41 protein-coding genes (1 of these 41 cut by a window edge) are annotated in these 51,245 nt (G+C 70.0%); 31 read left to right on the top strand and 10 right to left on the bottom strand.

The annotated features are described in order from the left end of the window. The 3 genes in view from AB0F70_RS14585 to AB0F70_RS14595 are tightly spaced (each overlapping or abutting the next) and all read right to left on the bottom strand, a layout consistent with a single transcriptional unit that may run on beyond the window. Positions 1-1,072, bottom strand: partial view of a Na+/H+ antiporter subunit D gene (locus tag AB0F70_RS14585; RefSeq protein WP_357449133.1) — the 5' portion only. The gene continues 596 nt to the left of window position 1, outside the view; the window shows 1,072 of its 1,668 coding nt (coding positions 1-1,072); it begins with the start codon at positions 1,070-1,072; the stop codon falls past the left edge of the window. Next, a complete protein-coding gene (locus AB0F70_RS14590) occupies positions 1,069-1,581 on the bottom strand; it encodes a Na(+)/H(+) antiporter subunit C (RefSeq protein ID WP_357449135.1) in 513 nt (170 codons plus the stop codon). The genes AB0F70_RS14585 and AB0F70_RS14590 overlap by 4 nt, the downstream gene beginning before the upstream one ends. Further along, entirely contained in the window at positions 1,578-4,595 is a 3,018-nt protein-coding gene (locus AB0F70_RS14595; RefSeq protein ID WP_357449137.1) for a Na+/H+ antiporter subunit A, read from the bottom strand. Before AB0F70_RS14595 ends, AB0F70_RS14590 begins: the two co-directional genes overlap by 4 nt. 298 nt (positions 4,596-4,893) lie before the next feature. Here AB0F70_RS14595 and secA point away from each other — a divergent pair, with 298 nt between their 5' ends. The 21 genes from secA (at position 4,894) to nucS (ending at position 27,475) form a co-directional block, all read left to right on the top strand. Further along, positions 4,894-7,878, top strand: a complete 2,985-nt coding sequence (gene secA / locus AB0F70_RS14600; protein ID WP_357449139.1) for a preprotein translocase subunit SecA — start codon at positions 4,894-4,896, stop codon at positions 7,876-7,878. Between the two features lie 229 nt (positions 7,879-8,107). Next, entirely contained in the window at positions 8,108-9,400 is a 1,293-nt protein-coding gene (locus AB0F70_RS14605; RefSeq protein ID WP_357449218.1) for a homoserine dehydrogenase, read from the top strand. Between the two features lie 16 nt (positions 9,401-9,416). Then, the gene (gene thrC, locus AB0F70_RS14610) at positions 9,417-10,532 is read left to right on the top strand and encodes a threonine synthase (protein ID WP_357449220.1); all 1,116 of its coding nucleotides are present in this window, start codon (positions 9,417-9,419) and stop codon (positions 10,530-10,532) included. Further along, positions 10,532-11,548, top strand: a complete 1,017-nt coding sequence (gene thrB, locus AB0F70_RS14615) for a homoserine kinase (RefSeq protein ID WP_357449141.1) — start codon at positions 10,532-10,534, stop codon at positions 11,546-11,548. Before thrC ends, thrB begins: the two co-directional genes overlap by 1 nt. Positions 11,549-11,847: 299 nt before the next feature. Next, the gene (rho, locus tag AB0F70_RS14620; RefSeq protein ID WP_357449143.1) at positions 11,848-13,791 is read left to right on the top strand and encodes a transcription termination factor Rho; all 1,944 of its coding nucleotides are present in this window, start codon (positions 11,848-11,850) and stop codon (positions 13,789-13,791) included. Between the two features lie 137 nt (positions 13,792-13,928). Beyond that, complete coding sequence (gene rpmE / locus AB0F70_RS14625; RefSeq protein ID WP_116676698.1) at positions 13,929-14,147, top strand: 50S ribosomal protein L31; 219 nt, start codon at positions 13,929-13,931, stop codon at positions 14,145-14,147. Positions 14,148-14,334: 187 nt separating this feature from the next. Next, positions 14,335-15,426 carry a peptide chain release factor 1 gene (gene prfA / locus AB0F70_RS14630; protein WP_357449146.1) on the top strand — a complete coding sequence of 364 codons (1,092 nt, stop codon included), beginning with the start codon at positions 14,335-14,337 and terminating at the stop codon, positions 15,424-15,426. 96 nt (positions 15,427-15,522) lie between these two features. Next, entirely contained in the window at positions 15,523-16,509 is a 987-nt protein-coding gene (prmC, locus tag AB0F70_RS14635; RefSeq protein WP_357449148.1) for a peptide chain release factor N(5)-glutamine methyltransferase, read from the top strand. 52 nt (positions 16,510-16,561) lie between these two features. Next, positions 16,562-17,275 (top strand): L-threonylcarbamoyladenylate synthase, encoded by a 714-nt coding sequence (locus AB0F70_RS14640; RefSeq protein ID WP_357449150.1) that lies wholly within the window; start codon positions 16,562-16,564, stop codon positions 17,273-17,275. Continuing rightward, positions 17,272-18,579 carry an MraY family glycosyltransferase gene (locus AB0F70_RS14645; RefSeq protein WP_357449152.1) on the top strand — a complete coding sequence of 436 codons (1,308 nt, stop codon included), beginning with the start codon at positions 17,272-17,274 and terminating at the stop codon, positions 18,577-18,579. Before AB0F70_RS14640 ends, AB0F70_RS14645 begins: the two co-directional genes overlap by 4 nt. Continuing rightward, positions 18,576-19,028, top strand: a complete 453-nt coding sequence (locus tag AB0F70_RS14650) for a hypothetical protein (RefSeq protein WP_357449154.1) — start codon at positions 18,576-18,578, stop codon at positions 19,026-19,028. The genes AB0F70_RS14645 and AB0F70_RS14650 overlap by 4 nt, the downstream gene beginning before the upstream one ends. Before the next feature lie 136 nt (positions 19,029-19,164). Beyond that, complete coding sequence (gene atpB, locus AB0F70_RS14655; RefSeq protein ID WP_357449156.1) at positions 19,165-20,058, top strand: F0F1 ATP synthase subunit A; 894 nt, start codon at positions 19,165-19,167, stop codon at positions 20,056-20,058. A gap of 122 nt (positions 20,059-20,180) precedes the next feature. Beyond that, positions 20,181-20,417, top strand: coding sequence for an ATP synthase F0 subunit C (locus tag AB0F70_RS14660; protein ID WP_119142629.1), 237 nt, complete (start codon positions 20,181-20,183; stop codon positions 20,415-20,417). Continuing rightward, the gene (locus AB0F70_RS14665) at positions 20,417-21,001 is read left to right on the top strand and encodes a F0F1 ATP synthase subunit B (protein WP_357449159.1); all 585 of its coding nucleotides are present in this window, start codon (positions 20,417-20,419) and stop codon (positions 20,999-21,001) included. The genes AB0F70_RS14660 and AB0F70_RS14665 overlap by 1 nt, the downstream gene beginning before the upstream one ends. After that, positions 21,001-21,813, top strand: coding sequence for a F0F1 ATP synthase subunit delta (locus AB0F70_RS14670; RefSeq protein WP_357449161.1), 813 nt, complete (start codon positions 21,001-21,003; stop codon positions 21,811-21,813). The genes AB0F70_RS14665 and AB0F70_RS14670 overlap by 1 nt, the downstream gene beginning before the upstream one ends. 56 nt (positions 21,814-21,869) lie before the next feature. After that, positions 21,870-23,498 (top strand): F0F1 ATP synthase subunit alpha, encoded by a 1,629-nt coding sequence (atpA, locus tag AB0F70_RS14675; protein ID WP_357449163.1) that lies wholly within the window; start codon positions 21,870-21,872, stop codon positions 23,496-23,498. Between the two features lie 3 nt (positions 23,499-23,501). After that, complete coding sequence (locus tag AB0F70_RS14680) at positions 23,502-24,395, top strand: F0F1 ATP synthase subunit gamma (protein WP_357449165.1); 894 nt, start codon at positions 23,502-23,504, stop codon at positions 24,393-24,395. A gap of 98 nt (positions 24,396-24,493) precedes the next feature. Then, complete coding sequence (gene atpD / locus AB0F70_RS14685; protein ID WP_357449167.1) at positions 24,494-25,975, top strand: F0F1 ATP synthase subunit beta; 1,482 nt, start codon at positions 24,494-24,496, stop codon at positions 25,973-25,975. Positions 25,976-26,081: 106 nt separating this feature from the next. After that, entirely contained in the window at positions 26,082-26,342 is a 261-nt protein-coding gene (locus tag AB0F70_RS14690; RefSeq protein ID WP_357449169.1) for a F0F1 ATP synthase subunit epsilon, read from the top strand. 12 nt (positions 26,343-26,354) lie between these two features. Next, positions 26,355-26,780, top strand: coding sequence for a DUF2550 domain-containing protein (locus AB0F70_RS14695; RefSeq protein WP_357449171.1), 426 nt, complete (start codon positions 26,355-26,357; stop codon positions 26,778-26,780). Continuing rightward, a complete protein-coding gene (gene nucS, locus AB0F70_RS14700; RefSeq protein ID WP_357449173.1) occupies positions 26,780-27,475 on the top strand; it encodes an endonuclease NucS in 696 nt (231 codons plus the stop codon). Before AB0F70_RS14695 ends, nucS begins: the two co-directional genes overlap by 1 nt. Positions 27,476-27,555: 80 nt before the next feature. Here nucS and AB0F70_RS14705 read toward each other — a convergent pair whose 3' ends face one another. Then, positions 27,556-29,583, bottom strand: a complete 2,028-nt coding sequence (locus AB0F70_RS14705; RefSeq protein WP_357449175.1) for a beta-galactosidase — start codon at positions 29,581-29,583, stop codon at positions 27,556-27,558. Positions 29,584-29,646: 63 nt separating this feature from the next. Then, positions 29,647-30,573, bottom strand: coding sequence for an aldo/keto reductase (locus AB0F70_RS14710; protein ID WP_357449177.1), 927 nt, complete (start codon positions 30,571-30,573; stop codon positions 29,647-29,649). Positions 30,574-30,808: 235 nt separating this feature from the next. Here AB0F70_RS14710 and AB0F70_RS14715 point away from each other — a divergent pair, with 235 nt between their 5' ends. The 5 genes from AB0F70_RS14715 (at position 30,809) to AB0F70_RS14735 (ending at position 36,837) form a co-directional block, all read left to right on the top strand. Beyond that, positions 30,809-32,068: an amidohydrolase family protein gene (locus AB0F70_RS14715; protein ID WP_357449179.1), complete on the top strand. Its 1,260-nt coding sequence runs from the start codon at positions 30,809-30,811 to the stop codon at positions 32,066-32,068. Between the two features lie 112 nt (positions 32,069-32,180). Continuing rightward, positions 32,181-32,798, top strand: a complete 618-nt coding sequence (locus AB0F70_RS14720; RefSeq protein WP_357449181.1) for a DUF402 domain-containing protein — start codon at positions 32,181-32,183, stop codon at positions 32,796-32,798. A gap of 87 nt (positions 32,799-32,885) precedes the next feature. After that, positions 32,886-33,485 carry a GNAT family N-acetyltransferase gene (locus AB0F70_RS14725; RefSeq protein ID WP_357449183.1) on the top strand — a complete coding sequence of 200 codons (600 nt, stop codon included), beginning with the start codon at positions 32,886-32,888 and terminating at the stop codon, positions 33,483-33,485. Between the two features lie 160 nt (positions 33,486-33,645). After that, on the top strand, positions 33,646-36,165 hold the full coding sequence (locus tag AB0F70_RS14730) for a glycoside hydrolase family 3 C-terminal domain-containing protein (RefSeq protein WP_357449185.1): 2,520 nt from the start codon (positions 33,646-33,648) through the stop codon (positions 36,163-36,165). Positions 36,166-36,189: 24 nt separating this feature from the next. Beyond that, a complete protein-coding gene (locus tag AB0F70_RS14735) occupies positions 36,190-36,837 on the top strand; it encodes a DUF624 domain-containing protein (RefSeq protein ID WP_357449187.1) in 648 nt (215 codons plus the stop codon). A 77-nt stretch (positions 36,838-36,914) separates the two neighbouring features. Here AB0F70_RS14735 and AB0F70_RS14740 read toward each other — a convergent pair whose 3' ends face one another. The 5 genes from AB0F70_RS14740 to AB0F70_RS14760 form a co-directional block, all read right to left on the bottom strand. Beyond that, positions 36,915-38,615: an ABC transporter substrate-binding protein gene (locus tag AB0F70_RS14740; protein WP_357449189.1), complete on the bottom strand. Its 1,701-nt coding sequence runs from the start codon at positions 38,613-38,615 to the stop codon at positions 36,915-36,917. 128 nt (positions 38,616-38,743) lie between these two features. Then, positions 38,744-40,495 (bottom strand): ABC transporter substrate-binding protein, encoded by a 1,752-nt coding sequence (locus AB0F70_RS14745; RefSeq protein ID WP_357449191.1) that lies wholly within the window; start codon positions 40,493-40,495, stop codon positions 38,744-38,746. 45 nt (positions 40,496-40,540) lie between these two features. Beyond that, positions 40,541-41,464 (bottom strand): carbohydrate ABC transporter permease, encoded by a 924-nt coding sequence (locus AB0F70_RS14750; RefSeq protein WP_357449193.1) that lies wholly within the window; start codon positions 41,462-41,464, stop codon positions 40,541-40,543. 15 nt (positions 41,465-41,479) lie between these two features. Beyond that, positions 41,480-42,496 carry an ABC transporter permease subunit gene (locus AB0F70_RS14755; RefSeq protein WP_357449195.1) on the bottom strand — a complete coding sequence of 339 codons (1,017 nt, stop codon included), beginning with the start codon at positions 42,494-42,496 and terminating at the stop codon, positions 41,480-41,482. A 210-nt stretch (positions 42,497-42,706) separates the two neighbouring features. After that, complete coding sequence (locus AB0F70_RS14760; protein ID WP_357449197.1) at positions 42,707-43,723, bottom strand: LacI family DNA-binding transcriptional regulator; 1,017 nt, start codon at positions 43,721-43,723, stop codon at positions 42,707-42,709. A gap of 422 nt (positions 43,724-44,145) precedes the next feature. Here AB0F70_RS14760 and AB0F70_RS14765 point away from each other — a divergent pair, with 422 nt between their 5' ends. Genes AB0F70_RS14765 through AB0F70_RS14785 form a run of 5 tightly spaced genes read left to right on the top strand, consistent with a single transcriptional unit; the run spans position 44,146 to position 51,074 of the window. Then, a complete protein-coding gene (locus AB0F70_RS14765; protein WP_357449198.1) occupies positions 44,146-45,450 on the top strand; it encodes an extracellular solute-binding protein in 1,305 nt (434 codons plus the stop codon). Continuing rightward, entirely contained in the window at positions 45,443-46,420 is a 978-nt protein-coding gene (locus tag AB0F70_RS14770; RefSeq protein WP_357449200.1) for a sugar ABC transporter permease, read from the top strand. Before AB0F70_RS14765 ends, AB0F70_RS14770 begins: the two co-directional genes overlap by 8 nt. A gap of 1 nt (position 46,421) precedes the next feature. Continuing rightward, on the top strand, positions 46,422-47,318 hold the full coding sequence (locus AB0F70_RS14775; protein ID WP_357449202.1) for a carbohydrate ABC transporter permease: 897 nt from the start codon (positions 46,422-46,424) through the stop codon (positions 47,316-47,318). Between the two features lie 55 nt (positions 47,319-47,373). Continuing rightward, a complete protein-coding gene (gene yicI / locus AB0F70_RS14780; protein WP_357449204.1) occupies positions 47,374-49,641 on the top strand; it encodes an alpha-xylosidase in 2,268 nt (755 codons plus the stop codon). Beyond that, on the top strand, positions 49,638-51,074 hold the full coding sequence (locus AB0F70_RS14785; protein ID WP_357449206.1) for a GH1 family beta-glucosidase: 1,437 nt from the start codon (positions 49,638-49,640) through the stop codon (positions 51,072-51,074). The genes yicI and AB0F70_RS14785 overlap by 4 nt, the downstream gene beginning before the upstream one ends. Positions 51,075-51,245: the final 171 nt, after the last annotated feature.

A 51,245-nucleotide genomic window follows, 5' to 3' on the forward strand; every position in this document is an offset into this window, starting at 1 on the left:
TCGCCTGGGTCGCCAGCGCGACGCCGAAGATCATGTAGCCGATATGGCTGACCAGCGTGAACGAGAGCAGACGTTTCACGTCGTCCTGCGCCACCGCGCCCAGGATCCCGACGAGCATCGTGGCGAGCGCCAGGACGAGCAGCACCGCCTCCAGCGTCTCGTCGGGCGGGAAGAGCAGGGTCTGGGTCCGCAGGATGGCGTAGACGCCGACCTTGGTGAGCAGGCCCGCGAACACCGCGGTGACCGGCGCGGGCGCCGTCGGGTAGGAGTCGGGGAGCCATGCGGACAGCGGGAAGATGGCCGCCTTGATCCCGAACGCGAGCAGCAGCAGGGCCTGGATGCCCAGCCGCACGCCGGGATCGATCTCGGGCAGGCGCTCGGCGAGCTGGGCCATGTTCACGGTGCCCGTCGCCGCGTAGACCAGGCCGACGGCGAGCAGGAACACGATAGAGCTGAGCAGTGCGACGACCACGTAGACGCTGCCCGCCCGGATGCGCTCGCTGGTGCCGCCGAGCGTGAGCAGCACGTACGAGGCGGCGAGCAGGATCTCGAACCCGACGTAGAGGTTGAACAGGTCCCCGGCGAGGAAGGCGTCCGCGACGCCCGCCGCCAGGATCAGGAACGTCGGGTGGAAGATCGCGACGGGCAGGACGTCGCGGCGGCCGTCCTCGTCGGCGTCCGGGTCCTGGGCCTCCAGGGCCTTGCGCAGCTCCTCGGCGTCCTTCGAGGCAGGCGCGGTCCGGTCGTTGCTGTCCGCGATGCCCTGCGCCATCGAGTACAGCAGCACGCAGAGCAGCACCACGCTGCTCACCAGCAGCATGAGCGCGGCGAGGGGGTCGGCCACCAGGTTGACGCCGACCGGTGCCGCCCACCCGCCGAGGTCGAGCGCCACCGGCCCGTCGTGCGCCGCGACCACCAGGCCAACGGAGGCCGCCACGACCACCGACAGGGCGACGACCGAGATGATCCGCTGGGCGCGCTGGTACCGGTGCAGCGCCAGGGCCAGCCCTGCCGCGAACAGCGGCACGAGCACCGGCAGCGGCACGAGGGTCTGTACGGTCCACGGGTTCATGAGCCGTCACCCCCGCGGGTCCGTGGATCCACGACGGGGTCGGGGAGCGCCACCTCGTCCCGCGTGGCCACCGCTTCCTCGTCCAGGGTGGTCCCGGACTCCAGGGCGTCGCTGTCGGCGTATGACGGCGCGTCCTCGACGGCGAGCCGGGCGATACGGGTGTCCTCGAGGTCGTCCTGCACCTCGTCGTGGCCGTGCAGCTGCCAGGAGCGGTAGGCCATGGCCAGCACGAAGGCGACCAGCGCGAGCGTGATGACCACGGACGTCAGGATCATCGCCTGCGCCAGCGGGTCGCTCATCGGTTCGCCGGCGTCCGACCCGGTGATCGGCGGCGCACCCGCCCGGCCGCCGGCCAGCAGGATCGCGAGGTTGGTCCCGTTCCCCAGCAGCACGAAGCCGAGCAGGACGCGCGTCAGCGACCGTTCGAGCAGCAGGTACACCCCCGCCGCGAACAGGACGCCGACGGCCAGGAGCAGCGCGCCGGAGGGGACGTTGTCGAGCACGATCATGCGCGGTCACCCCCGGCCCGGTGACCCGCGCGCCCGTGCGAGTCGATGGTGCGGGAGCGCGGTTCGGCCTGCCGGTCGAGCTCGGCGCCGAAGGTGCGCAGGATGTCGATGACCAGGCCGATGACCACGAGGAACACTCCGACGTCGAAGAACAGGCTGGTGACCAGGTGGACGTGGCCCAGCACGGGCAGGTGCAGGTCGAGGATCGTGCTCTCGAGCGCCGCCTGGCCGGCCACCAGCGCGACCAGGCCAACGCCCGCCGACAGGAACAGCCCGGTGCCGAGCACGAGACCGGGGTGCACGGGGGCCGCCTCGCCGAGCTCGTACCGGCCGCCGGCCAGGTAGCGGACGGTCAGCGCCAGCCCGGCGACGAGGCCCGCCGCGAATCCGCCACCCGGCGAGTTGTGCCCGCTGAACAGCAGGAACAGGGCGAACAGGATCATCGGGTGGAACAGCAGGCGGGTGAGCACCTCGAACAGCATCGACCGCTTGCCCGGGTCGAGCGTGGGGCCCGCGAGCAGCCAGGTGCCGGGCCGTACCTGCCGGGTGCCGGCCCGGGCGGTCCGTTCACCCGACTCGCCTTCGCCGGGATCGTCTGCGGGGTCGAGGCGCAGCACGTCGCCGCTGCGCTGGCGCAGGAAGACGAGCGAGGCGACGCCGGTGGCCGCGACGAGCAGCACCGAGATCTCGCCGACGGTGTCCCAGGCCCGGATGTCGACGAGGGTGACGTTGACGATGTTGTGGCCGCCGCCGAACTTCTCGGCCTCCTCGGGGAAGTCGACGGACACCGGCACGTGCAGACGGACGAGCGGCGCGGCCGCGACGAACATCATCACGACCAGGCCGGTGAGCACGCCGATCGCGAGCCGGACCCAGCGGCTGGCCGCCAGCGGCCGGTCCGAGAAGTACGGGGGCAGGCGGCGCAGCACGAGCACCATGACGACGAGCGTCAGGGTCTCGCACAGGACCTGGGTCAGCGCGAGGTCGGGCGCACCGTGCAGCAGGAACAGCGCGGCGTTCCCGTAACCCGCGACGCCGGCGAGGAACACCGCCTTGAGCCGGCGGCGGGCGCGGGCGGCCAGTACCGCGGCCACCACGACCACGAGGACGACGACGAGCTGTGCCGGACGGTCCCACGGAACCACCGCGAACGGCCCGAGGCGGAGGACGTCGTCGCGCCCGGCGGCGTCCGCCACCACTGGCAGCGGCCCGGTCCCGGCCTCGCCCACGAGGCCTGCCGCGAGGGCGATCCCCGGGCCGATCGCGAGCACCAGGAGGATGACGCCGAGGTAGAACGGCAGGGAACCGCGCTGGGTGCCAGCGGTGACGTCGCTCGCGAACCGGTCCAGCGCGCGCATGAGACGCCGGTAGACGACGTCGGCGCCGTCCGGGGACCAGAGCGCCGCCTGCAGCCGCTCGACGCGCTCGCGCTGCCAGAACATCCAGGCGCCCATCAGGAGCACCACGCCGGTGACCGCGAGGACCGGGGTGAAGCCGTCCCAGAGCGTGAGGTGTCCGGGGTCGCCGACCGGATAGGTGTCCGCGTACGGGCCGAGCAGGTCCTGACCGAGATGCGGCACGAGCGCCACCGCGAGGCCCAGGACCGCGAGGACCAGCGGCGGCGCGACCATCCAGAACGGCTGCGGGTGGACGGCGTCCGGCGTCCCGTCCTGATCGGCCTCGCCCTGCTCTGCGCCGCCCCGCTCGGCTCCGGCCGGCAGGCGCGGCTTGAAGGCGCCCCACAGGAACCGGAGCCCGTAGGCCACCGTCAGGGCGGAGCCCACGGCGACCACGGCGATCATGATCGTGCCGAGCAGGTCCCCGTCGTGCGCCCACGCGGCGAGCGCCGCCTCCTTGGCGACGTAGCCGGCGAACGGTGGCAGGCCGATCATCGACGCGGTGGCGAGTGTCGCGGCGAGTGCGGTCACCGGCAGGCGGCGTCCGACCCCCGCGAGCTTGCGCAGGTCGCGTGTGCCTGTCGCCGCGTCGATGACACCGACCACCAGGAACAGCGAGGCCTTGAACAGTGCGTGGGCGCCCAGCAGGGCCAGCCCGGCGAGCGCCGTCGCCCGGGTCCCGTAGCCGAGGAGCAGCGTGAGCAGCCCGAGCTGGGAGACCGTGCCGAACGCGAGGACGAGCTTGAGGTCGTGCTGGCGCAGCGCGCGGTATCCGCCGAGTAGGAGCGTGGCGCCGCCGAGCACGAGCACCACGGTCCGCCAGGCCGCGAGGTCGGAGAAGGCGGGCGCGAACCGTGCGATGAGGTAGATGCCGGCCTTCACCATCGCGGCGGCGTGGAGGTATGCCGAGACGGGTGTGGGGGCGGCCATCGCGGCGGGCAGCCAGAAGTGCGTGGGCACGAGCGCGGACTTGGTGGCCGCCCCGGCCAGCAGGCAGACCACCGCGACGGTGACCGCCGGGCCCGACGGCGGGTCGGCGATGACCGCGGAGACGCTCCAGGTCCCGGCGCTCACCCCGAGGATCACGACGCCGACCAGCATCGCCAGACCACCGGCGGTGGTCACGATCAGCGCCTGCATCGCTGCCCGGCGTGACGACGTGCGGTCCGCGTAGTGGCTGATCAGCAGGTAGGAGAACACGGTGGTGAGCTCCCAGAACACGAACAGCAGGAGCAGGTCGTCGGCGACCACCAGGCCCGCCATCGAGCCGGCGAACGCCACGAGGAAGCCGCTGAACCGGCCGAGACCGCGGGCCTCGCGGGAGAAGTAGGCGCTGCAGTAGAGCATGACCAGGGTGCCCACACCCCCGACCACCAGCAGCATCACCCAGGCCAGGAGATCCAGCCGGAGGTCGATCGCGAGCCCGAGCGCCGGGATCCACCGCAGGTGCTCGGCGGGCGCGTCGCCGCCCAGGACCGTGGTGGCCTGGGCGAGCGCGTAGACCGTCGCCCCTGCCGGGCCGAGGGCGAGCACCCAGAAGGCGCGCCGGCCCAGGGCCGTCACGAGGGCGGGGGCGGCGAGAGCCAGGACCCCGTGGGCAAGCAGTACCAGGAGCACGTCCGGGCCGTCCTGTCAGGGCTCTTCGGCAGGACGTCGTGGCCGGTCTCCCGGGGATTGACCCGGGTAGAGCACGGGACGCCATGCCGCGCGAGCGCGGGCGGGTGGGCGATGCCTGCCACTTTATCCGCTGGTGCGAGAGGGGGCCGAAGAGCGGCCGGCTGGAACCCTTCGGCGTCCGCGGTCGTTACCCCTGGAGCGAACCCACCGGTCCGCCTTCCGTCTTTGGGCCACAGGCGCAGGTTTACGGCCTACGATGGACGACGGCGAAACTTGACGACGACCTGGGAGAACCCGCGTGTCCATCCTCGACAAGGTCCTACGCATAGGCGAAGGACGTGTCCTGAAGAAGCTGCACAACGTGGCTGAGCAGGTCAACCGCTTGGAGCCCAGCTTCGTCGAGCTGAGCGACACCGAGCTGCGTGAGGAGACCGCACGTTTCCGGGAACGCCTGGAGCACGGCGCCACCCTGGACGAGCTCATGCCGGAGGCGTTCGCGGCGATCCGCGAGGCGGCTCACCGCACGCTCGGCCAGCGGCACTTCGACGTACAGATCATGGGTGGTGCGGCGCTGCACCTCGGCAACATCGCCGAGATGCGCACCGGCGAGGGAAAGACGCTGGTGGCCACGACCGCCGCGTACCTCAACGCGCTCTCCGGCGACGGCGTCCACGTGATCACCACCAACGACTACCTGGCCAAGTACCAGGGTGAGCTGATGGGCCGTGTCTTCCGGTTCATGGGCATGACCACCGGGGTGATCCTGTCGGGTCAGACGCCCGCGCAGCGGCGGGAGATGTACGCCGCTGACATCACCTACGGCACGAACAACGAGTTCGGCTTCGACTACCTGCGCGACAACATGGCCTGGTCGGTCGACGACCTGGTGCAGCGCGGGCACAACTTCGCGATCGTCGACGAGGTCGACTCGATCCTCATCGACGAGGCGCGGACGCCGCTGATCATCTCGGGCCCCGCGGCCGGTGACGCGAACCGCTGGTACAACGAGTTCGCCAAGGTGGTGCGGACCCTGCGCGCCAAGACCGGCGAGGCCGACACAACGGCCCACTACGAGGTCGACGAGAAGAAGCGCACCGTCGGTCTGCTCGAGCCGGGTATCGCGAAGGTCGAGGACTACCTCGGCATCGACAACCTCTACGAGTCGCTCAACACGCCGCTGATCGGCTTCCTGAACAACGCGATCAAGGCCAAGGAGCTGTTCAAGCGCGACAAGGACTACGTCGTGCTGAACGGCGAGGTCATGATCGTCGACGAGCACACGGGTCGTATCCTCGCCGGCCGGCGCTACAACGAGGGCATGCACCAGGCCATCGAGGCGAAGGAGGGGGTGGACATCAAGGCGGAGAACCAGACGCTCGCCACGATCACCCTCCAGAACTACTTCCGCCTGTACGGCAAGCTCTCCGGGATGACCGGTACCGCCGAGACCGAGGCCGCCGAGTTCCAGGGCACGTACAAGCTCGGCGTCGTCCCGATCCCGACGAACAAGAACCCGCAGCGCATCGACCAGGCCGACCTCGTCTACAAGAACGAGGACGGCAAGTTCAACGCGGTGGTCGCGGACATCGTCGAGCGGCACGCCTACGGTCAGCCGGTCCTCGTGGGTACCACGAGCGTCGAGAAGTCGGAGCTCCTGAGCGCCAAGCTCAAGAAGGCCGGCGTCCCGCACAACGTGCTGAACGCGAAGGAGCACGAGCGCGAGGCCGCCGTCGTCGCGATGGCTGGCCGCAAGGGCGCCGTCACGGTCGCCACGAACATGGCCGGCCGCGGTACGGACATCATGCTCGGCGGCAACGCCGAGTATCTCGCCGTCACCGACCTCGCCGAGCGGGGTCTCGACCCGGTCGAGACGCCCGACGAGTACGAGGCGGCCTGGCCGCAGGCGCTCGAGAAGGCGAAGGAGCTCGTCGCCGCCGAGCACGACGAGGTCAAGGAGGCAGGTGGCCTCTACGTGCTCGGCACGGAGCGCCACGAGTCCCGCCGTATCGACAACCAGCTGCGTGGCCGTTCCGGCCGTCAGGGCGACCCGGGCGAGTCCCGGTTCTACCTGTCGATGCAGGACGACCTGATGCGGTTGTTCAACTCCGGCCTCGCCGAGTCGATGATGAACCGGGCGGGGTTCCCGGACGACATGCCGCTCGAGTCCAAGATGGTCACGCGCGGCATCATGTCCGCACAGGGCCAGGTGGAGTCGCGCAACTTCGAGATCCGCAAGAACGTCCTGAAGTACGACGACGTCCTCTCGCGTCAGCGCAGCGTCATCTACGCCGAGCGCCTGCGCGTGCTCGAGGGCGAGGACCTGCGCGAGCAGGTGCAGCACTTCCTCACGGACACCATCACGGAGTACGTGACCAACGCGACCTCCGACGGTCCCACCGCCGAGCAGTGGGACCTCGACGCACTGTGGACGGCCCTCAAGGCCGTGTACCCGGTGTCGCTCACGCCCGAGGAGGTGGCAGAGGAGGCCGGCGGTATCGACCGGCTCACCGGCGAGATGCTGTTGGACGAGATCCTGTCCGACGCACGGGTGGCCTACCAGGCGCGCGAGGAAGAGCTCTCGCCGCCGGCCATGCGCCAGCTCGAGCGCCGCGTGGTGCTGTCGGTCCTGGACCGCAAGTGGCGCGAGCACCTCTACGAGATGGACTACCTCAAGGAGGGCATCGGGCTGCGTGCCATGGCGCAGCGCGACCCGCTCGTCGAGTACCAGCGCGAGGGCTTCCAGCTGTTCCAGGCGATGACCGACGCCATCAAGGAGGAGTCGGTCGGCTTCCTGTTCAACCTCGAGGTCACGGTGCAGCAGCCGGATGCGGAGCAGGCGGGGGAGGGTAGCTCGGAGCTGCCCGCCGCCGGCCCGGTGCCGCCGCGCGGCAGGCTCGGCACGGGTCAGCCCGACGCCCCGCCGACCGCGCAGATCCCTGCGGTGCCGCCGGCGGCCGCACCTGCGCAGGACCGGCCGGGTCAGCTCCCGCCGCCGCGGCAGCGCCGTGCGGCGGGTGCCGCGACGGAGCCGATCCTGCTCGCGAAGGGCCTCGACACCCCGAGCCGTCCGCAGTCGCTGACGTACTCGGCACCGAACGAGGACGGCTCCGGCTCGGCGTTCGTGCAGTCGGCCGACGGCGCCCGTCGTCGTGCGGCTCTGCACGGCGAGGCGACTGCCGCCACGAGCGACGGCCGGACGTTCCCCGGAACGCCGCGCAACGCGCAGTGCCCGTGCGGTTCGGGCAAGAAGTACAAGGTCTGCCACGGGGTCAACGAGGTGTAGCTCACCAGCTACCCTCCCCGGGGTCTGTCGAAGTAGAGCGGGTGTCCGAGTCTCCCTGGCGATACCAGGGAGAGTCGGACACCCGCTCTACTTCGACAGACCCCGGGGTGAGACGGGCGGGTCCGTGTGGGTGGCTGCGGTTACCCTGATCGCAACGTCCGGAACTCCCGTGTGGACCTCGCACCGGACCGGACCGTTCCCCGAAGACGAAAGCAGGATCGCTGTGCCTGTGCACGTTCCCGAGCCCGCACGCGGGCTGCGTGTTGCCCTGCTCGGCTGTGGCGTCGTGGGCACGGAGGTGGCCCGGATGCTCCTCGACCAGGGTGCGGATCTCGCTGCCCGTGCCGGTGCCCCGCTGGAGCTCGTCGGGATCGCGGTCCGCGACGTGGACCGTCCCCGCGAGGCCTTCATCCCCCGTGAGCTCCTGACGGAGGACGTGGGCTCGCTGGTGGACGGCGCGGACATCGTCATCGAGGTGATGGGCGGCATCGAGCCCGCGCGCGGCCTGCTGCTGCGTGCCATCGAGAGCGGCGCTGCGGTCGTCACGGCCAACAAGGCGCTGCTGGCCGCCGACGGGCCCACGCTCTACAAGGCTGCCGACTCCGTAGGCGTCGACATCTACTACGAGGCAGCGGTCGCGGGCGCCATCCCCATAGTGCGCCCCGTGCGGGAGTCCCTCGCGGGCGACCACGTGCGCCGTGTCCTCGGCATCGTCAACGGCACCACGAACTACGTGCTCGACCAGATGGCCACGACCGGCCTCGGCCTCGAGGAGGCGGTCAAGCAGGCGCAGGAGCTCGGCTACGCCGAGGCTGACCCGACGGCCGACGTCGAGGGGTACGACGCCGCGGCGAAGGCGGCGATCCTCGCCAGCCTCGCCTTCCACACCCGCGTCTCCGCGGATGACGTCGCCCGCGAGGGCATCACGCGCGTCACCGCCGACGACGTCGCCTGGGCCGCCCGGACGGGTCACGCCCTGAAGCTGCTGGCCATCGCCGAGCAGACCGGCGAGGGTGTCTCCGTGCGGGTGTACCCGGCGCTCGTGCCGCTCGAGCACCCGCTGGCGGGTGTCAAGGGCGCGTTCAACGCGATCTTCGTCGAGGCGGACGCGGCCGGCCCGCTGATGTTCTACGGCCAGGGCGCAGGCGGCCGCCCCACCGCTTCGGCAGTCGTGGGCGACGTCGTCTCGGCGGCGCGCCACCGGGTGCTCGGCGGCAAGGGCCCGCAGGAGTCCACCTATGCGGACCGCCCGCTGCTGCCCGCGGACGCCGCGGTCACGCGCTACCAGGTCCGCCTCCTCGTCGCCGACCTGCCGGGCGTGCTCGCTCAGGTCGCCGGGGTAGTGGGCGACCACGGCGTGTCGATCGACACGATGCGCCAGACTGGGCCCTCCGAGGGCACCGCAGAGCTGCTCCTGACCACCCACGCCGCCCGTGAGGCGTCGCTGGCTGCCACCATCGCGGCGGTGCGCAAGCTCGAACCGGTCCGCGAGATCACGTCCGTCCTGAGAGTCGAAGGCTGAACCCGTGCCTCCTGTGCTGCCTGCTGAACCGAACCTCCCGTCCGCCGCTTCCGGCGCGGCGCCCACGTCGCGCCTCTGGCGCGGCGTGATCGCCGAGTACGCCGACCGCATGCCCGCCCACGTGCAGCAGAAGATCGTGACGCTGGGCGAGGGCGGCACGCCGCTGGTGCCGGCGCCCGCGCTGTCCGAGCGCACCGGTGCGGACGTCTACGTCAAGGTCGAGGGCATGAACCCGACCGGCTCGTTCAAGGACCGTGGCATGACCGCCGCGATCTCCGCGGCGGCCGGGCGCGGCGCCCGGGTCGTGGTGTGCGCTTCGACCGGCAACACGTCGGCCTCGGCCGCCGCGTACGCGACGCGCGCGGGCATGATCTGCGCGGTGCTCGTCCCGGACGGCAAGATCGCCATGGGCAAGCTGAGCCAGGCGGTCGCGCACGGTGCGCGCCTGCTGCAGGTCGACGGCAACTTCGACGACTGCCTCGTGGCGGCCCGCAAGCTCGCGGACACCCACCCGGTGGAGCTCGTGAACTCCGTGAACCCGGACCGCATCGAGGGGCAGAAGACCGCCGCGTTCGAGATCGTGGACGCCCTCGGCGACGCCCCCGACATCCACCTCCTGCCCGTGGGCAACGCGGGCAACATCACCGCGTACTGGAAGGGCTTCCGGGAGTACGCGGAGTCCGGAGCAGCGAGCCGGACGCCGGCGATGTGGGGCTTCCAGGCCGCGGGCGCCGCCCCGATCGTCAAGGGCCACCCGATCGACCAGCCGGACACCATCGCAACGGCCATCCGCATCGGCAACCCCGCCTCCTGGCAGCTCGCCGAGGAAGCAAGGGACACGTCCGGCGGTGTCATCGAGGCCGTGACCGACGAGCAGATCCTCGCGGCACACCGCATCCTCTCCGCCGAGGTGGGCGTGTTCGTGGAGCCCGCCTCCGCGGCGGGCGTCGCGGGCCTCCTCGCGCGGCACGAGCGCGGCCTGGTGCCCGCGGGCGCGCGCATCACGATCACCGTGACCGGCCACGGGCTCAAGGACCCGGGCTGGGCGCTGCGCACGCCCGACGGCGGCGAGGTGGAACCCGTGCGGGTGTCCGCCGACGTCGTCTCGATCGCCGACGCCCTCTCCCTCTGATGCAGCTCGGCGCCGACCACGTGCGGGTCCGGGTGCCCGCCACGAGCGCGAACCTCGGACCTGGGTTCGACTCCCTCGGCCTGGCACTCGCCCTGTACGACGAGGTCGAGGTGCGCCTCGTCGCGAGCGACGATGTAGTGGTGGACGTCCACGGCGAGGGCGCAGGGCAGGTGCCCCTCGGGGAGGACCACCTGGTCGTGCGTGCGCTGCGGCGCACCATGGACCTCGCCGGTGCCGTACCCACCGGGATCCACATGACCTGCCACAACGTGATCCCGCACGGCAGGGGGCTCGGGTCGTCGTCCGCGGCGGTCGTGGCCGGGATCGTCGCGGCGCGGGCCCTCCTGGCCGAGCCGCGGGCCATCGACGCCGCCATGGTGCTGGCGCTGGCCACCGAGTTCGAGGGACACCCGGACAACGCGGCGCCCGCCATCCAGGGCGGTGCCACCGTCGCGTGGACCACCGACGACGGCCCGCGTGCCGTCGGCCTCGACGTCGACCCGACGATCGAGGCCACCGTGCTGGTGCCGGACGCGCGGCTCGCGACGGCCCGAGCACGGGCCGCCCTGCCGGAGCACGTGTCGCACGGCGACGCGGCGTTCACCGCCGGCCGGGCCGCCCTCCTGGTGGAGGCCCTGGCCAGGCGTCCGGAGCTGCTGTTCGACGCCACCGAGGACCGCCTCCACCAGTCCTACCGCGCGGCGGTGCTCGGGGCGTCAAGCGAGCTCCTGCGTGCGCTGCGCGACGCGGGTGTGCCGGCCACCGTCTCGGGTGCGGGTCCGACGGTCCTCGTGCTGGCCGGGCCGGGTCATCGGGAGCGGCGCGACGCGGTCCTCGCGGACCTCGTCGACGAGACCGCCGGGTGGCGGCGACTCACTCCCGGAATCGACATGACCGGCGCGCGTGCCCGGAGGATTTCAGGTAACACGGGTGCGCTATCGTCCGGGTCGTCAGGTGCAACGGGGAGTCAAGTCTTACCAGGATCACCAGCTATACGGGGTGGTAGTATGCAGTGAACCTTCGGGATTGCACGTCCTGAGCCATGGTGGCGAGAATTCGGATTCAACATCGGTTCTTCACCGCCTAAGCCGGCAGAGCTGCTTCACAGAGTCTCAGCCGGTCGGTCGTGCCCGTTGCAGGCCGTGATCAGCGGCCACCGCATCTCGCGAGAAGGCAGACAACGCCCCCGTCAGCCGTCGTCGTCGTACCACGGATGCGAGGTTTTCCGCGTTCCGGCCATTCAGCGCCGGGCGCCCACACATCCCGCGGCCCGCGATCACGCGACAAGCCGCAGTTCGAGGGGGAAGGGTCCTTCGTGACAGACACCACCGAAAACGCTCAGTCAGCCGCCGGCCGCGCAGCCGGGACCGGAGCACTGAGCAGCATGCGCCTCGCCGAGCTCCAGGCACTCGCCGGAGACCTGGGCGTGAAGGGCACTTCCAGGATGCGCAAGAGCGACCTCGTGGACACCATCCGCGAGAAGACGGGCGGCGCGACGAAGCGTCCGGTCCGTGCCGCCTCCGCTACCGAGAAGCCCACCACCAATGACAAGCCTGCCCGCGCCGAGGCGCCGGTCGCCGCCGCCGGGGTCGCCACCTCGAGTGTGCGCGCCGACGCGAACGCGGAGGCTGACAAGGCCGCCCGTCTGGCCGAGCTAGCAGACGCCGTCGCCGCCCCGCGGGAGAGCAGCGGGCGCCGCGCCAGCCGAGGGCAGAGCGCTCCGGACGGGACCGCCGAGAAGTCCGGCGAGGGCCGCAACGCCCGGGCCGGTGCCGGCCGGCAGAACGCCCGCGGCGGCGACCGTGCCAACGTGACCGACCGTGCGAACGAGCGGAGCGACGACCGCGGCAACGCACGCGCCGCTTCCGCCGCAGCTGCCGCAGCCGGTGCCGGTGCCGGTGCCGCCGAGCGGAACAACGAGCGTGCCAACGAGCTCGAAGAGGACCGCAACTCGCGTCGCCGCCGGGGCCGGGACCGGGGTCGCGACCGCAAGCGCGGCCGCGGACGCACGGGCCCGGACGTCGCGGGGCTCGAGAACGTCCCCGAGGTGCGCGAGGACGACGTGCTGCTGCCCGTCGCCGGCATCCTGGACATCCTCGACAACTACGCGTTCGTGCGGACCTCCGGGTACCTGCCGGGCAACAACGACGTCTACGTCTCGCTGAACCAGGTCAAGAAGGCCGGCCTGCGTCGCGGCGACGCCGTCGTGGGCGCAGTGCGCCAGCCGCGCGAGGGCGACGAGCTGCCGACGCAGCAGCCGATCGGGCGCAACGCCAAGGTCAACAAGGTCAACGCCCTGGTGCGCCTCGACTCCGTGAACGGCATGACGCCGGAGGAGGCGCGCGAGCGCCCCGAGTTCACCAAGCTGACGCCGCTGTACCCGCAGGAGCGCCTGCGCCTGGAGAACCCCGAGGCGACCAAGCTCACGCCGCGCGTGATCGACATCGTCGCCCCGATTGGCAAGGGCCAGCGTGGCCTCATCGTCGCCCCGCCCAAGGCCGGCAAGACGCTGATGATGCAGCAGATCGCCAACGCGATCTCGCTCAACAACCCTGAGGTCCACCTCATGGTCGTGCTGGTCGACGAGCGTCCGGAAGAGGTCACCGACTTCGAGCGTTCGGTCAAGGGCGAGGTCATCTCCTCGACGTTCGACCGGCACGCCTCCGACCACACGCTGGTCGCCGAGCTCGCCATCGAGCGGGCCAAGCGCCTCGTGGAGCTGGGCCAGGACGTCGTGGTGCTGCTCGACGGCATCACCCGCCTGTCGCGCGCCTACAACCTGGCCGCCCCGGCGTCGGGCCGGATCCTGTCCGGTGGTGTGGACGCCGCGGCGCTCTACCCGCCCAAGAAGTTCTTCGGCGCCGCCCGCAACATCGAGGACGGCGGCTCGCTGACCATCCTGGCCACCGCCCTGGTCGAGACCGGGTCGAAGATGGACGAGGTGATCTTCGAGGAGTTCAAGGGCACCGGCAACATGGAGCTGCGGCTCTCGCGGTCCCTTGCCGAGAAGCGCATCTTCCCGGCGATCGACGTCAACGGTTCGAGCACCCGGCGCGAGGAGATCCTCATGTCGAAGGACGAGCTCGCGATCGTCTACAAGCTGCGCCGCGTCATGGGCGCGCTCGACCAGACACAGGCCGCCGAGCTCCTGCTCGGACAGCTCCGGAAGACCAAGACCAACGTCGAGTTCCTGCTGCACGTGCAGAAGACGACGCCGGGCGGTCTCACGGAGGACGACAACGTGGGCGAGACCGTCTAGCAGTTCGGTCCGACCTACGTCACACCGCTCTTCCTCGCCCGCACGGGCGAGGAAGTGGCAGAATGACTTGCTGGCTCGCTGGTTCACGTCACTGCTGTTCTGCAGGGCGACCCAGCGGCATCTCACCAAGGAGCAACATGAGGGCTGGAATCCACCCCGAGTACGTCGTCACCGAGGTCACCTGCACCTGCGGTAACACCTTCACGACGCGCAGCACCGAGACGTCCGGCAAGATCAGCGCCGACGTCTGCAGCGCCTGCCACCCGTTCTACACGGGCAAGCAGAAGATCATGGACACCGGTGGCCGCGTGGCCCGGTTCCAGGCGCGCTACGGCAAGAAGGACGCCGACAGCTAGCGACTTCGCAGCGCCGGTGGTCCGGCCCGACAACCTCTCCAGGGGCAGTCGGGTACCGGACCACCGGCGCTGTCGTTTCCCCACAACCTGTTCGCCCCGCCTCGTTGAGTGCGTGATATTCGCCCTCTCGACGCGTGCGAGAGGGCGAATATCCCGCACTCAACGAGCGGTGTACCTAGGAGAGATCGTGACCGAGTCAGCGTTCGCCGGTGTCGGGCCCTTGATCAGCGAGCATGCCGAGATCGAGTCGGCGCTTGCCGACCCCGCCGTGCACGCGGACGCGGGGCGCGCGCGGACCCTTGGCCGGCGGTACGCCGAGCTCAACCAGGTGGTCGGCGCGTACCGCGCCTGGGAGCAGGCGCACGACGACGCCGAGGCCGCCGCCGAGCTGGCCACGGAGGACGCCGCGTTCGCCGAGGAGCTGCCGAGCCTCCGGGCGGCCGAGGCGGTCGCGGAGGAGAAGCTGCGCCGCGTGCTGGTGCCGCGCGACCCGGACGACAGCCGCGACGTCATCCTCGAGATCAAGGCGGGCGAGGGCGGCGAGGAGTCCGCGCTGTTCGCCAGCGACCTCCTGCGCATGTACCTGCGCTACGCGGAGCAGCAGGGCTGGTCGACGCAGCTGCTGGAGGCCACGGCGTCCGACCTGGGCGGCTACAAGGACGTGCAGGTCGCCATCAAGGCGAAGAACGTCCAGGGCCCCGAGGACGGCGTCTGGCACAGCCTCAAGTACGAGGGCGGAGTGCACCGCGTACAGCGCGTGCCGGTCACCGAGTCGCAGGGCCGGATCCACACGTCGGCGGCCGGCGTGCTCGTGTTCCCCGAGGTCGACGACCCGGGCGAGCTCGAGATCGACCAGAACGACCTGCGGATCGACGTCTACCGCTCGTCCGGTCCCGGCGGGCAGTCCGTCAACACCACTGACTCCGCGGTCCGCATCACGCACATCCCCACGGGCATCGTCGTCTCGATGCAGAACGAGAAGTCGCAGCTGCAGAACCGCGAGCAGGCCATGCGCGTGCTCCGCGCCCGGCTGCTCGCCGCGCAGGCGGAGGCCGCGGCGGCGGAGTCCGCGGAGCTGCGCCGCTCGCAGGTCCGCACGGTGGACCGTTCCGAGCGGATCCGGACGTACAACTACCCGGAGAACCGGATAGTGGACCACCGCACCGGGTACAAGGCGTACAACCTCGACCAGGTGCTCGACGGCGACCTCGGTGCCGTCGTGCGGTCGGCGATCGAGGCCGACGAAGCGGCGCGGCTCGCGGTGGCGTCCGGTGTGTGACATCCCGGCGAGGGCAGTGTTGCGTGCTGTATCGCCCGGTGGATTGCCCGCCGGGACGGCTGGGCGGCAGTCTTGGGGTGCAGGGGGAGGAGCGCTGTGAGTACACAGCTGTTGAAGTGGGCCTACGAGGAGCTGGCGGACGCCGGGGTCGCGTCGCCGCAGGCCGACGCCGAGGTGCTGCTGGCGTATGCGCTCGGGGTCGACCGGAGCGAGCTGCGGCGCCTGGCGGTGCTGGGTCGTGAGGTGCCCGACTCCGCTGCAGGCGTCTTCGCCGGGCTCGTCTCCCGGCGAGCCGCCCGCGAGCCCCTGCAGCACCTGACCGGGGTCGCCGCGTTCCGGCACCTCGAGCTCGCGGTAGGCCCAGGGGTCTTCGTGCCGCGCCCCGAGACCGAGGAGGTGGCGCAGGTCGCCATCGACGAGGCGGCCAAGGTCGTCGGCGAGCGGGGGAGCGCCGTCGTCGTCGACCTGTGCACCGGCACCGGGGCGATCGCGCTCGCGGTGGCCACCGAGGTGCCCGGCACGCGGGTGCACGCGGTCGAGCTGGACAAGGACGCGCACGCCTGGGCGGAGCGCAACGTCGACGCCCTGAGCGCCGCGGTCGCGAGCGCGAGTGCCGGCACGACGGAAGGCACTAAGGAAGGCACCGAGCCCGGCACGCCACCGGAGCGGATAGTGCGCCTCGTCAAGGGCGATGCCCGCACCGCGCTCTACGGCATCGACGGGCTGGCCGACGTCGTCGTCTCGAACCCGCCGTACGTGCCGTCGGACGCCGTGCCCGTGGATCCCGAGGTCGCGGAGCACGACCCCGCCGTCGCGCTGTACGGGCTGGGACCGGACGGGCTGGAGGTGCCGCGGGGCATCACGGACGCCGCGGCACGGCTGCTGCGACCCGGCGGGCTGTACGTCATGGAGCATGCGGAGGTCCAGGCGGAGGCGGCGCGCGACATGGTCGTCGCGGCCCGCGACGCCGACGGCCGGCCGGTGTTCGGCGAGCCCGAGACCCGCAAGGACCTGACGGGTAGGCACCGCATGGTGGTCGCGCGCCGCCTGTGGCCAGAGCGCAGCACAGGTCCCGGGCGATGAAGGTATCGCCTGGGGCGTCAGGGAGCCCCCGGATCGTGAAAGACTGTTCCGCGTGAGTGTGCCTGTGCAGCCCGTGCTCGACGCCACCGACCCGCAGACCTGGGGCCCGGCGATCGACGAGGCGGTGAATGCGATCTCCCGTGGGGGCCTCGTGGTCCTCCCCACCGACACCGTGTACGGCATCGCTGCCGACGCGTTCGACGAGGCGGCCGTCGCCGCGCTCCTCGCGGCCAAGGGTCGCGGCCGGCAGATGCCGCCGCCGGTCCTGGTGGGCGAGGTGGCGACCCTCGACGGCCTGGCCATCGACGTGCCCGACGACGCCCGCAAGCTCGTCGAAGCGTTCTGGCCCGGCGGTTTCACGATCATCCTGCGCGCGCAGCCGTCGCTGCAGTGGGACCTCGGCGACACGGGCGGCACGGTAGCCCTGCGGATGCCGGACCACCCCGCGGCCCTCGCCCTGCTCAAGCGCACCGGCCCGCTCGCCGTCTCCAGCGCGAACAAGTCGGGCAGCCCGGCCGCGCAGGACGTCGCGGACGCCGAGCTTCAGCTCGGCGGCTCGGTCGCGGTCTACCTCGACGGGGGCGAGGCGCCGGGTGGCGTCGCCTCCACGATCGTGGACGCGACGGGCCCGGTGCTGCGCGTCGTGCGCGAGGGCGCCGTGTCGCTCGAAGCGCTGCGTGCGGTCGCCGACGTCGAAGGACCACAGGTGTCGCCCGAGGACGACCCGAGCGCTCCCCCGGCCGGTGCCGCGGAGGACGACGAGTGAGGGTGTACCTGCTCCTGATGCTCGTGGCCGCTGCGGTCACGTTCCTGACCACGCCCTTTGCCCGCTGGGTAGCCATGAGGACCTCGGCCATCTCCGCCGTGCGGGCGCGCGACGTGCACTCCGTGCCGACACCGCGCCTCGGCGGGCTCGCCATGCTGATCGGCATCGTCGTGCCGATGCTGCTGGCCTCGCAGATGCCGTTCCTGTCCGGGGTGTTCGACGATCCCCAGGTGTGGGGCATCGTCGGCGGCGCCGCCATCGTGTGCGCGCTCGGCTGGGCCGACGACAAGTGGGACCTCGACTGGATGACCAAGCTCGCGGGCCAGGTCCTGGCCGCCGGCTTCATGGCGCTGCAGGGCGTCCAGCTCATCACGATGCCGATCGCGGGCGTGACCATCACGTCGTCGCGCATGTCGCTCGTGGTGACCGTGCTGATCATCGTCATCGCGATGAACGCGGTGAACTTCGTGGACGGCCTCGACGGGCTGGCCGCCGGCATCGTCGCGATCGGCGGCACCGCGTTCTTCCTGTATACGTACGGGCTCACCCAGCAGGTCTCGGCGGACGACTACGCGACGCTGCCCTCGGTCGTCCTCGCCGTGGTGGTGGGCGTGTGCATAGGCTTCCTGCCGCACAACTTCCACCCGGCGCACATCTTCATGGGCGACGCCGGTTCGATGCTGATCGGCCTGGTGATGGCGGGTGCGGCGATCAGCGTCACCGGCAACATCCCGCCGGGCATCATGACCGGCGCCCAGGCGCTACCCGCCTTCATCCCGCTGCTGCTTCCGGTGGCGGTGCTCATGCTGCCGCTGCTCGACATGGGACTGGCCGTCATCCGGCGGCTCGCCGCGGGCAAGTCGCCGATGGCACCTGACCGTATGCACCTGCACCACCGGATGCTGGCCCTCGGTCATTCCCACCGCCGTGCAGTGGTGATCCTGTACGTGTGGACCGCCGTGTTCGCGTTCAGCGCCGCGGCGCTCGTGCGGTGGGACTGGGAGGTCGTGCTGATCTGGACCACCGTGTTCGTGGTGCTCGCGCTGCTGGCCACCCTTGGCCCGCTGCGCCACCGCGGCCGCTTCCTGGACGACGACGTCGCCGCGCTCTCGGGCCAGACGCCGAAGGTCCCCGCAGCCGTCGGGGCCGCTGCCGCCGCAGGGGTCGGGCTCGAGGCCAAGGTGCCGGTCCAGGTCGTCGTCCCGCAGCTCGTCGCTCCGCAGGGCGGGTCCCGCCCGAGCGCCGCTTCCCAGGGCACCGCTCACCACAGTGTCGTGTCCAAGACCAAGGAGACCATCGAATGACCGAGCAGGTACCTGACGCACCCAGCGCCCCCCGGGGCGCTGCCGAGCGGGCGGTGCTGCGCACGGCCCTGCGCGACTGCCTGATCCTCGTGGCAGGGCTCGCGGTCCTTGGCTCGCTGGTCGGCCTCGTGGTCGCGGGACAGCCGGGGCTCTGGGGCGCCCTGATCGGCGCCGCGCTCGCCGCGTTCTTCTGCGCGACGACCGTGTGGTCGATGATCTACACGGTCGGCAAGGGCGCGACCGCGATGGGCGCCGTGGTGATGGGCAGCTGGATCGCCAAGATGGTGGTCCTCGTCGCCGTCCTCGCCGTACTGACCCGGTTCGACTTCTACGACCGCGTGGTCCTGTTCGTGGTGCTTCTGCTCGGGGCAGTGGGGTCGGCACTGCTTGACTATCGCGCGGTCAAGAACGGTCGGGTCCCGTACGTCGAGCCCGAAGCAGGGGCCTGACGCGCCATTCGGCGCGGACACGACCCGGCGCACGATTGCGCAATAAGTCACAAGGCGCCGTGCCATGCGGTTATCCGGCCAATTCCGGGTGCGGCATAGGTTAGGCTTACGACTGAATCCATGACGGCCAGGCCCGATGGCGCGCCCGTTCCGCCCCTTTGCGGTGACGCGCGCTGGGCCTAATGACCACCTGGGAGTCCTCCTGTCCACGTATGCGACGTCCGTAATCCTCGCCGCCACTGAAGGCCACGAGGGTGAGGGCGGCTTCCACACGCCGTCGATCTCCGACTTCTTCCCGTCGGCCATCCTCTTCGAGGGCACTGTCTTCCAGATCGATCGCATCTGGATCATCCGGATCATCGCCACCCTGGTGCTGCTGTCGGTCTTCGTGATCGCCGCTCGCCGGGCCAAGGTGGTGCCGGGACGGTTCCAGGCAGGTGTCGAATACCTGCTGAGCTTCGTCCGGGTGCAGATCGGCGAAGAGATCCTGGGCAAGGAGAACGCGAAGCGTTTCGTGCCCATGCTCACGACCATCTTTCTCTCGATCCTGGCGTTCAACGTCACGAGCGTGATCCCAGGCCTGAACCTGGCGGGCACCTCGCGGATCGGCATCCCGCTGCTCCTGGCGCTGTGGGTGTTCGTCACCTACTGGGCCGTCGGCATCCGCAAGCACGGCCTGGGTGGGTACCTCAAGGCGAACCTGTTCCCGCCGGGGGTGCCGTGGCCGATCTACTTCATCCTGACCCCGATCGAGCTGCTGCAGCTCCTGATCATCCGGCCGGGCTCGCTGGCGGTCCGACTGGTGGCCAACATGGTCGCCGGTCACATCATGCTGGTGCTCTGCTTCGCCGCGACGCAGTTCTTCGTCGTGGACTCGGCGGGCACGGGTCTGATGGCTTTCGGGGTGCTCACGCTCCCGGCAGGCATCTTCGTGACCCTGTTCGAACTTCTGGTCGCATTCCTGCAGGCGTACATCTTCGCGCTGCTGGCCGCGGTCTACATCAACATGTCGCTGGAGGAGGAGCACTGATTGCTCCTCCGGGCGGCGCTTAACGGCTTCACCTGGAAAACCCGCGACGGGCGCACCAGCGCCTTCGCACACCATGCGACGCCGAACCGTCCGGTTCGGCGCCCAACGGAAGGAAGACGCAAGTGGACGTCACCACTCTCGCCGAGGTCACCGGTAACCTGAACGCTGTCGGTTACGGCCTCGCCGCCACCGGCCCTGGTATCGGTCTCGGTATCCTCATCGGTAAGACGATCGAGGGCATGGCTCGCCAGCCCGAGGTCGCCGGCCAGCTCCGCGCCACCATGTTCCTGGGTGTCGCGTTCGTCGAGGTGCTCGCGCTGCTCGGCCTGGTCGCTGGCTTCCTCTTCCCCGCCGCGTGATGGCTGCGCTCCCGGGCGCTGCCGGTGTCGTGGTAGCGCAGACGGAGGAAGGGCCTGCGGGTATCGACCTGTTCCTGCCCGCCTCGTACGACCTGGTGTGGTCGACCGTGGTCCTCGTGATCATCGCGGCGGCGTTCTACAAGCTCGTGCTGCCCCAGATGAACAAGGTGCTCGACGAGCGCTCCGCCCTCATCGAGGGCGGTATCGAAAAGGCTGAGGCAGCCCAGAAGCAGGCCGACGAGGCCCTGGCGCAGCAGCAGCAGCTGCTCGCCGAGGCCCGTGCCGACGCCGCGCAGGTCCGTGAGGAGGCGCGTGCCGAGGGCACCGCCATCATCAAGGAGCTCAAGGTCAAGGCGAGCGAGGAGGCGGAGCGCATCACCGAGACCGCCCGTCGCCAGATCGAGGCCGACCGACAGGCCGCGTCCGTGTCCCTGCGCAACGAGGTCGGCGCGCTCGCGACCGACCTGGCGTCGAAGATCGTGGGCGAGTCCCTCGAGGACTCGGCCCGTCAGTCGCGCGTGGTGGACCGCTTCCTCGACGAGCTCGAGGCAAGCCAGGCCGTGGCAAGCAACAAGGAGGCGTGATGCGGGGATCGAGCGGGGCATCGCTGACGGCGGCGCAGGAGCGCTTCGAACCGGTGCTGCGTGCCGCAGGTGCGGACGCACTGACGCTGGGTGAGCAGCTGCTCACCCTGGTGTCGGCGCTGGACGACTCCGCTGCGCTGCGCCGCTCGCTCGCCGACCCCTCCCGCGAGGGCGAGGCAAAGGCCGGCCTGGTGGCCGACCTGCTGAGCGACTTCGACGAGCGCGTGGTCGACCTGGTGTCCGGACTCGTCCGGTCACGCTGGGCGAGCGACGCGGACCTGGCCGACGCCATCGAGCGTCTCGGTGTGGACGCCGTGCTGGCTTCCGCCGAGGCGCGCGGGGCGCTCGAGACGGTGGAGGACGAGCTGTTCCGGGTCACCCGGTCGCTCGGCGGCCAGCGTGAGGCCAAGCAGGTCCTCTCGGACAACACCACCGCTCCCGCGCGCCGGGTGGCGCTCGTGGACGCGCTGGTCGGCGGCAAGGTCGACACCGTGACCCAGAGCCTGGCCAGGCGGGCGACGTCGTCGCCGCGCGGCCGTCGCTTCGTGCAGACGCTCGGTTGGTTCGGCGAGGTCGCGGCGGAGCGTCGCAAGCGCCTCGTCGCCTCCGTGACGAGCGCGACGGTGCTCACCCGCGAGCAGGAGCAGCGCCTCGGTGCGCTGCTCGAGCGCTCGTACGGGAAGCCCGTGCAGCTGAACGTCACCGTGGACCCGGCAATCGTCGGGGGCATGCGCATCCAGGTCGGCGCGGACGTCGTCGACTCCACTGTCCTGTCGCGCCTTGCTGACGCCTCGCGTCGTCTGGCCGGCTGAATACGTGAACATGAACCTTCCGCCGCGGCTTTCGCGGCCACGACAGGAGAAGAGCAATGGCTGAGCTGACGATCCGGCCGGACGAGGTCCGGGCCGCACTGGACAGCTTCGTGAAGTCCTACGAGCCCCAGGAAGCGGTCGCCGAAGAGGTGGGTCGCGTCTCGTACGCCGCGGACGGTATCGCGCGCGTCGAGGGCCTCCCTGGCGTGATGGCGAACGAGCTGCTGCGCTTCGAGGACGGCACGCTCGGACTCGCGCAGAACCTGGATGTCCGCGAGATCGGTGTGGTCGTCCTCGGCGAGTTCACCGGCATCGAGGAGGGCCAGGAGGTCCGCCGTACCGGTGAGGTGCTCTCGGTCCCCGTGGGCGAGGGCTACCTCGGCCGCGTGGTCGACCCGCTGGGTACCCCCATCGACGGCCTCGGCACCATCGAGACCGATGGCACCCGTGCCCTCGAGCTGCAGGCGCCCGGCGTCATGCAGCGCAAGTCGGTGCACGAGCCGCTGCAGACCGGCATCAAGGCGATCGACTCGATGATCCCGATCGGCCGTGGTCAGCGTCAGCTGATCATCGGTGACCGCCAGACCGGCAAGACGGCGATCGCGGTCGACACGATCATCAACCAGAAGGCGAACTGGGAGAGCGGCGACCCGAAGCAGCAGGTCCGCTGCATCTACGTCGCCATCGGCCAGAAGGGTTCGACCATCGCCGCCGTGCGTGGCGCCCTCGAGGAGGCCGGCGCCCTGGAGTACACGACGATCGTCGCGGCTCCGGCGTCCGACCCGGCAGGCTTCAAGTATCTCGCGCCGTACACCGGCTCGGCCATCGGCCAGCACTGGATGTACCAGGGCAAGCACGTCCTGATCATCTTCGACGACCTGTCGAAGCAGGCCGAGGCCTACCGTGCCGTGTCGCTGCTGCTGCGCCGCCCGCCGGGCCGCGAGGCCTACCCGGGTGACGTCTTCTACCTGCACTCCCGTCTGCTCGAGCGTTGTGCGAAGCTCTCGGACGAGCTGGGCGCGGGCTCGATGACCGGTCTGCCGATCATCGAGACCAAGGCGAACGACGTCTCGGCGTACATCCCGACGAACGTCATCTCCATCACGGACGGTCAGATCTTCCTGCAGTCCGACCTGTTCAACGCCGACCAGCGTCCCGCCGTGGACGTCGGTATATCGGTCTCCCGAGTCGGTGGTGACGCGCAGATCAAGGCCATGAAGAAGGTCTCCGGCACGCTGAAGCTGGAGCTGGCGCAGTACCGCTCGCTCGAGGCGTTCGCGATGTTCGCGTCCGACCTCGACGCCGCGTCCCGCGCGCAGCTGAAGCGTGGCGCCGTCCTGACGGAGCTGCTCAAGCAGCCCCAGTACTCGCCCTACCCGGTCGAGGACCAGGTCGCTCTGGTGTGGGCCGGTACGAAGGGCAAGCTCGACGACGTCGCGGTCGAGGACGTCAAGCGGTTCGAGTCCGAGCTCCTGGACCACCTGCGTCGCAAGTCGGACGTCCTGGAGACGATCCTCAAGTCCGGCAAGATGGAGTCCAGCACGGAGGACGCCCTGAGCTCCGCCGTCGACGACTTCCGGGCCGGCTTCCAGCGCGGTGACGGCACGGCGCTCGTCGGTGGCGACACCGACGACGAGCCGGTCGACGTCGAGCAGGCACAGATCGTCGTCAAGAAGAAGGCCTGACCCGTGGCCGGTGGATCCCAGCGCGTCTTCAAGGCACGGATCAAGTCGACGCAGTCGCTGAAGAAGATGTTCCGCGCGCAGGAGCTGATCGCTGCGTCCCGCATCGGCAAGGCCCGTGCGAAGACTGCAGCGGCAGCCCCCTACGCGCAGGCGATCACCCGTGCGGTGTCGGCAGTGGCCAGCCACACCGACATCGACCACCCGCTCACGCGGGAGGAGGGTGGCAACCGCGCAGCGGTGCTCATCGTCTCGTCGGACCGTGGCATGGCGGGTTCGTACCCGGCATCGATCGTCCGTGAGGCAGAGCGGCTGACGTCGCAGCTCAGGGCCGAAGGCAAGGAGGTCCTCCTCTACGTCGCAGGCCGTCGGGCGATCGCGTACTACTCGTTCCGTGGGCGCGACATCGTGTCGTCATGGGCGTACGGCTCGGAGCGCCCGACGCCCGAGGTCGCCGAGGAGATCGGGCAGGCCCTGCTCGAGAAGTTCCTCGCGACCGAGGACGAGGGCGGCGTCTCGGAGCTGCACGTGGTCTCGACGCAGTTCGTCAACATGGTCACGCAGCGCCCGCGCGTCGTGCGCATGCTGCCGCTCGAGGTGGTCGAGGGTGTGACCGCGGCCGACGAGCACGAGGCCCTGCCGCTCTACGACTTCGAGCCGTCGCCCGAGGCAGTGCTGGACTCGCTGCTCCCGCGCTACGTGCAGCAGCGCATCTACGCGTCGCTGCTCGACGCCGCGGCGTCCGAGCTGGCCGCACGCCAGCGTGCCATGCACACGGCGACGGACAACGCGGAGGACCTGATCCGTACGTACACCCGGCTGGCCAACCAGGCTCGCCAGGCGGACATCACCCAGGAGATCAGCGAGATCGTCTCCGGGGCCGACGCCCTGGCCGGCTGACCGCTGAGGCCAGACCAGCAGGTCCAGCCCGACCAGGCTGTCCAGCAGACAAGCATCCCCCGCCGGAGGACCCTCCGGCCCACCGAAGCGAGGCAAGTATGACCGCCACTACCGTGGAATCCACGGTCGAGCACTCGAGCGGCCCCGGCATCGGCCGGGTTGCTCGGGTGATCGGCCCCGTCGTGGACATCGAGTTCCCCGAGGACGCGATCCCCGAGATCTACAACGCGCTCACCGTCGAGATCGACCTGTCGGGTAACAGCGGCGTCGACAACTCGTTCACGCTGACGCTCGAGGTCGAGCAGCACCTGGGTGACTCCCTGGTGCGCGCGATCGCGCTCAAGCCGACCGACGGCCTCGTCCGCGGTGCCGTCGTGACCGACACGGGCGAGCCGATCAGCGTGCCCGTCGGTGACATCACCAAGGGCAAGGTCTTCAACGTCACGGGTGACGTCCTGAACCTCGCCGAGGGCGAGAAGTTCGAGGTCACCGAGCGCTGGCCGATCCACCGCAAGCCCCCGGCCTTCGACCAGCTCGAGTCGAAGACCACCATGTTCGAGACGGGCATCAAGTCCATCGACCTGCTCACCCCGTACGTCCAGGGTGGCAAGATCGGTCTCTTCGGTGGTGCGGGCGTCGGCAAGACGGTCCTCATCCAGGAGATGATCCAGCGTGTGGCCCAGGACCACGGTGGTGTGTCGGTGTTCGCCGGTGTCGGCGAGCGCACCCGTGAGGGCAACGACCTGATCGCCGAGATGGACGAGGCGGGCGTCTTCGACAAGACCGCTCTCGTCTTCGGCCAGATGGACGAGCCGCCGGGCACGCGTCTGCGCGTCGCCCTGTCGGCGCTGACGATGGCGGAGTACTTCCGTGACGTGAAGAAGCAGGACGTCCTGCTCTTCATCGACAACATCTTCCGCTTCACGCAGGCCGGTTCCGAGGTCTCCACGCTGCTCGGCCGTATGCCGTCCGCCGTGGGCTACCAGCCGAACCTGGCCGACGAGATGGGCCTCCTCCAGGAGCGCATCACCTCGACGCGTGGTCACTCCATCACGTCGCTGCAGGCCATCTACGTGCCTGCCGACGACTACACGGACCCGGCCCCGGCCACGACGTTCGCCCACCTGGACGCGACGACCGAGCTCTCCCGAGAGATCGCGTCGAAGGGTCTCTACCCGGCGATCGACCCGCTGACCTCGACGTCCCGCATCCTCGACCCGCGTTACGTGGGCCAGGAGCACTACGACGTCGCGACGCGCGTGAAGTCGATCCTGCAGCGCAACAAGGAGCTGCAGGACATCATCGCCATCCTCGGTGTCGACGAGCTCTCGGAAGAGGACAAGACGGTCGTGGCGCGTGCGCGTCGCGTCCAGCAGTTCCTCTCCCAGAACACCTACATGGCCAAGAAGTTCACGGACGTGGAGGGCTCGACGGTCCCGCTGTCTGAGACCATCGAGGCGTTCAAGCTGATCTGTGACGGTGAGTTCGACCACGTCGCCGAGCAGGCCTTCTACAACATCGGTGGCCTCGAGATGCTCGAGGAGAACTGGGCACGGATCCAGAAGGAGTACGGGGCCTGACGCCTCGGACGCCTCCCCCCGTGCGTGATGCCGCCCCGCTGGGCATGCCAGAATCAGGCAACCTGGAAGGGGCGGCATCGCGCCCGCTACATCGGAAGGAGCTCTCGTGGCAGAGCTGAGCGTGGACCTCGTGTCCAGGGACCGCAAGGTCTGGAGCGGTGCGGCGACACAGGTGAGCGCGCCGTCCGCGGACGGCCAGATCGGCATCCTGGCGAACCACACGCCGCTGCTGGCTGTGCTTCGCCCGGGCACCATCAAGGTGGAGACGGCCTCAGGGCCGGCCCTGGAGGCCCAGGTCACCGGTGGTTTTGTGTCCGTCGACAACAACCTCGTCACCCTCGTGGTCGACGAGATCTCCCTGGTCTGAGGGAGAGCACGAGTGCCCGGCGTCATATGGATCGCGATAGCGGTGCTCGGCGCGCTCGCGCTGGTGCTCGCACTGGGAATCTCCCGGCTGCGGACGCTTTCTCGCAGGGTAGGTTCGTTCAACTGCAGTGCCCGGCCGACCGGGAATCCTGAGGGTTCCTGGACGCCGGGCATCGCGCAGTACGCGGTGGGCCGGATCGAGTGGTGGCGGTGCTGGTCGCTGGCGCCCCGTCCGGCCCGCACGTGGTACCGGGAGCGGCTCACCGTGACCGGTCGCACCCCGCTCGACCCGGACGAGCGTGGTCAGGGTGACCACTACCTCGTCCAGTGCCGGTACGACGGGCTCGACTTCGAGCTCGACCTCGCTGCCGGCGACTACTTCGGCCTCGCCTCCTGGCTCGAGGCCGCCCCTCCCGGACGACAGGATCTGGTTCTCTGATGCGGCTGGTCGTCGCCGACTGCTCCGCCCTCTACACGGGCCGCCTGACCGCGATGCTCCCGCCGGCTACCCGGCTGCTCGTGGTCAAGGCTGACGGAAGCGTGCTCATCCACTCCGACGGCGGCTCGTACAAGCCGCTCAACTGGATGAGCCCCCCGTGCACCCTCGCGGTGCGCGAGCCCTCCGAGGAGGCCGCCGCACGCGGCGTCACCGAGGTGTGGACCGTCCAGCACGCCAAGTCGGACGACCGGCTCGAGGTCGAGCTGTTCACCGTGCACCACGACTCCGCGCACGACCTGGGCATCGACCCGGGTCTGGTGAAGGACGGCGTCGAGGCGCACCTGCAGGAGCTGCTCGCCGAGCAGATCGCGCTGCTGGGCGCCGGGCACACCCTGGTCCGCCGCGAGTACCCCACGGCCATCGGCCCGGTCGACATCCTCGCCCGCGACAGCACCGGCGCGTCGGTAGCGGTGGAGATCAAGCGCCGCGGTGACATCGACGGCGTCGAGCAGCTCACGCGGTACCTGGACCTGCTGAACCGGGACCCGATGCTGGCCCCGGTGCGCGGCGTGTACGCGGCCCAGGAGATCAAGCCGCAGGCCCGCGTCCTGGCCCACGACAGGGGCATAGCCACCCTGCTCCTGGACTACGACACCATGCGCGGCGCGGACGACCCGACCACCCGCCTCTTCTGACCTCTGGCGCTGGTCGAGCCCTCTGTCGCTGGTCGAGCTCGTCGAGACCGGTCTCGACGAGCTCGACCAACGGGTGAGGGCTACTGGAGCGTCACCGACCACTTGGCGTCGGGCGCCTCCCGGATCACGGCGTACCCGCCGACGGGCACCACGATCCCGGTATCGGTCGGCGCGTCGGTGACGAGGTCGTGCCCGGGCCCGGTGATCCGGACCGGCCGGTCGCCGTGGTGCAGCAGGAAGAGGTACGTGCCCGCCGCGCCGCGCCGTCGGATCGCCTCGAGCCCCGTACCCACCGCCTCGGGGACCACCGGACCGACGCCGTACTCCGTGAGCCGGGCCGCGACGAACGCGTCCCACGACTCCTGGACCATCCGCGCCGAGACATACGTGGCGCTACCGTCGCCGACACGGCGGCGGGTCACGGCGGGCAGGCCCGCGAGTGCGCCCTGCGCGTAGGTGGCGAGGACTTCCCCTTCGGGCGGATCCATCCGCTCGGTCCACTGGTCGACGGTCGACCCGTCGCTGAGCTCCTGGGTCTCTGCCGGGTCGAGCGGGTGGTGCTCGGTGACCCGGACGCCCAGGAGGTCCCGTAGCCGGCCCGGGTAGCCGCCGGAGACCACTCGCTGGTGCTCGTCCGCGATCCCGGTGAACCGCCCGACGACGAGCTGTCCGCCCGCCTCGACGTACCGGGTGAGCCACTCGACAGTGCCGGAGTCCATCGCCATGAGGGTCGGGACGAACAGCACCCGGTAGCGAGCGGCGTTGGCGCCGGGCCGCAGGAAGTCGACGGCGACGCCGGCACGCCACAGGGCGCGGTGTGTCGCACGGACCTCCGCCGTGTAGTCGAGGTCGTCGTTCGGCAGGTGCGGCGTCTGGAGCGACCACCGGCCGTTCGCGTCCCACAGGATCGCGACGTCGGCCTCGACGACCGGTCCGTCGTGCGGCGGCTCCGCGATCTCCTGGAGGCGGCCGAGGAGCGAACCGAGCTCGACGACGCCCTCGAACGTCCGGCTCTCGGGGCCGACGTGCGGCACCATCGCGCTGTGCCACGTCTCGGAGCCGCCGGCCGAAGCGCGCCACTGGAAGAACAGCGCCCCCTGGGAACCCCGCGCGACGTAGCCGAGGGAGTTGCGCAGCATCCGGTCGGGGTCCTTGAAGGCCTGCCGGGCGCCGTCCCGGATGCCTGAGGCGCTCTGCTCCATGAGCAGCCAGGGGCCGCCGCCCCACGAACGGGTGAGGTCGGCGCCGTATGCGACGTGGGCCTCTCCGTCCGGTCCGGTCGTGTCGAGATAGTGGTCGACGGAGGCGAGGTCCAGCTGTTCGCTCCAGTCCCACTGGTTGAGGTGGTCCCAGGTGGGCTGCATGAAGTTCGTCGTGACCGGAGCCGTCGAGCCGGACGTGCGGATCTCGTCCCGCTGCTCGACGCAGGCCGCCAGCATCTCGTCCGAGCAGAACCGCTTGAAGTCCACCGCGTGGGCGGGGTTGGCCAGGTACTGCGTCGTGCGCGGCGGCAGGATCTCCTCCCAGTCGTCGTACCGCTGGGACCAGAACGCCGTGTACCAGGCATCGTTCAGCGCCTCGATCGAGCCGTACCGCTTCCGGAGCCAGCGGCGGAAGGCTGCCGCCGCGTGCGGGCCGTGGTCGACCGTGCCGTACTCGTTGTGCACGTGCCAGCCGCGCAGCCGCGGGTGCGCGCCGTACCGCTCGGCGAGGAACCGCGCGACGCGCCGCGCGGCCTGGCGGTAGGCGGGGGCGCTGATGGCGTACGTGTCCCGCGAGCCGTGGGAGACGTAGGTCCCGTCGGCCCGTACGGGCAGCGCGTCCGGGTGCGCCCTGGTGAACCACGGCGGCGGGGACGCGGTCGGGGTCGCGAGGAAGAACCCGATCTCGTTCGTGTCGAGGAGCGCGACGACGTCGTCCAGCCAGCCCGGCTCGAACTGCCCCTCACGGGGCTCGATCGCGGCCCACGAGAACACCCCTATCGTGACCGTGTTCACGCCTGCCCGGCGCATGAGCGCCATGTCCTCGGCCCAGACCTCGCGTGGCCACTGCTCGGGGTTGTAGTCGCCGCCGAAGAGCAGGCGGTCGGGTACGAAGGGAACCGTCATTGGTCGTCCTCGGGTCGGTGGAGCGTCGGGTCGGTAGATAACAGGTCAAGTCAGCGGGGCAGGTCAGCGGCCGAGCTCCCCGGCCCAGTGGGCCGGGTCGGGCAGCGCGGCGTCGAGCTCTGGCCAGACGTCGTCCGGCACCTCGGCGTCCGCCCACGTGGTCACCTGGGCGAGCTGGGCGGCGCTCGTCACGCCGACTATCGTCCCCGCGACGCGCGGGTCACGGTCGCCGGTCCGGAGCGCGAGCGCGCCCACGGGGACGCCCGCCGCACGGGCGATGCCTCGGATCCTCAGGATCGCGTCCCGCTGCACGTCGTCGACGCCGCGGTAGTGGTAGTGCCGCACGGGTCCGTCGTCGTCGGCGAGAGCGCCGCCGCCGAACGGGGCGGCGTTGAGGACGCCCACGCCGCGTTCGGCGCAGTCGTCCAGCAGCGTCTCCGCCGACCGGTCCAGGAGCGTGAGGCGGTTGTGCGTCACGACGGCCTCGAACTCGCCGGTGCGCACGTACTGCCGCAGCAGCCCGATCGGCCCACCGGCCACCCCGAGGTGCTCGATCACGCCCGCCTCACGCAGCTCCAGCAGGGCGCGGACCGGACCGTCGGGTGCGATGGCGTCGGCGAACGTCATGCGCTCCGGGTCGTGGAAGTGCACCAGCGGCAGCCGGTCGAGGCCCAGGCGTTCGCGGGACTCGGCGACGGACGCGCGCACGCGGTCGCCCGAGAAGTCGCCGGATCCGGGCAGCGGGTCCACCTTGGTGAACACCTGCACCGGACTGCCCAGCCCGTCGAGAGCCGACCCGATGTACGCCTCGGCGTCGCCGTACTCGTTGCTCGTGTCCCACGTGCGCCATCCGGCGGTCGCCGCGGCGCGCAGCAGGGCGGTCGCCCCGGCGGCGTCGAGCCGGCGTCCGATACCGGATGTCCCGAGCACTACCGAGGGCACGAGCAGCCCGGTGCTGCCGAGCGCCTGGTGGGGAAGGGTGGCGGTCATCAGCCGGCCCGGACCTGCGAGAACGTGGCGACGACCAGGACGGGCATACGCATCATTCACATCTTCCTTGACGTGCGGTGAGCGTCCTCGCGACAGGCGAAGCGCTTCGATGAACAGGTGGATCATTGCCAGGCGAAAAGCGGGCTGTCAAGGCGGGGCCCCGCGGAGAGGCGCACGTCGGGCCGCCGCAGGTCGCGGCGATCGGCATCCCGCACGACCCTGGCAGGATGTCCGCATGACTGATTCCGGTGCACTGGTGGTGCGCGGTCGCCTGGTCCAGCCCTCCGCGGTGGTGGACGACGGCGTCGTCGTCGCCTCGGGCGGTCGCGTCACGTTCGCGGGCTCGGTGCCCGACGCCCTGGCGACCGGATACGGCCCCGCCGTCGAGACCGTGCGGCCCGCCCCCGAGACGTACCTGCTGCCCGGTCTCGTGGACCTGCACAACCACGGCGGGGGCGGAGTCTCGTTCCCGGACGTGACCACTGCCTCCGACGCGCTGGCGGGCGTGCTGGAACACCGTCGCCACGGCACCACCACCCTGCTCGCATCGCTCGTAACGGCCCGGCCGGAGGTGCTGCTGGCGCGCGCGTCGGTGCTGGCCGAGCTCGCCGTCGCGGGCGAGATCGAGGGCCTGCACGCGGAAGGTCCGTTCCTCTCGTACCACCGCAGGGGCGCGCACAACCCGGCTGACCTGCAAGAAGGCAGTGTCGACCTGGTCAGGGACCTGGCCGAGGCCGCCCGCGGATACCTCCGCACGATGACCATCGCACCCGAGGTGCCCGGCGTGACCGGTCCCGGCGGCGTCGCGGAGGCGCTGGTCGAGGCGGGCGTGCTGCCCTCGCTCGGCCACACCGACGGGAGCACCGAGCAGGCCGAGGCGCTGATCGCGCAGGTGACCGCCGGGCTGGCCGCCTCGGGCAGCCCCCTCGGACCCATGACCGCGACGCACCTGTTCAACGGGATGCGGCCGCTGCACCATCGCCGGCCGGGCCCCATCGCGGCCTGCCTGGCGGCTGCCGCCCGCGGCGACATGGTCGTGGAGCTCATCGGCGACGGCGTACACCTCGACCCGGCGACGGTCCGCTCGGTGTTCGACATGGTGGGAGCGGACCAGGTGGTGCTGGTCACCGACGCGATGGCGGCGGCGGGCGTCGCCGACGGCCGCTACGAGCTGGGGCCCATGTCCGTGGAGGTGCTCGACGGCGTAGCGCGGGTCGTCCCGGAGGAGGGGAGCCCGGAGTCCGGGGGAGAGGGGCCGATCGCCGGCGGCACCGCGCACCTGATCGACGTCGTGCGGCTCGCCGTGGCCGGTGGCGTGCCCCTGGTCGATGCCGTGCGGTCCGCGACGGCCGTGCCCGCGCGCGTCCTCGGCCTGACCGGCGAGGTCGGCAGCCTCAACCCTGGCGCCCGCGCCGACGTCCTGATCACGGACGCGACCCTGCGCCCCCTCCGGGTCCTGCGCCAGGGCATCGACGTACCGGTCGGTCACCCGTAGGGCGTACCAGCGGACGCTCGTGGACTTCGGTGTGGACTGGATAGCGCGCAACCGCCACGGAGTTGACGCCGATGTCGCCGGGCCGTAACCGGCCTTTGTTAACGTGCCGGGCATGACGCCTGTGTTCCAGCCCGGCCAGACAGTGGTACGCCGCGAGATCATGCGCGGCGAACCGTGGATCGCGATGCCACAGGTGTGCGTCCAGGACGACGGCGACCTGCTTGTCACCTACACCCCTGGCGGCACCCCGATGGCGTATCCCGAGACCGGCGCGTTCCCGGTGGGGGAGCATCCCTGGAAGCTCGCGGGCAGCACGACCTGGCGCGGCCACGGCCGGCTCGAGCTGCACTGGACGGGGATCGAGCACTCGATCTTCCTGTTCTGGGACGGACCCCAGCGCGCCTTCCAGGGCTGGTACTTCAACCTCGAGGACGCGCCCCGCCGCACCCCCATCGGCTTCGACACGCTCGACCACGAGCTCGACGTCTGGTGGGCCGCGGACGCCGAGACCTACGAGTTCAAGGACGTCCCCGAGTTCGAGGAGACCGGGCCGGCGCGCTACCCCGGCCGCATGGAGCAGATCCGCGCCGAGGGTGACCGGATCGCCGGCCTGCTCGACGCCGGCGAGCTCTGGTGGGACAAGGCCTGGGCCGACTGGACGCCCGACCCGTCGTGGCAGCCCCGCACCCTGCCTGCCGACTGGGCGACAGTGCCGTTCGAGGCACGCTGAAGCGCGACCCGCCGGAGCCGGATCCGATCCGAAGATCGCCCGGGTAATACCGGTGGCACGGTCGCGGCTGCGCGCTACGGTCGGACCGTGCCTTCTTCGTTGCCCGTCCCCAGACCCGCCGTACCCGCTTCTGCCGTCCCTGCCGCTCCCGAGTGGCCACTGGTCACCGAACGCCTCCGGCTCCGCCCGGTAGCCCTCGCCGACGCCGAGGCGTTCCTCGGCTGGCGCTCGCGCGCCGAGGTGGTGCGGTTCATGTACCAGCCGCCGTGGGACCTGCCCACGGCTCAGGCGAAGCTCAGCACCTGGTCGACCGCGCCGTTCGAGGAGGTCGGCGACGTGCTGGTGCTGGCGATCGAGGCCGATGGCGGCGTCGTCGGCGAGGCAATGCTCAAGTGGGCGGCCGGCGCGCGGCAGGCCGAGCTCGGTTACGCCCTGCACCCCGACGTCAGCGGACGGGGTCTCGCGACCGAGGCCGCCCGCGCCACCCTGGAGCTCGCCTTCACCACGTACGGCTTCCACCGCGTGTTCGCGCGGATCGACGAGGAGAACGCCGCCTCCGTCCGCGTGGCCGAGCGGCTCGGCATGCGCCCCGAGGCCCACCTCCTGGAGAACGACCAGCGCGACGGCGTGTGGTCCAACGAGGTGGTCTACGCGCTCCTCGACCGCGAGCACACGGGGCTCGCGTAGCACCGTCGACGTCTCTGACTTTCGACGAGCGGGTAGCGCTCGCCACCCTTGGCCGGGTACCTTCGTCGAAGCGCTTCGACGTTTTGTCGCCAGCGCATCGCCCCACCGTGCCTCAGCTGCACACCTGGCCGCACCGCCGCGGCATCCTAAGGAGGAACCCATGGACGTGCCCCCCTTCCGCGATCCCGCGCTGCCCGTGTCCGCGCGCGCCCGCGACCTGCTCGACTCGCTCACCCCGGAGGAGCGCCTGGCGATGCTGCACCAGCACCAGCCGGTCATCGACCGGCTGGGCCTCGGCGCGTTCCACACCGGGTGCGAGGCTCTGCACGGTGTCGCCTGGCTCGGCCGTGCGACGGTGTTCCCGCAGCCGGTCGGCCTGGCCGCGACCTGGGACCCCGAGCTCGTCCGCCGGGTCGGCGAGATCGTCTCCACCGAGGTCCGGGCCAAGCACGCGGCGGATCCTGCGGTGAGCCTGAACGTCTGGGCGCCGGTCGTGAACACGCTCCGGCACCCGGCCTGGGGCCGCAACGAGGAGGGGTACTCCGAGGACCCGCACCTCACTGCCCACCTCGCCACCGCCTACTGCCGCGGCCTGCGCGGGGACCACGAGCGCGTGTGGAAGACCACGCCGACGCTCAAGCACTTCCTCGCCTACAACAACGAGACCGACCGGTCCTCGACGAGCTCCAACCTCACCCCGGTCACGCTGCACGAGGAGGAGCTCCCCGCCTTCCGCGAGCCGATCGAGCAGGGCGTGGCCGCCGGCGTCATGCCGGCGTACAACCAGGTCAACGGCACCCCGGCCCACCTGCAGACCGAGCTCTTCGCCGAGCTGCGGTCCTGGACCGACGACTCGGTCGCACTCGTCTCCGACGCCGCCGCCCCGATGTTCGTGGTCAACGTGCAGCGCGCCGCGGCGGACCGTGCGTCCGGCAACGCCGCGCTGGTCCGCGCAGGCGTCGACTCGTTCACCGACGACGACGCCGACTCGGCCCCCACCATCCAGCGCCTCCAGGAGGCCCTCGACCGGGGCCTGCTCACCATGGAGGAGGTCGACCGCTCCGTGCTGCGCATGCTCGAGCTCCGCCTGCGCAGCGGCGAGCTCGACGGTGACGCCGACCCGTACGCGGGCATCACGGCGGACGACATCGACCTGCCCGAGCACCGCACGCTCGCGCGGGAGGCGACAGCCCGCTCCGTCGTCGTGCTGCGCAACGACGACGGTCTGCTGCCGCTGCCGGCAGCGGGCTCGGTCGCCGTCGTCGGACCCCTTGCCGAGGCGGTGCTCACCGACTGGTACTCGGGCACCCCGCCCTACGCGGTCACCCCGGCGGACGGCCTGCGCGTCGCGTTCGGCGCGGACCGCGTGGTGGTGGCCGACGGCGCGGACGTCGTCGCCCTGCGTGCGTCGAACGGGCGGTACGTCTCCGTCACGGAGGACGGCGCGGCGGTCGTCGCGGACTCGGCTACTGCCGGCAAGAGCGCCCGCCTCTCCGTCACCGACTGGGGCGGTGGCGTGCTCACGCTGCGCTCGGGCGCCTCTGGCCGCCTGCTCACGGGAGCCTGGCCGCTGCGAGCCGACGCCGAGCGGGTAGGAGGCTGGGAGGTCCAGGAGAGCTTCCGCAAGCATGTGCACGACGACGGCTCGTGGTCCCTGCTGCACCTCGGCTCCGGCCGCTGGGTGCGTGTGCAGCGCGACACCGGCCTGGTGTGCGCCGAAGGGCACACGCTCGCCGACGCCGAGCGGTTCACGGCCCGCGTGCTCGAGTCCGGCGCGGCCCTGGTGGCCCAGGCGGCGGCCTCGTGCGACGCCGTCGTCGTCGCGGTCGGGAACGACCCGCACCTGAACGGCCGCGAGACGAAGGACCGGCCCGACCTGTGGCTGCCCGACGCGGCGGTGGAGACGTGGCGTGCGGCCGTCGAGGCCAACCCCCGCGCAGTGCTGACCATCGTGTCGAGCTACCCGTACGTGCTCGGTCCCGGCGTCGACGACGCCCCCACCGTGGTGTGGAGCAGCCACGGCGGGCAGGAGCTCGGGCACGGTCTGGCGGACGTGCTGACCGGCGCCGTCGAGCCGTCCGGGCGGCTCGCCCAGACGTGGCCGGCCCGTCCGGAGCAGGCGGGCGACCTCTTCGACTACGACACGCGCCGCCAGCAGGTCACCTACCGGCACCTGCCGGCGGACGAGGCAGGCGTTCCCGCCTTCGCCTTCGGCCACGGCCTGACCTACTCGTCGGTGTCCTACGAAGGTTTGTCGCTCTCCGCGGCCGAGGTCGCAGCACCCGCGCCGACACGCGACCACCCGCCGCTGACGCCCCGCGACCTGGCCGGCCAGGGTGTCGTGACGGCCACGGTCACGGTGCGCAACACCGGTGCGCGGCCCGCCGAGGAGCTGGTGCAGGTGTACTCGCTCGGGGCCTCCGGGACCGACTCGCCGGTGCGGCTGCTGCTCGGCTACCGTCGCGTCCGGCTCGAACCGGGAGAGACGGCGTCGGTGGCCGTGCCCTTCGACACCGCCCGTCTCGCGCTCTGGCACGGGGCGACGGCGTCCGGTGACGCGCCCGGCCTGCTCGACGGCGATCTCCGGGTCGTGGCCGCTACGTACGCCGTGGCGGCCGGAGCGTCTAGCGTGAGCCTTCCGGTACACGGCGAGCTGACCGTTACCGGTCCGACCGGGTGAGGATCACGGGATGAGTACGCAGCCATGAGGGTCGACCCCGACAGCCGCAGCGCGCAGGGACTGACGACGTTCCTGCAGTTCGTCGCGCTCAACGTGCTGTACATCGTGGCCTGTGTACCGGTGGTGACGGCAGGGGCGGCGACCGCAGCGCTCTACGAGGTGGCGCTGCGGTACGCCGACGAGGAGCGCGGGTACCTGATCACGGGGTTCCTCACGGCGCTGCGCCGCAACCTGTGGCGGGGCAGCGCCGTCGGGCTGCTGTTCGGTGTGCCGATCGTGATGCTGGGCTTTGCCGCGGCCTTCTGGCTGGCGCTCGGTAGCGCCCTCGGCACTGCCGTCGGCACGATAACTGTGCTGTTCATCGCCTATCTGGCGGCCGCGCTGCTGTACGGTCTGGCGCTGGTCGCGCGGTACGCCGACCCGCTGGGCCGAACAGTGCGCAACGCCCTGCTGCTGCCGCTCGGCGAGCCGCTGCGGACGCTCGCGCTGCTGCTGCGGCCGGTCGCGACGGTGAGCCTGCTCTACGTGTACCCGCCGGCCGCGGTGCTCGTGCTGACCATCGGCTTCTCGGTGGGCGCCTACGTGGACGCGCTGGTGCTGCACAGCGTCTTCCGGCGGCGCGGCGATGATCCGACGGCGCTCGACCCGGTCAGCCCGTTCTCCGGCGAGTAGCCCGAAAGAGCCGCGAACGGACCGAGCCCCCGCTGACAACTCGTCAGCGGGGGCTCGGTTCGTACTCGGGATCAGGCTCAGCCGAACTCGTTGGCGACCGCGGTGCGGGCCTCGTTCTGCGACTTGGCGTTGGCCAGGTCGACCTCGAGCACCTTCTCGTAGCCCAGGCCGTTCGCCGTCTCCTGCATCTCGGCGAGCAGGGCGTCGAACTCCGCGTCGTCCTTGGCGAAGGCCATCTTCCAGGAGTTCTCCACGATCGTGACCTTGACCTGGTTGCGCAGGGTCTCGATCTCGGAGTCGTCCGTCGGGGTGGTGTAGCTCGCACCCGGTGCGATCAGCAGCTGGTCGTTGGACTGCAGGTACTCCATGTTCGTCTTGGCGCCACCCATCTTCTTGGACCAGTCCTCGTTGAGCGGGTTGTCCGCCGTCTCCTGGTAGCTCGGCCAGAACTTGTAGTAGTACGGGTAGCCCGTCCGCGGGTCCTCGGAGTTCTGCAGGACACCGCTGATGTTCAGGGCCGAGCCGCCGTCCTTGTACTTGCCGCCGCCCCACTCGGCCGGCACGTCCGCGTCGCCCTCCAGGATGGCCTTCTTGCCGAAGTCCGTGAGCACCGGGCCGTCCGCCCCGTCCTCCCAGGTCAGGCCCAGGGGACCGGCGCCGGCGTTGTCGGAGGAGTTGGCCTCGACGCCCTCCGGCGAGTAGAGCCAGTCGATGAACGCCGCCATGCGAGCCGGGTCCTCGGCCTTCGAGCCGATACCGAAGATCATCGCGCCGCCGTACACCTCGGCACCGCGGGAGAGGATCTTCTGGTCCTGCATCGGGGCGAGCGCGAAGCCCTTGCCCTCGGCCGTGTGCTGCTCGGTGTTGTACGCCTGCTGGCCCAGCCACGGCCACCAGGACAGGAGGATCTGGCCGCTCTGGTACTTGGCGAACATCGTGTCGTAGTTCTGCGTGGTCGAGTCAGGGTCGACCAGGCCCATCTTGTTCGCCTCTTGGTAGAACTTCAGCGCGCGCACGTACTGCGAGTCGGCGTCGAGGAGGCCGTGGTAGTCGGACCCGTCGGGCTTGGACTCGGCGAAGCCCAGGTGCTCGTACCCGTAGAGGGCCGGCGGCTGCCCGCCCATGGCCATCAGGTTGCCGTCCCAGTCCTTGAACAGCGACATGGCGTACGTCGGCTTGCCGTTGTCGGCCTCCGGGTGTGCGTCCTGCATCTCCTTGAGCACCGGCAGGAGGTCCTCGAGGGTGCCGATCTCGGGGTAGCCGGCGTCGGCGTAGTAGTCCCAGCGCAGGTAGGGGCCGATCGTCGGGTCGACGCCCTCGGACGTCTCGGTCGGCTTGATCGAGGACATCACGGTCGGGAAGGCGTAGACGCCGTCCTTGCCCTCGTTCAGCTTCTGCACCGCGGTGTCGTACGTGGCCACGTTCTTCATGGACTCGTAGTAGGGGGACGCGTCGAGCATGAGGCCACCCTCGACCAGCTCGTCGGCCTGCTGACCCTTGCCGACGATGATGAGGTCGCCGAGCTCGCCGCCCGCGACACGGGTGTTGTAGAGCGTGTCGCCGCCGCCCGCGACGTTCGGGGCGAGGATGTTCAGCTCGATGTTGAACTTGTCCTTGACGACCTTGCCGAACCAGCCACCCTGGATGCCCTGGTAGTTGGCTACGCCGTCGAAGACGTCGACGGTCAGCGGTTCGGCCTCGGACCAGTCCTGGTCGATCGACACCGCCTCGACGTCCTCCGGTGTCTCTGACCCCGTACAGGCGGTGAGGGACAACACTCCCAGCAGTGGAGCCACCAGTAACGCTGTGGCCTTGTGTGATCTCATGACACTCCCTTGTGGTGCACGGAACTGTGGCGCACGGAACCGCGTTGGCACGGAACTGCGTCGGTACGGATTGGTGAGGTTCAGCCGAACTCGTTGGCGACCGCGACGCGCGCCTCGTTCTGGGCCTTGGCGTTGGCCATGTCGACCTCGAGGACCTCCGCGTAGCCGAGGCCGTTCACCGTCTCCTGCATCTCTGCCTGCAGGGCGTCGAACTCGGCGTCGTCCTTGGCGAAGGCCATCTTCCAGGAGTACTCGATGACGCTGGCCTTGACCTGGTTGCGGATCGTCTCGATCTGGGAGTCGTCCGTCGGGGTGGTGAAGCTCGCGCCCGGTGCGACCATCAGCATGTCGTTGGACTGCAGGTACTCCATGGTCGTCGTGGGGCCGCCCATGCGCTCGGACCAGTCCTCGGTGAGCGGGTTGACGACGGTCTCCTGGTAGCTCGGCCAGAGCTTGTAGCTGTACGGGAAGCCAGTGGTCGGGTCCTCGTCGATCGGCAGGACCGCGGAGAAGTTCAGGCTCGAACCGCCGTCCTTGTACGCGCCGCCGCCCCACTCGGCCGGCACGTCCGCGCCGCCCTCCAGGATGGCCTTCCGGCCGAAGTCGGTGAGCTCCGGCCCGTCGGTACCCTGCTCCCAGGTCAGCCCCTCAGGACCGGCGGCACCCATGGTCTCCGACGCGTTGGCCTGCACGCCCTCAGGCGAGTAGAGCCAGTCGATGAACGCGGCGATGCGCGCGGGGTCCTCCGCCTTCGCGCCGATGGAGACGACCTGCTTGCCGCCGTACACATCGGCGCCGTAGGAGAAGACCGTCTGGTCCTTCAGCGGGGCGATCATGAAGCCCTTGCCGTCCTTCATGTTCTGCTCGGTGTTGTACGCCGACTGGCCCAGCCACGGCCACCAGGACAGCAGGACCTGCCCGGTCTGGTACTTGGCGAACACCGTGTCGTAGTTCTGCGTGGTCGAGTCAGGGTCGACGATGCCCAGCTTGTTCGCCTCGTAGTAGAACTTCAGCGCGCGCACGTACTGCGAGTCGGCGTCGACGATGCTCTGGTAGTCCGAGCCGTCGGCCTTGGCGAGCACGAAGCCCACCTCGTCGTAGCCGTACAGGGTGGTCGGCTGCTTGCTCAGCACCATCATGTTGCCGTCCCAGTCCTTGAACAGGGAGAGGGCATAGGTCGGCTTGCCGTTGTCCGCCTCGGGGTGGGCGTCCTGCATGTCCTTCAGGACCGGCAGGAGGTCCTCGAGGGTGTTGATCTCCGGGTAGCCCAGCTCGGCGTAGTAGTCCCAGCGCAGGTAGGCGCCGTACGTCGGGTCGACACCGTCGTTGGGCTCCGTCGGCTTGAGCGCCGACAGCTGGGTCGGGATGCCGAAGACGCCGTCCTTGCCGCCGTTGACCTCCTGGACCGCCGCGTCGTACTTCGGCACGTTCGCCATGGAGTCGTAGTAGGGCGTCATGTCCTTGAGCAGCCCGCCCTCGGTCAGCTCGTCCATCCGCTCACCCTTGTCGGTGATGATGAGGTCACCGAGGTCACCGCTGGCCACACGGGTGTTGTAGAGCGTGTCACCGCCGCCTGCCACGTTGGGCGCGATGATGTTCAGCTCCATGTTGAACTTGTCCTTGACGATCTTGGCGAACCAGCCGCTCTCGATGCCCTGGTAGTTGGCGAGGCCGTCGAAGACGTCGATGGTGATCGGGTCCGCCGCGGCCCAGTCCTGGTCGAGGGACACCGGCTCGGCGTCCTCCGCCGTTCCCGAGCCCGTGCAGGCCGTGAGGGACAGGATGCCCAGCAGCGGAGCCACCAGTATGGCTATTGCCTTGCGTGATCTCATGACACTCCTTTGTGTTTTCCCACTTGTGCTTCTCACGGAACGCGGTCAGCCCTTGACCGCGCCGAGCATGATGCCCTTGACGAAGTACCGCTGGAACAGCGGGTAGACGAAGATGATCGGCAGCACGACGATCACTGCGACCGTCATCCGGATCGACGTCGGCGTCTGGGTGGTGGCGGCGGAGACGATCGAGCCGAGGTTGCCCTGCGCGTTCTGCGCCGCCGTGGCCAGGCTGTTGGCCTGGTTGAGATAGGTGTAGAGCGTGTACTGCAGCGGGTAGAGCTTCTGGTCCGTGACGTACAGCAGCGTGTCCTGGAACGAGTTCCACTGGGCCACCGCGGAGAAGATCGCCACGGTCGCGAGGATCGGCGTCATGTTCGGAAGGATGATCCGGAAGAAGATCGTCACGATCCCGGCGCCGTCGATCTCGGCGGCCTCCTGCAGCGACTGGGGCAGCGACTCCACGTACGTCTTGACCAGGATGATGTTGAAGGGCTGCACGATCGCCGGGAGGATGTAGACCCAGAAGTTGTTGGTCAGCCCGAGCGTGTGGATCGTGACGTACACCGGGATGAGGCCGGCGTTGAAGTACATCGTGAAGATGATCAGCCGGTACCAGAGCGAGCGGTTCTTCAGGCGTTCCTGCGTGAACATGAAGCCGAGGAACGCCGACGCGAGGACGGTGGTCCCGGTACCGATCACGGTGCGCGCGATCGAGACCAGCATCGAGCCCGTCAGGCCCGGCAGGCCCAGGACCTGCTCGTAGTTCGACAGGTGCAGGCCTACCGGCCACAGGCGTATGTCACCGAGCGCGCTGATGTCGTTCGCGCTGACGGAGTTGATGATCAGGTAGTAGAACGGGTAGCCGCACAACAACGCGAAGAGCAGGAAGCCGGCGTAGTTGATGAGGGCGAACGGGATGTCGCCGCGGGCGTGGCGCCAAGTGGGCCCGGTGTCCGTGGTGGTCACGACGTCGGTCCTTTCCTAGATGATCGACGACCCGCGCGCGCGCTTGGCGATCGCGTTGGCGGCGAGCAGAAGTGCGAGCGAGATGACGCTCTTGAACATGCTGAGGACTGTCGCCAGCGACAGGCTGTTCCCCGTCATGCCCACGTTGTAGACGTACAGGTCGAGCACCTGGATGTGCTCCCTGTTGAAGGCGTTCTGGAAGACGAAGAACTGTTCCATCCCGTTGTTCAGGATGTTGGCGACGGAGAGGACCAGCAGCACCACGTAGGTCGGCATGAGCATCGGGAACGTGATGTAGCGCATGAGCTGGAACCGGCTGGCGCCGTCGATCCGCGCCGACTCGTACAGCGACTGGTCGATACCCGCGATGGCCGCGAGGTACATGATCGCGCCCCAGCCCAGGCCCTTCCACAGGCTCCAGGCGAGCATGGTCAGCCAGACGTGCTGGTCGGTGTCCAGGAACTTCATCGGGACGGTGATCAGGCCCCAGTCGTGCAGCGTGGTGTTGACCAGCCCCGACGACGAGAACAGCGAGAACGCGATCATGTAGACGAGCACCCAGGAGATGAAGTTCGGGAGCGTCGTGAGGGTCTGCACCGCGTTCCGGAACCAGCTGGCGCGGATCTCGTTGAGCAGGATCGCGAAGAAGACCGGCAGCAGCGACGTCGCGATGCCGAGGAAGCTCATGGCGAGGGTGTTCGCCATCACCTGGCCGAGCTGCTTGAGCTGCGTCTCGGACGAGACCAGGACCTCGAACCACTGCAGTCCGACGAACTCGCTGCCGCCCAGCCCGAGGGCCGGCTTGTAGTCGTAGAACGCGGTCACCCAGCCGAGCAGCGGCAGGTAGGAGAACACGAACGCGAGTACGAGGAACGGCAGGATGACGAGAAACATCGTCCTCGAGGACTTGCCGTGGGACGGCGGCTCACGACGTCGGCCGCGACCACGGCCCTTGCTTGCACCGGCTGGTCCGGCGCCCGGCGAGATGCCCGCGCCGAGCACCTCCGGCCGCGCTCCCTGGGTGAGGCTCACCTGTCACTCCCTCGTGATCGGCCACTTCGTTGTGTGGTGCGAGCGCCGAACCGGAGCCGGTTCGTCGAAGCGCTTCGACATTAATACCAGACGCATGCCTGGCCGTGCAATGACCGAAAGTTCACGGTTCGGCGACGAATGCCGAACGCGCTCGATATCGAAACGTTGCGAATGGAAAGGGCGGGATTCCCCGGCGGGGAGCGCCGACTGTCAGTCGAGCGGGCCCGCGGGTCCGTCCGCCGAGCTCTCGCGCTCGGTGAGTACCGGGGCGAGCAGTCTCGTCTCCGACGGTTGCTCGCTCTCGAGGCGTGCCATCACCATGTCGACGGCTACCTTGCCGATGTCCTCGGCGGGCAGGTCGATGCTGGTCATGGGGATCCGCTGGGACAGGGCGACGTCGGTCGGGCAGACCGCTACCACGGACATGTCGGTGCCGACCACGGCGCCGCGCTCGGCCAGGCGGGCCAGCACGTGGGGCAGTGCGCCCTCGTTGTGGACGATGATCCCCGTGGTCTCCGGGGCGGTGGCCAGCAGTGTGTCGACCGCCTCGGAGGCGCCCGTCGGCGTGGAGTCGCACGCCTCCACCTTGACCGTCACGCCCGAGATCTTGGCCTGGTCGCGCAAGCCACGCATCAGCCGCTCGGCGAACGCGGTATGGCGCCGCAGCACCTCTGGCGGAGAGCCGATGAGCGCGATGTCGGTGTGGCCTGCCTTGACGAGGTGCCGCACGGCGAGCCGGCCGGCGGCGTCGAAGTCGAGGTCGACGCAGCTGAGGCCCTCTGGGTCCTGCGGCAGGCCGATGAGCACTGTCGGCTGCTTGGCGGCCGCCGCGACCGGCACGCGCGGGTCGTCCGCCTCGATGTCCATCATGACCAGGGCGTCCACCATGGAGCCGCCGGTCACCCGGTCGAGGCCGCTCACGTCGTCCTGGGTGAGGAGCAGGACGTCGTGGTTGAAGTCCCGGGCGCGCGTCACGACACCTGCCACGAACTGCATGATGACGGGTACGCTGACGCCCACCCGGAGGGGTGCCATGAGCGCTATGACGTTGGTGCGGGACGAGGCCAGCGCCCGCGCCCCGGCATGCGGCCGGTAACCGAGCTTGTCTATGGCGCGTTCGACACGAGCCCGTGTCGGCGCGGAGATCGGTCGCTTGCCCGACAGCACGTAGGACACGGTTGAGGTCGAGACCCCCGCCGCCTTGGCGACGTCGTCGATCGTAGCCACAGTGCTCCTCTCGGATCGGTGCCGCAGTGTGCCCTGTGCGGTGACAGGCGGTGCGCGTCGGCACCGGGCACACCAGTGTGCCGCATCCCAGGTAAGCGCTTCGATGGAAGCCTAGTTCACTCGCCTCGCGATGGGCACTGGACACGAGCCAGGGCCTGGGGATAGCGTGTTGAAACGCTTCGACGATCCAGACGCAGAGGTCTGGGCGCGGCCGAGAGGGTAAGGATGCCGAGGACCAACCGACGTGGGGCGCTCGTCGCGACCGCCGGACGACCGTCCCCCGAGGGCGCTCCGGCGATCACGCACCATGCTCCGCCGCACGACGGTCCGGCGGGAGGTACCACGTGGTACCAGGCGCAGTGCCGGGCACCGAGCCCTCGCCCGCCACTGCCCCGGCGGCCTGGCGAAACCAAGGAGATGCGATGAAGCACAAGCGGACCATGACTGCCGTAGCTGCCGCGATGGCCGGTGCGCTGGCCCTGACCGGCTGCACCGGCCAGAGCGGTGGCGGTGGCGACACCGACGACAGCACGCTGACGATCTGGCACTACGAGAACGAGGACTCGGCGATGGGCAAGGCCTGGGCCGAAGCCATCAAGATCTTCGAGGAGGAGAACCCCGACGTCACCGTCGACGTCGAGAAGCAGACGTTCGAGCAGATCCAGAAGAACGCCAAGATCGTGCTCACCGGCGACGACGTGCCCGACGTCATGGAGTTCAACAAGGGCAACGCGACGGCGGGCCAGCTCGCGGCGCAGGGCCTCCTGACACCGCTGACAGACGCCGCCACGGAACGCGGCTGGGACGAGAAGCTCACCGGGTCCCTCGCCACCACCGCCACGTACGACGAGCAGGGCCGCATGGGCTCCGGCGAGTGGTACGGGGTACCCAACTACGGCGAGTTCGTCGGCGTCTACTACAACAAGGACATGTTCGCCGAGCACGGCCTGGAGGTGCCGACGAACCTGGACGAGCTCGAGGACGTCCTGGCCGCCTTCAAGAAGGAGGGCATCACGCCGCTGGCCGAGGCCGGCGCCGAGTACCCGCTCGGCCAGCTCTGGTACGAGCTCGTCCTCGCCTACGGCGACCGCGCCCTGGTGGACGACTACCAGCTCTTCGCGAACGACGTCGACTTCCACAACGACGCGATGACCAAGGCCACGGAGAAGCTCGACGAGTGGATCGAGAAGGGCTACATCGCCTCCGACTCGGCCGCGCTCACCGCCGAGGACATGGGCGTCTCGTTCATCGACGGCACCTACCCGCTCATGGTCAGCGGGTCGTGGTGGTTCGGCCGGCTCGCGACCGAGGTCGAGGCCGACTGGGGCCAGTTCAACTTCCCGGGCAACACGCTGCACACGGGTTCGTCGGGCAACCTCTGGGTGGTCCCGGCCAACGCCGACTCCCCGAGCCTCGCCGAGGAGTTCATCGACATCACGCTCCGGCCGGAGGTACAGAACGTGCTCGCCGCCGAGGGCGGCCTGCCCGTCGCGGGCGACGCCTCGGTCATCGAGGACGAGCGCACGCGTGAGCTGACCGAGAACTTCCAGGCGATCCTCGACGCGGACGGCCTGGCGTTCTACCCCGACTGGCCGGTGGCCGGCTACTACGACGTGATCGTCAGCGAGCTGCAGTCACTGGTCAACCGGTCCAAGACGCCGGACGAGGTGCTGGACGGGCTCCAGAGCTCGTACGACGAGGGCAAGGCCGACCTGCTCGATGGCTGACAGCACCCTTACCGAACGGCGCTCGCGGGCCTCCGGTGGCCCGCGAGCGCAGGGCGGCACGCGCCGCCGTCGGCCCGACTGGGTGGGGTACCTGCCGTACCTCCTGCCCGGCGCGATCGCCTTCATCGTGGTGATCGGGTACCCGCTCGTGACGAACGTGTACTTCAGCCTGTTCAAGTGGCGCGGCGGCATGGCGCCCCTGCGCTGGAACGGGCTCGGCAACTACGCGGACCTGATGGGCGACGACAAGTTCTGGACGTCGTTCGGCAACTCGCTGGCGATGATCGTCGCGATGGTCCTGGTGCCGACGCTTCTCGGGCTGGTGCTCGCGGCGGTGCTGTTCGACTACCTCGGACGGCGGTTCGGCGCGCAGGTCTCCTCGGTGCTGCGGGCCACCTACTACCTGCCGCAGATCCTGCCCGTCGCGGTGGCGGGTGTGCTCTGGAACTGGATCCTGAACTCCCAGACCGGTGCGCTGAACGAGATCCTGCGCGGGATGGGCATCGCCTCGCCGCCCAACTGGCTCGGGGATCCCACGACGGCGCTGCCGTCGGTGATGCTCGTGCTGATCTGGGTCCAGATGGGCTACCCGGTGGTCATCTTCATGGCTGCCCTGCAGCGGGTGGACCCGGAGCTCTACGAGGCGGCCGAGCTCGACGGCGCCGGCTGGTGGGACCGGTTCCGGGCCATCACGGTGCCCCAGATCCGGCCCGAGACCTTCGTGGTCACGCTGACCTGCACGGTCGCGGCGCTCAAGGTCTTCGGACCTATCTACGTGCTGACGCGCGGCGGGCCCGAGAGCTCGACCCTCGTGCCCAGCTACTACTCGTACCTGAGCTTCTTCGACAAGTCCCAGGTCGGCTACGGCTCGGCGATCGCCACGGTGCTGACCCTCGTGATCGTCGTCGTCGCCGTGATCATCCTCGGCCTGCAGAACCGGGCCGAACGACGTGAGAGGGAGGGGATCTGACATGGCTGTCGCCACAGACGCGCGACCGCCCACGCGGCCCGCGCAGGTGCGCACCACCGCCGTCGACTCCCGCTACCGGCGTGGCGCGGGCCGCTGGCTCGTGCTGGCCGCCGCCGTGCTCGTGGCCCTGGCGGTCCTCGCGCCGTTCGGGATCATGGTGCTGAACGCCTTCAAGTCGCCGCAGGACTACGCGGCGAACGGCCCGCTGTCGTGGCCGTCGTCGCTCTACCTCGACGGGGTGGTGGCGTTCTGGGAGCGCACCGAGTTCCCGGTGAAGCTCTGGAACTCGGTGTTCATCTCGGCCGTCGTGGCCGTGCTCGGCGCGCTGCTGTCGCTGCTCAACGCGTACGCGATAGGCATCGGCCGGGTGAAGGGACGGCTGTGGATCGTCGCGCTGTTCCTGCTGGCGAACATGCTGCCGCAGGAGGCGCTGATCTACCCGCTGTTCACCATGGCGCAGTCGGTAGGGCTGTCGAACTCGCAGTGGTCGGTGATCATCATCTTCACCGTCATCCAGTCGGCGTTCGGCACCTATCTGCTCTCCTCGGTGCTCGGCACCTTCCCGCCCGCGCTGCTGGAGGCGGCGGCGCTCGACGGCGCGAGCCGGTGGCGCATCCTCTGGCAGGTCGTCTTCCCGATCGTGCGGCCGACGCTCTCGGTCCTGATGATCTTTTTCTTCATCTGGACCTGGAACGAGTTCTTCATCCCGCTGGTCATGCTGACCAGCAACGACACCCAGACCATCCCCATCGCCCTGGCGTCGCTGCAGGGCGATCGCATGATGGACGCGCCGACGATCAACGCGGGCTCGCTCGTCTCCCTCGTGCCCGCTGTCGTGTTCTTCCTCATCTTCCAGCGCACCCTGACCCGGGGCGTGACCGCCGGGGCGGTCAAATGACCGCGCTCCACACCACGATTCCCTACGCCCTACAGAGACGAGTGAGGCCACATCCATGAGATTCACCGACGGCTACTGGCAGCTGCGCCCCGGCGTCGAGATGCTCCGTCCCCAGGACGTCGACTCTGTCGAGGCGGGTGACAACACCCTTACCGTGTACGCGCCCACCGTGCCGATCACCAAGCGTGGCGACACCCTGAACCGCCCGCTCGTGACGGTCACGTTCAACGCTCCGGCGGACGACATCATCGGCGTGCGCATCGAGCACCACCAGGGCCGCCGCGACCCGGGCCCGCACTTCGGGATCAACGCGGAGCCCGGCGCGGTCAAGGTGGTAGTGCCCGAGACCGGTCCCGCCGAGCTCACGTCCGGCGGCCTCACCGCGCGCGTCGCCACCGACGGCCCGTGGCACGTCGACTTCATCGCCGACGGCGAGGTGCTCACCTCGTCGGCGGACCGGAGCGTCGGGATCGCGAGCACGCCCGACGGCGACTTCGTGCACGAGCAGCTCGCGCTCGGCGTGGGCGAGCACGTCTACGGCCTGGGCGAGCGGTTCGGCGCGTTCGTCAAGAACGGCCAGAGCGTCGACGTCTGGAACGAGGACGGCGGCACCGCGAGCGAGCAGGCCTACAAGAACGTGCCGTTCTACCTGACCGACCGCGGGTACGGCGTGTTCGTGGCCCACCCGGAGCGGGTCTCGTTCGAGGTGGGCTCCGAGGTCGTCAGCCGCACCCAGTTCTCGGTGGCCGGGCAGTCGCTCCAGTACTACGTCATCCACGGCCCGACGCCCGCCGACATCCTGCGCCGGTACACGGCACTGACTGGGCGGCCCGCGATCGTTCCCGCCTGGTCGTACGGGCTGTGGCTGTCGACGTCGTTCACGACGAGCTACGACGAGGAGACCGTCAACAGCTTCATCGACGGCATGGCCGAGCGGGACATCCCGCTCTCGGTGTTCCACTTCGACTGCTTCTGGATGCGGCAGTTCCACTGGTGCGACTTCGTGTGGGACCCGGCGACGTTCCCGGACCCCGAGGGCATGCTCGCCAGGCTGCACGAGCGGGACCTGAAGGTCTGCGTGTGGATCAACCCGTACATCGCCCAGCGTTCGCACCTGTTCCGCGAGGGCCAGGAGAAGGGCTACCTGGTCACCACGCCCGAGGGCGACGTATGGCAGTGGGACAAGTGGCAGGCGGGCATGGCGCTCGTCGACTTCACCAACCCGGACGCGGCCGCCTGGTACCAGGACAAGCTCCGCGTGCTGCTGCGCCAGGGCGTGGACGCGTTCAAGACGGACTTCGGCGAGCGCATCCCCACCGACGTCGTCTGGCACGACGGGTCGGACCCGCAGCGCATGCACAACTACTACGCGTCGCTCTACAACAAGGTCGTCTTCGAGCTGCTCGAGGAGGAGCGCGGGCGCGGCGAGGCAGTCGTGTTCGCGCGGTCCGCGACCGCGGGCACGCAGGTGTACCCGGTGCACTGGGGCGGCGACTGCGAGTCCACCTTCGTCTCCATGGGGGAGTCCCTGCGCGGCGGACTGTCGCTGTCGCTGTCCGGGTTCGGCTACTGGAGCCACGACATCGGCGGCTTCGAGGGCACGCCCGACCCGACGGTCTTCAAGCGGTGGGCGGCGTTCGGCCTGCTGTCGTCGCACTCCCGGCTGCACGGCTCCAGCTCCTACCGTGTGCCGTGGGTGTTCGACGACGAGGCGGTCGACGTCACCCGCAAGTTCACGAAGCTGAAGCTGCGGCTCATGCCGTACCTCGGCGGGCTGGGCGAGGTGGCCGCGAGCGAGGGTCTGCCCGTCATGCGCCCGATGGTGCTCCAGTTCCCGGAGGACCGGACTGCCGCCTCCGTCGACACCCAGTACATGCTGGGGCCGTCGCTGCTCGTCGCTCCGGTCTTCCACGAGTCGCGTGCGGAGTACTACCTGCCGGAGGGCGAGTGGACCCGCCTGCCCGACGTCGCAGTGGCGGGCCTTGCGCCTACCGTCACCGGGCCGCGCTGGGTCACCGAGGAGCACGGTTTCGACAGCCTCCCGCTGTTCGTCCGGCCCGGCACGGTGCTGCCCGTTGGTGATCGAGATGACCGGCCGGACTACGCCTGGGCAGAGGGCGTGACGTTACGCTGCACCCGTCTGCCCGAGGGGTTCGACGAAGAGGTCCTGGTACCCGGTGGAACCGGCGCCCCTGCGACGTTCCGCGTGCGGTACGTCTCCGGCGTCGTGCAGGTCACCAGTGAGGACGCCCCCGGCGAGTGGGGCGTCGAGTACGAAGGACGGACAGCACGGGCCACCGGCCCGGGAGAGGTGGCACTGTGAGTGCACGGAGTTTCCCCCCGGAGTTTCTCTGGGGATCCGCGACGGCGTCGTACCAGATCGAGGGTGGCGCGACAGAGGGCGGGCGCGGCCCGTCCATCTGGGACACGTTCTCGCACACGCCCGGCAAGACGCTGAACGGCGACACGGGCGACGTCGCGGACGACCACTTCCACCTGTGGCGGGAGGACGTCGAGCACATCAAGAACCTGGGGCTCGGCGCCTACCGGTTCTCGATCGCATGGCCGCGCGTGCAGCCGGGCGGCTCCGGCGAGTTCAACCCCGAGGGCATCCAGTTCTACTCCGACCTCGTGGACGGGCTGATCGCCGCTGGCGTGAAGCCGGTCGTCACGCTCTACCACTGGGACCTCCCGCAGGAGCTCGAGGACGCCGGCGGCTGGACCAACCGCGAGACGGCCTACGCCTTCGCGCGGTACGCCCGGAAGATGGCCGAGGAGCTCGGCGACCGCATCGACGTCTGGACCACGCTCAACGAGCCGTGGTGCACGGCGTACCTGGGCTACGGCTCCGGCGTCCACGCGCCGGGCCGCTCGGAGTCCCTTGCCGCGCTGCAGGCGGTGCACCACCTGAACCTGGCGCACGGCCTCGCCGTCCAGCAGATCCGCGAGGTGCTCGGCGACTCCGCGAAGACGTCGCTCACGCTGAACCTGCACGTGTTCCGGCCGGACGACCCGTCGTCCGAGGCCGACCAGGGCGCCGTCCGCAAGGTCGACGCGCTGGCCAACCGGGCGTTCCTGGCGCCGGTGCTGGAGGGCGTCTACCCGGCGGACCTGCTGGAGAACACCGCGTCGGTCACCGACTGGTCGTTCGTGCTCGACGGCGACCTGGAGATCACCAAGCAGCCGCTCGACGTGCTGGGCGTCAACTACTACTCGACGGCGCGGGTGCGTCATTTCGCCGGTGAGGGCGAGCGCCAGCAGGCCGACGGGCACAAGGACTCCGCCGGCACGCCCTGGCCCGCGGCGGACGACGTCGAGTTCCTGCCGCAGCCCGGTCCGTACACCGCCATGGGCTGGAACATCGAGCCGGCGGGCCTCACCGAGCTGCTGGTCTCGCTGCGCGACTCCTACCCGGACCAGCCGCTCATGGTCACGGAGAACGGCGCGGCGTTCGAGGACACGGTGGTGACCGAGGACGGCGTGGCACGCGTGCACGACGTCGACCGGGTCGCGTACCTGCACGACCACGTCGAGGCGCTCGGTCAGGCCCGCGACAAGGGCGTGGACGTGCGCGGCTACTTCGCCTGGTCACTGCTCGACAACTTCGAGTGGGCCTACGGGTACGACCGTCGCTTCGGCATCATCCGGGTCGACTACGACACGCTGGAGCGCACCTGGAAGGACTCCGCGCACTGGTACCGCCGTCTGGCCACGACCAACACCCTCCCGGGCACGGACGAGGTCTCACCGGCCTAGCGGGTGGCCTGACTTCGGTCGGTTGCTGACGGGCTCCGGTCACTTCGGTCGGTTGCGTTGAGATCGGTCGTTTGATTGACCAGCTGGGCCCGCACGGCTGGAAGCTCACCGACCGGCCGGGGATCGACGCGCGTCGGGCCGATACGTTCTGGCGCGAGGAACTCGGGGCCC

The organism is Promicromonospora sp. NPDC023805 (genome assembly GCF_040639635.1).
Lineage (GTDB): Bacteria > Actinomycetota > Actinomycetes > Actinomycetales > Cellulomonadaceae > Promicromonospora.

Excerpts from the sequence above, each read along its gene's own strand:
- AB0F70_RS14730 (WP_357449185.1), top strand. The coding sequence starts at position 33,646 with ATGGACGTGCCCCCCTTCCGCGATCCCGCGCTGCCCGTGTCCGCGCGC.
- AB0F70_RS14670 (WP_357449161.1), top strand. The coding sequence starts at position 21,001 with ATGCGGGGATCGAGCGGGGCATCGCTGACGGCGGCGCAGGAGCGCTTC.
- atpA (WP_357449163.1), top strand. The coding sequence starts at position 21,870 with ATGGCTGAGCTGACGATCCGGCCGGACGAGGTCCGGGCCGCACTGGAC.
- atpB (WP_357449156.1), top strand. The coding sequence starts at position 19,165 with ATGGCGCGCCCGTTCCGCCCCTTTGCGGTGACGCGCGCTGGGCCTAAT.
- AB0F70_RS14745 (WP_357449191.1), bottom strand. The coding sequence starts at position 40,495 with ATGAGATCACGCAAGGCAATAGCCATACTGGTGGCTCCGCTGCTGGGC.
- AB0F70_RS14770 (WP_357449200.1), top strand. The coding sequence starts at position 45,443 with ATGGCTGACAGCACCCTTACCGAACGGCGCTCGCGGGCCTCCGGTGGC.
- rpmE (WP_116676698.1), top strand. The coding sequence starts at position 13,929 with ATGAGGGCTGGAATCCACCCCGAGTACGTCGTCACCGAGGTCACCTGC.
- AB0F70_RS14665 (WP_357449159.1), top strand. The coding sequence starts at position 20,417 with ATGGCTGCGCTCCCGGGCGCTGCCGGTGTCGTGGTAGCGCAGACGGAG.
- AB0F70_RS14775 (WP_357449202.1), top strand. The coding sequence starts at position 46,422 with ATGGCTGTCGCCACAGACGCGCGACCGCCCACGCGGCCCGCGCAGGTG.
- AB0F70_RS14710 (WP_357449177.1), bottom strand. The coding sequence starts at position 30,573 with ATGACCGCCACCCTTCCCCACCAGGCGCTCGGCAGCACCGGGCTGCTC.
- yicI (WP_357449204.1), top strand. The coding sequence starts at position 47,374 with ATGAGATTCACCGACGGCTACTGGCAGCTGCGCCCCGGCGTCGAGATG.
- nucS (WP_357449173.1), top strand. The coding sequence starts at position 26,780 with ATGCGGCTGGTCGTCGCCGACTGCTCCGCCCTCTACACGGGCCGCCTG.
- AB0F70_RS14650 (WP_357449154.1), top strand. The coding sequence starts at position 18,576 with ATGACCGAGCAGGTACCTGACGCACCCAGCGCCCCCCGGGGCGCTGCC.
- AB0F70_RS14720 (WP_357449181.1), top strand. The coding sequence starts at position 32,181 with ATGACGCCTGTGTTCCAGCCCGGCCAGACAGTGGTACGCCGCGAGATC.
- thrB (WP_357449141.1), top strand. The coding sequence starts at position 10,532 with ATGCAGCTCGGCGCCGACCACGTGCGGGTCCGGGTGCCCGCCACGAGC.
- AB0F70_RS14590 (WP_357449135.1), bottom strand. The coding sequence starts at position 1,581 with ATGATCGTGCTCGACAACGTCCCCTCCGGCGCGCTGCTCCTGGCCGTC.
- AB0F70_RS14715 (WP_357449179.1), top strand. The coding sequence starts at position 30,809 with ATGACTGATTCCGGTGCACTGGTGGTGCGCGGTCGCCTGGTCCAGCCC.
- AB0F70_RS14765 (WP_357449198.1), top strand. The coding sequence starts at position 44,146 with ATGAAGCACAAGCGGACCATGACTGCCGTAGCTGCCGCGATGGCCGGT.
- AB0F70_RS14705 (WP_357449175.1), bottom strand. The coding sequence starts at position 29,583 with ATGACGGTTCCCTTCGTACCCGACCGCCTGCTCTTCGGCGGCGACTAC.
- atpD (WP_357449167.1), top strand. The coding sequence starts at position 24,494 with ATGACCGCCACTACCGTGGAATCCACGGTCGAGCACTCGAGCGGCCCC.
- AB0F70_RS14735 (WP_357449187.1), top strand. The coding sequence starts at position 36,190 with ATGAGGGTCGACCCCGACAGCCGCAGCGCGCAGGGACTGACGACGTTC.